This window comes from Bacteroidetes Order II. bacterium, assembly GCA_016788705.1.
GTDB lineage: Bacteria > Bacteroidota > Rhodothermia > Rhodothermales > UBA2364 > UBA2364.
This window is the reverse complement of the sequence record JAEUSQ010000038.1, coordinates 57,672-115,342: the sequence shown is the minus strand read 5'-3', so window position 1 is coordinate 115,342 and position 57,671 is coordinate 57,672. Positions and strand designations below refer to the sequence as shown.

Genomic DNA, 57,671 nt, shown 5'->3' with positions numbered 1-57,671 from the left:
TGGTAGCGGGTGTTGAAGAGAAATTCATATGCCGCGCCAAAACATCCTGCACCCGGAGCCGATCCAATTACCACAGGGCCAGGATCTGCCAAGAACTTATTCCAACCCTCGCGGGTGCGCATGGCGGGCGGAAGCCCCACAATGGAGTGGGAATATTCCTTCAACCCCGGAATATATTCGGTGTCCACTTTCGGGCCAGTAGCAATGACTACATAATCATATCCAATGGTTTGCCCGTCTTTGGTAAATATCTGACTCTTCTCGAGATCGAAGTGGGTAACTTGCGCCTCAATAAAGTTAATATGATGACGCGCATAAATAGGCCGAACGTCAAAAGTGATGTCCTTTTCGTCACGCAGTCCGAAGGGAAACCAAATAAGTGAAGGAAAAAACAGGAAATTATGCGTATTAGCGACTACCGTTACGCGGTGGTTATTCCCCACCAATTCTTTTAACTCGATGGCTGCGGTATAGCCGGCAAAGTTGGTTCCGACTATCACAATATGCTTCTTTTCCATGATAACAAGGGTTGAGTGGAAATCAAATTGGGTGCAAAATCGCTTTTAAAGGTGTTATTAGGAAGCAGATTTTATGGGAGATATCCCGTAAGAAGTCCTCTTTGGGAATTGTAGGGGACTCCATTACACCAAAGTCATTGGAAAATAGTACTTTTTGAAATATCTTAGAGACTCACTTCATAAACCAATATTCATGAAATACGTTTTGATGCTATTGTTTGGAACTCCCTTCTTTGGATGGGCGCAATACCCGTGGAAAGAGGTACCCTTTTCCCGCTTTCAGAAAATGCCACAAACCTATGTGGCGGCGAAAATCAAGTGGCCACTAACGATAGATGGGCGCTTAGACGAAGCTGCATGGCAAGAGACTTCATGGACCGTGGACTTTGCGGATATTGAAGGGGAAGACAAACCCAAACCACGCTTTAAAACCCGTGCAAAAATGCTCTGGGACGACGAATTCCTCTATATTGCTGCCGAAATGGAGGAACCCCACCTCTGGGCGACTTATGAACAGCACGACATGATTACCTTTCACGAAAACGATTTTGAGGTATTTATAGACCATGATGGCGATACGCACGCCTACTTTGAAGTAGAAGTAAATGCACGCAAACAAATCTTTGACTTGTTTTTGGTGCGGCCCTATCGGGATGGTGGCCCCTCGTTGATTGCTTGGGATGTACGCGACCTCAGAACGGGGGTTGCCTTAAACGGAACATTGAATGATGGATCGGACACAGACCAAGGTTGGACGCTTGAAATGGCGATTCCGTTCAAATCGCTCCGATTTGGTGTGGATCCGTTAAAGCCTCAACTGGGCGATGTTTGGCGCATGAACTTCTCGCGGGTGGAGTGGCAAACGACATGGAACGGAACGGCCTATGAAAAGATGAAAGCCCCGGACGGCAAGCCACTACACGAGGACAACTGGGTATGGTCGCCGCAAGGTTTGGTGAATATGCACTTTCCAGAACGGTGGGGGTATGTCCAATTTTCTGAATCCAAAGATACGCCTTTCGTCCTGCCATCAGACGAACCCTTCCGAAAGACCCTCCGAGAAGTTTATTACCGCCAGCAGCTAAAAATGGCGAAAACTGGAAAATTTGGGACGACTGCCGTAGCCTTAGGTGTTCCGGCTACCTTACGACAAGAAGGGAAAACGTACCGCCTTTCGATGCAAACCACCGCCAATACTTTCGAGGCGAACTTGACCGCGCCCGGTGAAAAGACCCGCTACCGAATCAATCATGAAGGACGATACGAGGTGATTAGGCCGGAGAAGAACTAAGAAACTTTACCACTGACTCCGTCACCACGAACCAGTGCGGCGGTTGCCCAAATCATGGCGAGTGCGAAACCGTTTGTCCCCAAAGTATCTTGATTAATAGCGTTGCATGGGTGCGCGGCGAAGATGTATAAGCGCTGTTTGCTTAATTTAGACGTTGATATGGGTGGTGTAATACGATTCAAAGATAAAAAATATTTTTCAGAGCGGACGAAGAACCAAATATTACCTTTTGCACTTCCTTGCTTCTTGTATAAACACATGAGGCCTGTGCGGTAAGTGCAGGTGAGTGATAACGCTCATTTTTAGTGTCTATTCGCATTTCTATCTCCTCAAACCTCAATCACTTTGGGTTTGCTCCTCGAACTTTCGGTTTTGGAACAGCGCCCATAAAATGGGAAGGGTGGTAACGATCACCACAAAAAAGGCCACCACATTGGTTACAGGTCGGTCTCGGGGTTTGGTGAGTTGGCTAAAAATCCAAATGGGCAAGGTGGCTTGTTGTCCGGCGGTGAACGTAGTGACAATCACCTCGTCGAACGAGAGGGCGAAGGCCAGCATCCCGCCGGCTACCAAAGCGGAAGAGATATTCGGAAAAACCACATATCGAAACGTTTGCCAGCCATCCGCGCCCAAGTCCATCGAGGCTTCTACCAACGACGGATTGGAGCGCCGGAATCTTGCCAAGACATTATTATACACCACCACCACGCAAAACGTGGCGTGTCCAATAACGATCGTCCAGAAGTTGAAGGTCATGCCCGCCTCGCCCATCGCTGCCCTGAGGGCAATACCCGTCACGATGCCGGGCAGGGCAATCGGTAAGACGAGTAGGAACGAGATGGCTTCTCGTCCAAAGAAGCGGCTGCGGTACACCGCTGCGGCTGCCAGCGTACCCAAAACGAGGGCAACCAAGGTTGAAATGGCTGCGACTCGTGCCGAGAGGCTCAAGGCGGCCCACATATCGGCACGGCTCCACGCCACGCCAAACCACTTGAGGGTTAATCCGGGTGGGGGGAATGTGAAGGTGGAAGAATCGGTGGTGAAGGCATACAACATCACCACAAAAAAGGGAATGTGCAAGAAGGCCACTACTGCCCACATGGCAATTGCAAGGCCCAAATTTTTGTTTTTCATGCGCTTATGCCATTTGATATTTAGAGTGCATCAAACGCACCAGCCTTTCGTGCGCCCAAGAGATAAAAGACCATAATCACCATCGGGAGTACGGTAAAGGCTGCCGCAAGGGGCAAGTTTCCGGCTGTTCCTTGATAACTATAGACCGCCATCCCGATGAAAGGGGTGGAGTCTCCGATGATGGAGGGAATGATATAATCGCCCAGTGTAAGCGAGAAGGTAAAGATGCTTCCGGCCACCACGCCCGGTGATGCCAAGGGCAAGACAATCCGGCGAAAAGTTTGCAAAGGCCGCGCCCCCAAATCCCCTGAGGCATCCAACAAAGAATGTGGAATGCGCTCCAATGACGATTGAATGGGCAAAATCATATAGGGCAACCAGATGTAGGTAAAGACCAGAAATAAGCCAAAATTGGATACGGATAGCGAGGAGCCGCCCACAACGGGCATGGAAAGTAGCCACTCCAACACGCCAGAAAGCCCTAATTGGGCAAAAAACCAAGAAACAATGCCTTCTTTGGCGAGCATGAGCTTCCAGGCATACACCCGAATGATATAGGAAGACCACAATGGCAAAACAACCGCAAAATAGAGCAACACCTTGAGACGTTTACCCGCGTAGCGAACGCTGTAATAGGCCAGCGGGAAAGCAATAAGAACCGAACCCATCGTTACCGAAAGTGCCATAACCATCGTTTTTAATACAATGGTCATATGCGCCGCCGAGAATAAATCGCGGTAGGTAAGAAACGACAGCTCGCGCACTACTTGCCCGGTAAAGCCATCCAAATGATAAAACGACTGGAACAAAAGCGCGGCCAAGGATCCGAGATAAATCACCAGCATCCAGCCCAAAGGTGGTCCCAGTAATAAGGCTAGTAATACAGCAGGATGATTGTATAAATAAGTAGAAAAACGTCGGATCATAGGCTTAATCGGATAATTTGTTGAGGGCTTCTTTTGCCCAAATCACCTGCACGGTATCCCCTTTGCGCTCGTCTTGGGCTTCTCGGTTCTGGTCAATCACTTGGAGCAATAAACCTTCGGGGGTTCGGACGGTGAAACGGGTGAAAATGCCAAGATATACCACATCTGCTACCACACCTTGTAGCCGATAATGGTTGGCGGGTACGGGAACTTGTTCTTGGAGGAGGTGCATCTTTTCTGGACGAACCGAGAACGTGCCGTATTCTCCTGTAAGTTTGTGCGCAATTTCATCCGAAATCAGGTTGGAAGTTCCGACAAAATTGGCGACAAATGCCGTTTGTGGATGCTCGTACAGGTCTTGTGGTGAACCAATTTGCTCAATTTTACCTTGATTAAATACAGCAATTTGGTCGCTCAGCGCCATTGCCTCTTCTTGGTCGTGTGTTACAAAAACAAAAGTAATACCCACTTCTTGTTGGATGGCTTTTAGCTCCACCTGCATTTGTTGTCGCAATTTTAGGTCTAACGCGCCCAGTGGCTCGTCTAAGAGCAAGATTTTAGGACGATTGATAAGGGCGCGTGCCAATGCGATGCGCTGGCGTTGCCCGCCGGAAAGCTGATTGGGTTTTCGGCTTCCTACCTCTGGCAGATGCACCAAATCCAACATCTCTTGTACCCGTTTTTGGCGCTCGGCTTTCTGGACTTTGCGGATCATCAACCCATATTCCACATTTTGCGCTACGGTCATATGAGGGAAGAGGGCATAGTCCTGAAAGACGGTGTTTACGTCCCGTTCGTAGGGCGGCAGGTTTGTGACTTCTTGTCCAAACACCCGAATGATGCCGGAGGTGGGGAGGTCAAAGCCGGCGATCATCCGTAGGCAAGTGGTTTTGCCCGATCCCGAAGGCCCCAGCATGGTAAAAAAAGCACCATCGGAAACTTGAAAACTGGCTTCGTCCACTGCTTTTACGGTGCCAAAATGTCGGGAGACTTGCTCGAAAGAAATGGCTGGATTCATGGAGGTTGGGAGGCTAAAAAAGGCGGGCTACCTATCTGCAACCCGCCCGACTTCTTAACTATTGGCAATCATAACGTGTTTTGTGACCTGATAATCCGACACGGCTTCTGCAGAAAGGTCTTTTCCAAACCCAGATTGCTTAAACCCGCCGTGTGGGGTTTCGGAAGTGAGTGGGATGTGGTCATTCACCCATACCGTTCCATACTCCAGATCGCGGACAACCCGCATGGCGCGTGCCACATCCTTCGTAAAGACCGAGGCCGCCAAGCCAAAGTTCACATCATTGGCCAAGCGCACCGCTTCTTCCTCATTTTTGAACGTATTGATCGTGAGAACTGGCCCAAATACCTCGGATTGGATGATTTCGGACTTTTGGTCGGCCTCTACAATCACCGTTGGTTCAAAGAAGAAGCCATTTCCCAAGTCTTTTGGCGCACCGCCTCCTGTAAGAACCTTTGCTCCTGTTGCTTTGGCCCGTTCTACAAAGCCCTGCACCCGTTCGCGTTGTGCCGAAGAGATTAGTGGCCCCATTTGGGTTTCATCGTCGAAAGGCATTCCAATCACCACGCTACGCATGGCTTCCACCACGGCTTCTTGTACGTCCTTCATCCGATCTTCGGCCACATAAATCCGCGTAGCAGCCGTGCAATCTTGACCCGTATTAAAGGTTGCACCGATGGTCGCTTTGCTGGCAAAGGATTCTACATCGGCATCGTCAAACACGAGGAGGGGTGCTTTCCCACCCAATTCCAAATGTACCCGTTTTAGGGTATCTGCGGCGGTTTTCATGACCTTTTTTCCGGTTCCTGTAGAACCTGTCAGGCTCACCATGCGCACATCGGGATGTTCCACAAGTGCTTGTCCGGCCTCGTTGCCACCTGTAAGGATATTCACTACTCCTTCCGGAACACCAGCCTCGGCGATCAACTCCGCCAAGAGTAGGGTAGAAAGTGGTGTTCCCGGTGCGGGTTTTAGAATGGTCGTGCATCCGGCGGCCAGTGCTGGCCCCAATTTCCAGATGGCCATCATCAGCGGATAGTTCCAAGGGGCAATTTGTGCAACCACGCCCACCGGTTCACGGCGAAACATGGACGTAAATCCGTCGGTAAATTCACCCGCATGAGAGCCGTGTACATCGCGAGCAGCAGCGGCAAAAAACCGCAAGTTGTCTATGGCAAACGGTAAATCTGCGCCCAAGCTCACAAAACTGTAGGGCTTTCCGGTGTTCTCGCTCTCGGCCTTGGCCAAACGCTCGGCGTGTTGTTCGATCAAGTCTGCCAATTTCCACAGCGCATACGACCGATCGCGCGGAGGCTTTTTAGACCATCTTCCATCCTCAAATGCCGTTTTTGCTGCTTGCACGGCCCTATCTACATCCTTTGTACCAGCATTAACCACTTGGGCGATTTCCGCGCCCGTGGCAGGATTGGTAATGGTCATCAGGCTTCCGTCTTTGGCATCTGCCCATGCACCATTGATCCATAATGTATGTTGCATTTCTTTAAACTGATTGATAAATGAAGGTTGGCTTTAAGCAAAAGCCGGGTAAACTTTATGATCATCTACCCGGTTTACTATGGTGGTATGACTATGACTTACTGGCCATAACTGCTAAATACTGCTTTGTCCACTCGCTATAAGGAACACATTTGCCGTTCGGACAATCGGGTGTTTTCCAGAAGTGGATTTTATCGAAGTTCTGAATGCCATTGGTTTTACACCCTTCCGCACCAAGTAATGTATTGTTGTTACAGGCATCGGGAACAGCAGGAACAGAGCCAAACCATGCGGCCAAGTCGCCTTGTAGTTTTTTGTTTAGCGAATGATTCAACCACTTATAGGCACAATTCGGATTGGGGGCTTTGGCGTGCATCATGCTGGTATCGGCCCATCCGGTTGCACCTTCTACGGGGATTACGCTTCCTACTGCGGCTTTGGCGGCGGTCAGGCCATTTACTTGGAACGGCCAAGAGCCAGTTGCCACAACACCTTCGGTTTTGAAGTCATCCATTTGTACCATTGCATCGTGCCAATACTTGTTGACCAAAGCACGTTGCCCTTTCAGCAAAGCAATAGCGGCATCAAACTGGGCTTGTGTCAGCTCGTATGGGTCTTGAATGCCGAGTTCAGGTTGATGGTGTTTCAGATACAAAGCGGCATCTGCAATATAAATAGGTCCGTCAAATGCTTGTACACGACCTTTATTAGACTTTCCGTCTGGCAGGTTCATTTCTTTAAAAACGATATCCCAGCTGGTAGGCGCTGTTTTGAAAACCTTGGTATTATACATCAAAACATTGGATCCCCATTGATAAGGAACGCCGTAGTGAACACCATCTACGGTATGCCAAGAAGCATTTTGCAGGCGACTATCCACCGTTCCCCAATCTTTTATCAGGTTGATGTTGATGGGTTGAACCATGCCGCCTCGGATGAGTCGCATCGAGGCGTCACCAGAAGCGGTTACAATATCAAATCCGCCTTGGTTCATGAGTGTCACCATTTCGTCGGAGGTGGCCGCCGTTTTAACTTCTACTTTGCAGCCAGATTCTTTCTCGAAAGACGTTACCCAGTCGTAGTTTTTATCCGTTTCGCCACGTTCAATATATCCCGCCCACGCAATGATCGAGACTTTGCCTTCGCCTTTTCCAATGCTTTCCAATGCTTTGGCATTGTTGCTGCCCGTAGGGGTATTGTTCTTTTCGCTACTGTCGCCGCCACAGGCCGAGAGCATCATGCCCAGCAATAGGCCCAGTGGAATGGATAAAAACGGAAATAGTTTGCGCATGGTATGACCTCCAAAATGCTAAGATGAGTGAACCGGACGTATAGGGTGCCGATTTTTGTAAACGTTTCCAAGATAAGTCATTATACAGGGGGCAAACAATAGCGAAGAGAAGGTGAAGGTGCATCTTTTTAAACACAGTAGGCGGATCTATGTCAATTTGATAATGAAATGCTCCTATTATTGAAATAAACGTAATCTCAGAGAGGGTTTTCGCCGGGATCGGCTTCTTCTCAAATAACTACCTGTTTTCAAAGTATATCCTGCTCCGGGGCACAATCTGCCCATTACTTGGCAAGGAAAAAGGTTTTGGTAGCCTATTCGTTAAGGTGGATGATATGGGATAAACCGGATGATTAGCAGCGCAATTTCGGACAATCCTGTCTCCTTATACGGCAAAAGGGCCCAAGTTTCCTCGTAGCCCTTTAGCAAACAACATAATGATGGGATATGCAATGAGTCTTACACCACAAATTTACGATGTACAAAAGTTAAAAAACAATCGTAAAAAAGCAATAAAAAAGCCCGATCGTTTAAAAAATCGGGCTTTAGAGCCGTTTTATCGTAATTAAGCAGCAAATGCAAAACGATTCTCGATGGAAAAGTCTTGAGATACGGGAACACGTTGTGCTTCTACATGCTGAACAAAAGCCTCAAGATCGGTGCCGGAGAGTCCAAGAACCACTGGATGATGTTCGGTTACCAACAGCGCATATTGTTGTTCTGTGCCATTGATGACAGGCATGGTGGCCTGATAGCGGCGGTAGTGGCTGTGGAAGAGGTCGGCTGAAATGATCTTTACTTGCTGAATTTCGTCGTAACCGATGGCTGTCCGCAAATCACCACTTTGGATGTTTACTGAGGAGGACGTACAAGTTATGGTGGCGGCAGGCTTAAACCCAACTACACAACCAAAAAGGAACGTAACAATAAAAGAAAGTTGTACAAGCCAATAGGTAATGGCTACATCGCCTTGCGGATTTGCCAAAACCTCTTCCCGAATAAACGCCCAAGCAAATTGGTTGGCCAGCATGAGGGCGATAATCAGCGTGGCAGCAGCAAGGATGAAAAGGTTCTCGGCACGGTAAGTGTCGTTTGTATGCTTCCGAATAAATTTGCCAAGAGGAGAATAAGCCATATTGAAACGGCTGGCGATCCGGAAGATCAACAGTTGGTAAGTTCCCACGTGATTCGTTTTGTTTGGTTACAAAGTTAGTAAACTATCTGACTGGTTTGGTAATCCCGAAATTACAATAAAAAGGAAAGGAAATACAATAATGACGCAGTGCGTTATATTAAGGGGGTGTGGATTTTATCGTTTTACCTCACTGCAAAGCGCTTGCACACATGTGAATTCACCAAATTATCGTATTGATCGAGGCTGAGTATCAATCTGAGACGTTGAATAAACCCTTTTTAAGACAGGATACTCCAAGTTAAGTTCGGAAAATCATTCTCCGAAATATTCTGAGCAACCACCACCATCTATGTTCGATTTTGAATTTGAATCGCCGGAGTTCTCGACCGAGTCAGCCCATACTGCGTCTTTATTAACGACCTATGGCCAAAATCCGGAGTCAGTCATTGACCCCGAACTTTTGGCACACATCGCAATTTGGTATCTGGAACATAAAAACCCACATGAAGCCCTCGGTGCGATCTCGCGATTACTGGCCTTGTACCCGGCCTCCACATCGGGCTGGTTTTTAAAAGGATTGGCATTGAATGCACTCCAGCGTCCCGCCGATGCACGGGATGCCTTCCGGCAACACCTTATTTACAACCCACTTGATGCCGATTCGATGGTTCAAATTGGCCAAACCTATGAACAAACTGGTTTTCCAGCGGAAGCCGTTGTTACCTATGAAACCGCGATTGCTGCCGATGCTTTCCATGCAGAGGCGCACTTCCGTTTGGGGTGGTTGCTGGAGAAAATGAACCGCTACGAGGAGGCCATTCGTCATCTGAGGGCCTGTGTGAAATACCAGCCGGAGCACGAGGAAGCCTGGCATGAATTAGGGTTCTGCTACGAAATGTTGGAAAAAGACGCCTGTGCCCTTTATTGCTACGAGCAGCAACTGAACATCAATCCTTACGCTTACCTTACGTGGTATAATCGGGGGATTGTGTTGTCGCGGATGGGGCGTCTCAAAGAGGCCCTTAGCTCGTATGATTTTGCCACCGTTGTGCAAGAAAAATTTACGGCTGCTTGGTATAATCGGGGTAATGTACTCGCAAGGCTTTCTCGGTTCGATGAAGCCATTGTTTGTTATCAAATGGCGTTGAATGTGGAGCCAAAGGATGCAGCCACCTTATATAACCTTGCCTTGGCCTATCGTCAGAAGGGTGACCTAGATGCCTTTTCGACCTATTGGCAACAGGCCGCTAAGCTGAATCCGCATTTGTTACGCCACCGATGAAAACGCTTAACCGAAGATAATGACGGAAAACGGTGTCCGGGTACATGAAAGGTGTGGTCGAGTACTTATTTTGGCCTTGTTTGCTCCTTCAATCATAGCCTAAGAGACGTTCATTATGTTTCCGAATGTGCATACAAAGCCGATTGCGGTACTTGGCTGGCCGATTCATCACTCTCTTTCTCCACTCATTCACAATGCTGCTTTTCGGGAGCAGGGCCTAAACAGGACTTATTTGGCATCACCTGTTCAGCCGGAGCACCTCGCAGCAGCCATTCGCGGGCTTCTGGCATTGGGGTTTTCGGGGGCTAATGTTACGCTTCCGCATAAAGAAGCCGCTTTTAGGCTGATGGATCAATGCTCCGAGGCGGCGCAAGCCATAGGTGCAGTGAATACCATTGTGTGTAAAGTGGATGAAGAAGGTCGCCCATTCCTTTATGGAGATAACACCGATGTGGTTGGGTTTTTGGCGCCGCTATGGCCCCATGTTGCAGCATTTGCCGGAAAAGAAGCAGTGGTTTTTGGGGCAGGAGGTGCAACACGGGCGGTGCTCTATGGTTTATTGATGCATCTAGACCTAAGCAACATCCGGTTGGTCGTCCGCTCACCAGAAAAAGCACAAGGATTGGTTGCTGCCATGCGGCCTTATGATCCTAACGAGAAAATATCTATTGCTGAATGGCCTGTAGCTGGGCCTGCCATTCGGGCGGCACACCTATTGGTTAACGCTACGCCAAAAGGAATGTACCCTCGTGTGGAAGAGTCTGTTTGGGCTGATGTGAAGGATTTTGGGGTACACCATACCGCCTACGACCTTATTTATAACCCGATCCAAACCCGTTTTCTGAGGGATGTAGCCGATGCTGGAGGCAAGACCATTGGCGGGCTTGAAATGTTTATTGGGCAAGCGGCGGCGGCATACAGTCAATGGACACAAGCCGAAATGCCCGTGACGGTGGTACGGGAAGCCTTGAATAGGCATTTTTCCAAAGGGGCAGGTCATACAGAATGACGGTTTTGCTTGAAGCTGATAAGCGGGACATCTGATCTTTTGGTAACCGCACAGGGAGGTTTTACGTGGGGAAAACCTGTTTATAAAAAGGAAACAGCAGCATCCTGATCCGTTTTTTGAAATACATCCACATCAAATCTTGTATCTTCAACGTCTGTGATGCCGAACAGGTACCCCCATTTGTCCATTTGCTCTTTTGGTTTAGGAGATACAACCCTTGAACAGGCTTCCATATTCAGACATTCTTCGCCGGATTGGTACACTTGCAGACGAAATGGCCCTGCCTGCCTATATGGTGGGTGGTGGCGTGCGTGATTGGCTCTTGCAACGGCCAACAAAAGATTTAGACTTTGTGACGGTTGGCGCTGGAAGCGGTATTCGGTTGGCACAGGCCGTGGCAGATGCCTATGGGGTGGGTATGGCACATGTACACAAAAATTTTGGAACCGCAGGTGTACACCTGTATCTCTCCGGAGGCCATTCTTTGGCCTTGGAATTCGTGGGTGCGCGTAGCGAGAGTTATTCACGAGATTCCCGCAAGCCCGTTGTTGAAGAGGGAACCTTGGAGGAAGATCAGAATCGTCGTGATTTTACGATTAATGCCTTGGCTGTTTCGTTGAATGTGAATACTTTTGGTACACTACTGGATCCTTTTGGCGGCCAAAAAGACTTGGCTGAACAACTCATACGGACGCCTTTAGACCCGGAGGTTACTTTTTCTGATGATCCATTGCGAATGATGCGTGCTGCCCGTTTTGCTACCCAACTCGGGTTTACCATCCATTCAGAGGCTTTGGTCGCCATGAAAAAAATGGCTGAACGTATCCGGATTATCAGCATGGAGCGGGTTACGGACGAACTACAAAAGATCATGGTGTGTCCTGTGCCCTCTATTGGCTTGCGGATTCTGTACGAAACAGGGATATTGGCTCATGTATTTCCTGCCCTTACTTCCTTGGCGGGTGTAGAAAACATGGAAGGCCATAAGCACAAAGACAACTTTTTTCATACCCTGCAGGTCTTAGACAACCTTGCTGAATCGCTCGCTGGGCGTCCTGCGGAAGAAACCCGTTGGCTTCGCTGGGCGGCATTATTACACGATATCGGGAAGCCGAAAAGTAAACGGTATGTACAAGGCATTGGCTGGACGTTTCACGGCCACGAAGACCGTGGCGGGCGGATGGTCCCGGGTATTTTCAAACAACTGCGTTTACCCGTGGACGATCGGATGCGTTATGTGCAAAAATTAGTCTCGCTACATCATCGTCCGGTGGCTTTGGTGGATGAAGTGGTGACCGATTCGGCGGTGCGGCGTCTCTTATTTGATGCAGGGGAGGACCTTGAAGACTTGATGGCACTTGTTAGGGCAGACATTACCACCAAAAATCCGCAACGTGTAGTGCGTTATTTGGCCCATTTTGATTTGGTGGAAGAAAAAATGCGCATTGTTGAGGAGAAAGACCGCCTTCGTCATTTTCAACCGCCCGTAAAGGGCAATGAAATTATGGCGGTTCTGGGACTAAAACCAGGCAAAGAAGTAGGGATCATCAAAAAGGCCATAGAAGAGGCTATTCTCGAAGGACGGATTCCGAATGAGCATGAAGCCGCTTTTGCGTATATGCTGACTGTAAAAGATGAACTTTTAAAAACGGTAACCTAATCTTCCATGCAAGGTATCGAAAAACGAAAAAAACAAGCCCAAACGCTCCGTACTTTTCGGACGATTCATCGGATAACTGGTATTTTTCTCTTTGTTTTTTTTATGGTGATTGCCGTCTCTGGCTTGTTGCTGGGGTGGAAAAAGAACAGTAATGGATGGTTACTGGCGCCTACCCAAAAAGGAACCACAACGGAGTTGCGGGAATGGAAACCTTTACATGAATTGCAGGCCGTGGCAAATCGGACCTTACACGAAAAAGTTTCGCCCGAACTTTCTACACAGTTAGACCGAATTGACGTCCGACAAGACAAGGGAAGCGTCAAATTTGTCTTTGCAGATCATTATTGGGGCATTCAATTAGACGGGGCAACCGGAAAAGTGCTGCTCATTGAACGCAGAAATGCCGACTTGGTAGAGCACATTCATGACGCCTCTATATTGGATCGTTATTTAGAGACCCAAGGTGGGATTATTAAACTTTTGTACACCAGTATCATGGGCTTGGCCTTGTTGGTATTTAGTATCACTGGTTTTTGGCTCTGGTACGGTCCGCGTCAGATGCAACGAAAGCGTACTTTGCAAAAACATAAAACATAGAACAGCACTCCATATGCCTTGTACCCAAAGGAGGGACATGGCAGAAGGTAAACGAGAAAAGGTTTTTTATACCCTCCGAAGTTGGGGATAAAAAAATCCGCCAGAATATTCCAACGGATAGGGATTCAGTCGTGGGCGACGGGTTTATTGAGGCGTTGACGTCTGCGAGACTTTGGCAGAATTACTATTACCAAGCGCGGCCTCTGAACGGGCGTCTGGTAACATTTCAGGGGCGAATAAAGCCGCCCTATCATGCATATCCTGCTTCATCTTGATCGTTTTTCTTCGTTCAATAAAGTATTTCAAGGCCCGATATACATATACCAAAGAACCTGTCATCGAAAGCAAGACAAAACTTGTGACGACCACATTGTGGTAACGGGTGTAATCCGGATTAGGACCCACAAACATCGCAATTGGAAAAAACAAGTCTGCCAACCCGTGCGAAAGTTGGTGATACAAATTGGTCAGCATTGGGAGGGGGGATGTCGTAAAAATGCGCAAATCCACCACATGGTCGAACCACTCTGATCCGAAAAAAAGAAACAAGACCGGAAACAAGAGCCCCCAGACTGCAATTCGGATGCGTAAGATAACCCGTTTGGTCATGCGGTCTTCCAACTCTGGTGCATTTTTATTGGTGGCATCGGTAAGCATGACCGTCATTTGCCTCCACTGAATCATTAGCTCCATTACGCGGAAGTATAGCCAAAGGATACCGATCAGAATGCCTATGAGGAGCATGGCCCAAGTTCCGATGGTGATAATGCCCGTAAAAATGACAGGTGTAATAGCCGTTATTCCAATGGTAGCCCATAAAGCGGGCCGCTTCGTGGAACGAATCCACTCCTGAAAAGATTTTCCGGTTAAGGTAGCAAGCAATTCTGAGAGGCCATACCCCCCAAGAAAAGTAAAGGCCAGCAGGGTTCTGGAGACCAACTCCGAATCGTCGAATAATTTTCCAGCGCCTTCTTTGGCAAAAGAGGTTCCAAGGCCAAAAAACAACAGTAGGGCGCTCAAAACCGTCCAAAAAATCAAGGGAAGCAAGACATAAGAGATTTTGGTCACTTCTTTATAGATTTTCGGAATGTACCACTGAACAGGGGCGGCTTCATTGTTTTTGGTCGTGGCCTGATTCGCCTCCGCTTGCTGATCGAAGGCCATCATGTCCAGCATGGTTTTCCGGAAATTCTGTTTTTTGCGTGGTTTGGGGTCGGTAATGGGCTTGTCATCTATGGTAACATGCAAGATATGCCGGAACAACTCGGCATCTGTCCAATAATCTACATGGGCCTTTCCGGGAACTGGATACCGGACAAATACTTTGTCTTCGACAGTTTCGAACAAATGTCTGATTACGGGTTTTTTTTCCAAAAAGTCTAAGTTATGGCCTACGGGGTCTTGCTCGTCACAATAATTAAAGTGTCTAATTTTTTGAACCTGTGACGCACGTTCGGACCAGACCAAGCCCTTCCATTTCGGATGATTGAGGTTGTCTAGGTGGTGGTAATTTTCTGGCCACAGCATCAGAAACTTATCTATAGGGGAGCCTAAGGTTACATAATTTTTGACGAAAGGGAACCAAGACGCTTCGGTTGCGGCTCCGTCAACCAAGGCATCCAACGACATGACGGTGCCAAGGCTGTGTGCAATTACGTGGTAAACAGGTTTACGGGGTTCACCACCCATAAGTTTGCGTTCCATTTCCGTCATATCATGCGCACGGTGTACCTCGCTCATTTTGGCGTGAAAACGCTTGATTGCATCTTCTCGGCAGGTCATGTATTCGGCATAAAGCTGAACATCACCTAAAAACTTATCAAAAATAAGTTCGGATAAAAACCGGAACCGAAGCGAAAGTACCTGCTGTATGGGAATCAAGGTTTTACGCAGGTTATCTAAGAGCACCTTCAGTTGAATCTCTACATTGGCTTGGTAAAGGCCAGAATGAGACACTTTGTCGCGCCGTTGCGCATTCCAACGTTGTTCCACGCGGTTGATTAAGGCCCGTGTCCACAGGTTAACGGGTTCGGCGGCTTTTGGAAAAAGTTGGGTGGTGACATCGCCCCAGAAAAGATCCACGAACCGGATATTGGTGCCACAGTCGGAAGGTTCTCCTAAAAAAGTTGCTGTGGGGGTTCCTGAAGCAGGGGCACAGACGTCTTGATCATTGGATGTGGTTTTGATGGGAATGCCTTTGAATTCTACCCATTTTTGACGCCCACCAGAGGGGAGCATCCGCCCCAGTGAAATGGTGTTTTCTTTAATCCCCAACTTAAGATCAAGGTTGGGGTACATTTCCTTTGCCCGAATCTCGGCCATGCGATTGATGACGGGCAGAACAGTGGCTCCTTCGCGTGGTTCGCCCATGCCATGCACGACGACCAAATAGTGTACCTGCGAAGGGTCGGAAAGGGAATTGGTTTCCATGAAGCGCGTGTTTTTGCCCCAACCTACATAAGTGGCGATGACGGGCGTTTGATAAACAACCATAACCGGAAAAGCTCCCTTTCTTTTCCGTTGGGTGGTGGGTCTATGGTTCTATATTATAGTATAGACTAAAAATCGCGCCAAAAAATAACTTCAAAAAAAAATAGATATTTTTGAGGCCTTGGATAGCCTTTTTATTGCCGACTTGGTCAAAGAATTGAGATAAAAGCATTTTCTCCCCGTTTCACCGTTCCGTCTTCGGCCAAAGTCCCCAAGGTTACTATTTCGATAGCTCCGGCCTTGTCAGGATCATACGGCGTCTGGACTTTAACATAGTTATCGGTGAAGCCAAACATAAGTCCGCCTTTTTCTTCGTCCTCCCAAAGCACTGGACGTGTGGTTCCCGTATTTGCCTGATGAAAGGCCAATCGCTTCTTGGCGGATAAAATACGCAACATTTTGCTTCTGCGTTCGCGTTCTTTTGCAGGTACTGGTGTTCCCATGCGCGTCAACTGTTCCACGGCAGTCGTGTTGGGTCGTTCCGAATAGGTAAATACATGGAAATACGAGACGGGCAACTCGTGCAGGAACTGGTAGGTCTGCTCGAAATGGGTCTCGGTCTCTGCCGGAAATCCCACAATGACATCCACTCCGATACAGGCATCGGGCATGAGGTGATGGATACGCTGCACACGCTCTGCATACAGTTCGCGGCGGTATCGTCGGCGCATTTTCCCCAAAACCTCGTTGTCGCCACTTTGTAGCGGGATATGGAAGTGGGGCTGAAATTTGTTAGACTCGGCAACAAACCGCAGGATGTCGTCCGTGAGCAAATTGGGTTCGATAGAGGAGATACGGAAGCGTTCCACTCCTTCGAGTTGGTCTAACTCGTACAGTAAAGCGAGTAGGTCGGTTCCATGTTCTTGTCCGTACAACCCAATATTGATACCAGAAAGGACAATTTCCTTATATCCTTTTTCAATGACTTCGCGGGCGGAACGGAGCGTTTCGGGGATTGGTGCCGATCGGCTCTTTCCACGTGCTTGTGGGATGGTGCAAAAAGAACAAGTATAGTCACATCCGTCTTGTACCTTCAGGAAAGCGCGGGTACGTTCACCGGAAGAGTATGACGGCCCAAAGGCCACGACATCATCTATACAAGAGACTGCCACTTGTGTTTGTGGCTGCTTCTCGAAGGTTTTAAGGAGGGAGAAAATTTGGAATTTTTCCTGTGCGCCGAGCACCACATCCACTCCGGGAATTTGGGCAATTTCTTCTGGTCTGAGTTGTGCATAACAACCCGTAACAATCACAAAAGTGTCGGGATTGGCGCGTAGTGCCCGACGAATGGCATTACGGCACTTGGCCTCGGCCTGCTCGGTGACGGTACAGGTGTTGATCACCGTTACGTCGGCGGCTGTTTCGAAGGGCACGGTCTTGTAGCCTTGCGCCTTAAAGTCGCGGGCAATGGTGCTGGTTTCGGCATAATTCAGTTTGCAGCCAAGGGTGTGAAACGAGACACGAGACATTCCGGTACCTTCTTTCATTCGTTGGTTTTAGGTTCGCATTGACGAAAATATGGCATCAGGCTACGTAACAAAATCATCTATTGAAAGCAGCCTATGAACAAAGGAAGTAAACATGGTTACGCTGTCAGGAATAGGGCCCTTCTGTGTGTAATACTAGAAGATACGATAAAATAGGGCTTGTTGCGTCGTCAATGGGAGAGGATAACATAAAAGCCCCCGCCAACAAGGAACGGGGGCCAAAGCGTTGAAGATATCCGTACTTATGCAATGCTTACGGATTCGTCTAAGAAGACATCTTGAATGGCATTCAGTATCCCGACCCCCTCATTCATGGGGCGTTGGAAGGCTTTTCTGCCGGAAATAAGTCCCATTCCGCCAGCACGTTTGTTAACAACAGCGGTAATAACGGCCTCTTGCAAGTCATTGGAGCCAGAGCCGCCGCCGGAGTTGATGAGGCCGATGCGGCCCATGTAGCCATTGGCCACCTGATAGCGCGTCAAGTCAATCGGATGATCGCTTGCAAGCTCGGTGTACATCCGCTCGTCTAATTTGCCATAGCTGGAGTTGCCAGAATTGAGGGCTTTAAAACCACCATTACAGTCTGGTTGTTTTTGCTTAACAATATCGGCCTCAATGGTTGCGCCAAGGTGGTTGGCTTGGCCCGTCAGGTCGGCGCCTGTTTCGTAGTTTACGCCATTTACTTTAAAGGCGTTGTTGCGGGTATAACACCACAAGACGGTAGCCATGCCCAGTTCATGCGCATAGGCAAAGGCTTCAGAGACTTCCATTAACTGACGTGTGGATTGGTCTGATCCAAAATAGACCGTTGCGCCAATCGAAACACAGCCCATGTCCCATGCATTCTTGACCTGCGCAAACATTACTTGGTCAAATTTATTGGGATAGGTCAATAATTCGTTGTGGTTGATTTTGAGCATCATCGGGATTTTATGCGCGTATTTTCGTGCTACCGAGCCAAGACCGCCATAGGTGGAGCATACGGCATTACAACCGCCTTCGATGGCCAATTTAACGATGTTTTCGGGATCAAAGTAGATCGGGTTTTTGGCAAAAGAAGCACCTGCGGAGTGCTCAATTCCCTGATCTACGGGCAAAATGGACAGATAGCCCGTATTGGCAAGCCGACCTGTTCCGAACATGGCTTGAATGGAGCGCAGTACTTGGGGTGTCCGGTCACTAATGCCAAAAACGCGGTCAACAAAATCGCTGCCTGGCAAATGGAGTTGTTCTTTACTAATTTTCGGGGCATTAAATCCCAAATAATATTCGGCTTTATCTGCCAGAATAGATTCCGTATTTGCAGGGACTAAACTCATGGATGGTTCATTCTGGTGAATTGGAAAATGGTAACGGATAAAGCTAATTAAAAAGCGAAGCGATTGGGGGTTTATCAAAACGAATTAAACGGGAAGAAAAGCGATTCCGGTTGAAACGACAGTGTCGGGCGACAAACGGAGCAACCTTACGGCGCCCTGGTCGTTCCATTCTTTTATTTCCTTAATCCTCAGATTCTTTCCTAAATGAAAGGCAAAACAATTTTAGTTACGGGCGCTTCGGCGGGCATCGGCGCCGAGTCTGTTAAACAACTGGCGGCGATGGGTGCACAAGTGGTACTGGTTGGACGGAACGAGGCCAAGTGCCAGAGGGTGGTCTCGGAAGTGAGGCAGGCCACGGGAAATGAGGCACTCCATTATTTGCTGGCAGATTTGTCCTCGATGACGGCCGTTCGGCAACTGGCGGATACCTATAAGTCGCGCTTCGACCGTTTGGATGTATTGCTGAATAATGCCGGTGCCATGTTCCTAAAGTATGAAGAAAGTCCGGATGGGGTGGAGCAAACGATTGCGCTGAATCACCTGAATTATTTCTTGTTGACACACGCGTTGTTGGACCTCCTGATGCAAACGCCAGGTGCGCGTGTGGTAAATGTGGCATCAGATGCGCACCGACCGGGCAAAATTAATTTGTCGGACTTGCAGATGAGGCAAGCATATAGCGGCTGGGGGCAGTATTGTAATAGCAAATTGATGAACATCATGTTTACCTATGCTGCTGCTCGTCGTTTAGAAAACAGCGGCGTTACCATCAACTGTTTGCATCCAGGATTTGTGGCCTCCGATTTTGGCGATAACAATGCATCGGGCGCTATGGGTAAACTTTTTGTTGGGGCGTGGCGGTTTGCCAAAAAACTATCCGCCATTTCGGTGGAAAAAGGAGCGGCCACACAAGTATATCTGGCCTCTTCGCCGGAGGTAGTTGGCATCTCTGGGCGCTATTTCAGCAACCGAAAAGCCGTAAAATCGTCTGCCCTCAGCTACGACGAAGTGCTCGGCGAGGCGCTCTGGTCCAAGACAGAAGTCCTTGCAGGGGTGGAATGGGCCTAAGCACTGGCTTAGAATTCCCTCCTCTCGAAATAGACGGGCATTCTGAAGCCGCCTATCCGACAGTTCTGTTCGGCAAATGTTGGGGCTTCCTTTAGCTGTTCCCGACAAGCCGCTTGCTCACGGTGAATTTCGTCTTTACGATAAGAAGTGGATGGAATAAGCGTAAACCAGATGGTTCCGGTCTCTGTTAATAGGATATTTTCGGAAGTGGTGATTTGGAGTAAGCCCACAGCCGTCTGGACGCGCAACCTGTTGCCTTCCACTTGTGCAGATTGTGTTGCATTTTTAAAAGGATGTAAAGAGAATTGGAATAATCCATAGGTTTCCAGACCCATCAAGGATAATATGTCATGATCTTTTGTATGGATTGTGTCCAAAGAACGATTGTTTATGGATTGCGTATGGCTTAAGAACATGGGTGGTGGTATTACTAGGTTTTCCAATTGGATTGTTGGACGAGAAAAGGTTAAGCCTGGCTTTGGTCTGGTTGCATATAAGGTTTCGTACCGATTGATGTTGCTTATTGAAAAGGTGTATTGATCCCCCTCGAAACTCGTAGCTGTACTCCTATATGATACATTTTTGTATTCGGGAGCTAGACCTAATAGTCTTTCTATTTCATAGCCTATGTCTTGTTTTCCATAAACCAAAATGGGTTTCCCTTGGGCTTTTACCAAAATATCAAATTGTGAGGTCAAGTGTAGAGGTGTATTGGACAGATTGAGTATGAGTTCTTTTCCTTTCACCGTTCCAATAGGTTTTGCATCGGCAAAAGGTTGTAACGAAAAGGTGACCAAGCCTATATCAACCAAGTAGATTACCCCAATTTTTTCTACATTAAACGTTGTTGGGTGGTCGCATACTTGCTTTTTATCTACCCAGCAGGTTAAGTTGGTAAAAACCATAACTGAAGCATAAGGGTCTGGGGGCAAAAAGGTGCTTTTTGCTTTTTGAAGGGAGATGGGCGCTTCAGTTGGATCACCAAAGAAACCAATCAAACCAGCTAATATGATGAGGCTTGTGATGGTTAGCAGCAGGATGGTGTTTCGTTTTTCACGTGGAGAATACGCCCGGTTGGTTGCCAAGTTTTGAAGGCGGGTTTTGAGGTTTTGAGCCGGAGAGAAGGCATAAATGGCAAGCGAGGGGCATCTCATGGAGTATTGGGCTTAGGATGTGATGAATAAGGGGTCTTGGGTTGTGGCGAGTTTGTACAGGTTCGAGGCATAGGCATAAGACGAAACATCTGGGTGGCGTACCACTTCTTCGTCACGAATCAGTTCGCGCTCTGCTTCTAATTGGAGGATAAGGTAGCGCATCATCGGATTAATGGCGAATACGGCATCCAATCCGCGCAAGAGGTATTGTTGTAGAAAGTCGTGATGTCGGATGTGACACAATTCATGCAGGATGGCCAATCGTCGGGCCTCTTCATCGGTGATCAACGTGGTCGGAAGCACAATGTAGGCTTCTGGCCATCCAAAAGTCAGGGGTGTTTCTATGGACTTGGTGTGGGTAAGTACGATGTTTTGAGGGAGTTCCAAAGAATGTATGACGGCCTTTTCTATGTCGGGAGGAAGGTGAAATACTTCTTCCTTGAAACGAGATAAGGCATAATGCTCTCTAAATAGCTGTACAAATCGCATTAAACCAAAAATGACGGCAAAAGCGGTTAGGCACAATATGCCCCAATCCAGTACCAAACGCCAGGAGAAATTGATCGGAGGATTTTGAATATCTGGTTGGGGGATAGACGGTGGTACAGGATTGGGTAGAAAAGGTGCGGGCAAAGTGGGCGCTATGTTCGCAGGAGGCGATGTGGCCTCTATCTTATTTGCTAGATCATTTTTAGAAAACGGAGAAGGGATCCAGGCGACAGCAAGCAGGCCAATCGGTAACAGCAGAATGAGGACGCGCAAAACATGGTAGCGAAAGACCGGATGGCGGGTTCCATGCTTCTGGACAAAGAACCATAAGCTCCATGCCGCAAATGTCCAGGCCAGCATGGGCATCCAAAGTTTATACAGCAATGTTATTACTAAGTCGGCATTCATCTGAAGGGCCTCCGTCATGATTCGTTTTTGCGGATTTGGGCGAGGAGAGATTCTATTTCAGCCCGATCCGCTTCTGAAAAGGTTTCTTGTTTAAAAAGGGTTTGCGCCAAGGCCAAGGGCGAACCATTAAATATCTTTTCCACCACCTCAGAGACCATGGCGTCTTTAAAGGTGTCTGGTTCTATATTCGCATGGTAAACATAAGCTTGGCCACGAGTCGTATAGGATAAGTAGCCTTTTTCAGTAAGCCGTTTCATCAGCGTCATAATGGTGGTATAAGCAACTTCTCGTTGACTTCGGATGCGCTCATGAACTTGGCTTACGGTAGCCTCGCCCAATTGCCATATGGCTTGGAGTACCTCCCACTCGGCCTCGCCTAAAGATTGAAGAATACGTCTTTTCATGTTGTTACTACGTTTGTAGTTTTAAAATACTACACTTGTAGGAGAGATGCAAGTATAGAATGCAAAAAAGTTTCTTGCTCATCTAAAAGGATGGAATAGTTGGGCCTAAGCGGGAAGTGGTGCAACCTTTTGGCAAGAATAAGGTACTGGGTGCAAACAAGAAAAAAATGATGGACCGCAGAGCTTTTATGCGCAAAACAATAAAAGGACTTGCCGGAGTTCTTGGACTGGGTGGTTTTGCTGCTTGGGTGGCAGATCTCACTTTTTCTGCTCCGGGTTATATCGGCCCCAAGAGTGATCATTTTGATGGCACGCACTTCCAGAATCTGGGCGATGTGCCTCAGAAAGGGCTTTGGGATGTGCTAAAGTGGCGTATAAACCGCGAAAATGTGGGGTACTGGCCTGCTTATTCAGAACAGCCCTCTGGGGAGAAACCCCCAAACCGTATAGGCAACGGGCTACGGATTACCTTCATCAATCATGCCACGATGCTGATACAATGGGAGGGCCTCAATATCCTGACAGATCCGGTGTATGCCCGACGGGTAAGTCCTATTTCTTGGTTGGGGCCGGAGCGGGTGCGTCCACCGGGGATTCGCTTTGAGGACTTGCCCCCAATAGACCTAGTACTCCTGACCCATAATCATTACGACCATTGCGATCCTAAGACCTTAGGGCGGCTGCAAAATCGTTTTGGCTGTAAAATTGTGACGACATTGGGCAATGCTGCATTTTTGGCGTCCCAAAATATTCGGAAGGTACAGGAAATGGATTGGTGGGATACGCAAAACTTGTCTAATGTGATGCATCTAACATGTGTGCCCGCACAACATTTTTCCGGACGCGGGCTTTCTGATCGTAATAAAACGCTTTGGGCCGGTTTTGTGTTAACGGTTCAAGAAAAACGGCTCTATTTTGCGGGCGATACGGGATATGGTCCCTTTGTGCAGCAGATTCAAAAACAGTTTCCAGAGGGCTTTGATGTGGGCATCCTCCCCATCGGGGCGTATCGTCCGGAGTGGTTTATGTCGCCAGTCCATGTCTCCCCGGCCCAAGCGGTCCAAATGCACTGCGAATTGGGCATAAAAACCTCCATCCCCATGCACTACGGAACGTTCGAGATGGCTGATGAGGGATTGGATGATCCACTTTTGGCACTGAGCGCCGCGATCGAGGCACAAGACTTAGGGCCGCAGGGCTTCCGCATCCTCAAGGAAGGAGAGGCTGTCTTGTTCATACCGTAAAGAACCCATGTCTCGCGCCGAATGGAGCAAGGCAGTGGTATCATTGAAGCAATTCCACAAACTTTCGCATGAAATGCCGATCTGCTTCATGTTTCTTTCCGGCGCTGTGGCTTAGTTTCCTCTATTCAACAATTTCAACCATAGCGAACATCAATAAAATCACAACCCTATAAGCCCAAAACTGTATGAGTATCCTTGTAGATCGGAATACCCGCCTTGTGGTTCAAGGTTTCACCGGAAAGGAAGGCACGTTTCATGCCGAGCAGATGATTGAGTATGGAACAAACGTCATTGGGGGCGTAACGCCCGGCAAAGGCGGCACCAAACACTTAGATCGCCCAGTGTTTGATACGGTGCAAAAAGCCGTAGAAGCCGAAGACGCCAATACGTCCATCATATTTGTCCCGCCTGCATTTGCCGCAGATGCCATTCTGGAAGCCTTTGATGCGGGCATTAAATTGGTGATTTGTATCACCGAAGGGATTCCGGTCAAGGACATGTTGCCCGTTTATCATTACGGTGCAAAAGTTGGGGCGCGGTTTGTAGGGCCGAATTGTCCAGGCGTTCTTACGCCTAATCAAGCAAAAGTAGGGATTATGCCGGGTATGATCTTTACGCCCGGATCGGTTGGGGTGGTTTCGCGCTCTGGGACGCTTACCTACGAAGCTGTTGACCAACTCACTCGTCGCGGCTTGGGGCAATCTACCGCAGTTGGTATTGGAGGGGATCCTATTATTGGAACCCGCTTCCGTGATGCACTTGAATTGTTTGAGGCCGATGGCGAGACCGAGGCGGTGGTGATGATCGGGGAAATTGGTGGAACCGCAGAGGAAGAAGCAGCCGATTTCATCAAGACGATGACCAAGCCTGTGTTTGCATTTATCGCCGGAAAAACAGCTCCTCCAGGACGCCGAATGGGTCATGCAGGGGCCATTATATCGGGTGGAAAAGGTACCGCCGACGAAAAGTTTGCTATTTTGAAAGCGGCGGGTGCTACGATTGTGGAAAATCCGGCACTCATTGGAGAGACCGTGGCCGCTGCACTAAAGGTTTAATTGTTTTTAGGGCGTATCGGATTCGATGCGCCCCCTTTTTTTATTGCCTATCATGGAAAAACCTCTGGAATTTGCTCCGCAACCGGAAAAATGGGTTGCCAAACGCGACGCACATCTGGAGGTACAGTTTGTGAAAAGCGCTTCCGGTTGGAACGACTTGCCCGAAGATGGCCTTGCCGAATTTGCCTTCATGGGGCGCTCCAATGTCGGAAAAAGTTCGCTGATCAACATGCTGCTGGGACGCCGAGGGCTTGCCCATACCAGTGGTACGCCCGGCAAAACGCAAACCCTCAATTATTATATGGTCAACCAATCCTATTACTTGGTGGACCTACCAGGGTTTGGTTATGCACGGACCTCCAAAACCAATCGCCTGTCTTGGGGGAAGCTCATCACCCGATATTTGAACCAGCGGGAAAACCTGCAAACGGTCTTTCATCTAATAGACAGCCGCCACCCACCTACCGACTTGGATCAGGAGGTGATGGAGTTTATGAAGGGGTTGCCTGTATTATATGTGGTGGTGCTAACAAAAATGGATAAACTCAACCAAAAAGAGCGGCACGCAACACGGCGCGAAATAGACCGGGTGTTGGTGGAAAAAGCCTTGGAGGTTCAAATTATTGAAAGCTCGTCTGTAAAGAAAATAGGACGAGAAGCAATCCTGAACTTATGTATTTAGGGCGATAGCAAAAAATGTATAACGATAATAAGCCAATTTCATGAAACAAAAAGTGATTATCACCGATGCCGTGGACCAAGCATGTGCCACGATGTTGGAAGCAAAAGGGATTCAGGCCGACGTCCGGCTTAAACTTCCAAAAGAGGAACTGAAAGCCATTTTGCCAGAATACGAAGGTTGGATCATCCGGAGTGGAACCAAGATTACGGCAGAGTTGATCGAAGCCGCCACCAACCTGAAGGTGATTGGCCGTGCCGGAGTGGGCGTGGATAATGTGGACTTGGACGCGGCTACCCGACGGGGTGTGCTGGTGATGAACTCGCCGGATGGAAATACCCTCTCTACGGCCGAACATACTTGTGCCATGATGCAATCATTGGCACGACACTTACCACAAGCCCATGCCTCCTTAAAATCCGGCGCTTGGGAGCGGAATAAGTTTAATGGAACCGAGATTTTTGGCAAAACACTTGGTGTAATCGGAGCCGGAAAAATTGGCAGGGCCGTGGCAGAGCGAATGCGGGGGTTTGGCATGAATGTGTTGGCGTATGACCCTATGTTGAATTATGCGGTTGCCGAACGCTTGGGCATTGCTTTGGTTTCTTTAAACGAATTATATGCCCAAAGCGACATCATTACGGTACATACGCCATTGACCGAGGAAACCAATGGTTTATTGAACCGAGAAACATTTGCCAAGTGTAAAAAAGGCGTTCTGGTGGTGAATTGTGCAAGAGGCGAAATCATCAATGAAGCAGACCTTCTTGCGGCCTTGGAGTCGGGTCAGGTGGGTGGAGCGGCCTTAGATGTGTATTCCACAGAGCCGCCAAGCCCCCATTTGCGCCCATTAATTGAACATCCGAATGTGGTCGCAACCCCTCATATTGCCGCCTCTACCAAAGAAGCCCAATTTAAAGTGGCGGAAGAAGTCACTGCTGAATTGATTGAAGCGCTACAAGGGCGCTCCGTCCGGACGTCGGTGAACTCCTTTGCTATTCGTATGGCTGCCCGCAGCGAAGTTCAGTCTTTCCTGAAACTGGCAGAAAAACTGGGTCAGGTGACCGGACAACTGATGGATGGTTCGCTCCAAAAAGTGGTGGTTCGCTGTATGGGGGACGTCCCCAAACGATATTCCGAATTGCTCTCGTTGGCTGTAATGCGTGGCATTTTATCGAAATGGCATAGCTACGTGAACTACATTAATGCTTCGGTGATTGCCCACGAAATGGGGGTGGTGTTCGAAGAACAGCGGAGTGACGATGCCGGAAACTTTACGGAATTGCTCGAAATTACCTTCCATACGTCTTCGGGCATACGTAAACTGGCAGGAACGGTTTTTGTCGGGGAAGATCCGCGAATGGTTCAAATAGACGGGTTCCCGCTCGAAGTGAAGCCAGAGGGCCATATTTTATTTTATACCAATGTGGACCGTCCCGGTATGGTTGCTGCCGTTGGGCGTATTTTGGCAGAAAACCAAATCAATATTGCCACTTTTACCCTTGGACGTTCGGGGAAAGGGGGGGAAGCCATCACGGCAGTATGTGTGGACGATACCATAACAGAAGTGGTAAAAACACAAATTGAGGCCATAGATGGCGTTCGAAATGTTAAAGTAGTCTATGTGCCATAAGGAACGCGCCACCAAACAACAGAAAAGGTTGTCCGTTATTCGGACAACCTTTTCTGTTGGCGTTGACTGAATCGGATGGGCTTTCTGTCTGTGTTTCTTTGGATAAGGCCGATTTTTTTATCCAGATAACGCTTTCAGTCAAAAAATATTTAAGAATTGCACCCAGAGAGGGAGACCATATGGCGATGAGTAGAAATTAATAAATTAAAATATTTAAGTTTAAATAGTGTGATATAGATATGTTTTTGCATTGTAGAAATTCAAAATAGTCAAGCGATTTGTTAAGTAAAAACAAGCTGTTAGCGCTTTCAGCCTTTAATAAGTTGCGGGGACGTAAAATTGACTTGATTTTGAAAGGGAATTTGTTTTTCTTGACATTAATCTTATTGGGTTGCTATATTTGAGTTCGGTAAAAGCCGTCGTATATTGAGGTGTCATGAACCCCACCATTGATCTAAAAACAAAAGTAGTATATGGTAAATGGTTACTGCTGCTCAACATACGTTCCGACCCAAACAGCACACGCTGCCCATAAACATGAAACCAACCGCCGTCTCGTGGCCCGGGATTAGCCCTCCCTGCTCCAAGACGGTTTTTTATCAGCCAACCCTGAAGTGAAACTCACTTTAGCATTCAGCCAAACAAACAACAACCCAAATCATTACCAAACAACCCATTACGGAGGAGGTAGCATATGTCTCGCAAATGGAGTACACTAGTGCTAACACTGCTTTGCCTTCCTTTCCTGGCGTTGGCACAAAACACGGGTAAGATTTCCGGGCGCGTCACCGACGCTGCTGCGGGAACCGGAATCCCGGGTGCCACTGTACAGGTGGAGGGCACTCAGTTGGGAGCGGTAAGCGACGTAAACGGAAACTACTTTATCATTGGGGTACCTGTCGGTTCCTACAATGTGAGAGCATCGTTCGTCGGTTACAAAAACAAAAGTGAATTGGGCGTACGGATTAGTTCCGGACGTACCACTGAACTGAATTTTGCTCTGGTAGAGGAAAATTCAACCGTCACATCCGTTGAAATCGTTTATGAAAAACCATTGATCGCGAAGGATGCCGTTGGGGCAGAAAAAACGATTAGTGGTGAAGACATCCAGAACCTTCCGGTTCGTGGTGTAAACGGTGCCCTCGGCATTCAGGCGGGTATTTCCACAACCGACCGTGGTGGCTCGAATGCCCGCGGTGGTCGGAGTGGTGAAATTGTTTATTTCGTGGATGGTATCCGAACAGGTGATCTGGCCATTCCGCAAGGCGCTATTTCCGAACAGGAAATGATGGTGGGCAATATCTCGGCCCGCTACGGAGATGCCATGTCGGGTGTGGTAAACATCACCACCAAATCTGGCGCCACAAAGTTCTTTGGAACCGTGGAAGGCGTATCTTCCGAGTTCTTAGATCCTTATGGCTATAACTTAGCAGAGGCTTCTTTGGGTGGCCCCCTTGTGAAAGGCAAACTGAGTTTCTTTGCTTCAGGATCCTACACCAACCAATTGGATACCAACCCTTCATGGAAAAAATTCCCGGCTATTCCTGAAGCATTGGTTGCCGAGTGGCAAAACAGCCCACAAGTACTCGCCGTGGTGAATAGTGCAGGTGTTAAATCGTATGTGGACCTACCAGGCGATTTGCCCGACGGCACCCGCATCAAGGTGGATGCAGCAACCCACTTGCCTGTATATGACGGAACCAACTTGATATTTATTGATAAAGCGGGCAACGAAGTCCGTAAAGTAGATATTGGCGCCGACAATAAATTGAACTTAGTTGGGGGAACCGTTGTTGAAATGTGGCGCAAAGGGGAAGTCCTTCCGATTGATCAGTACGAAAAGCGTGCTGCCAGCCGCGACAACTTTGAACGACTAAACCTGCGTGGGAACTTTACTTTTGACGTGACCAAAGCCGTTCGGCTTCGTGTAGGTGGTTCCCAAACTGCCAGCAATACTGGTGGCGGTGGAACAGCGATTTCCAACTACAACTTCTTTACGAAAAACGAGAGCAGCAACCGTCAAGGATTTGCTACCCTTACGCACCGCCTCTCCAACAATACCTTCTATCAATTGCAGTTTGACTATGTAGATGCCAACAGCGTCACCTACAACCCAAACTTCAGCAATAAAGTAGAGGATGCGTTGTTCTACGGTGATATTGATAATGCTGCAAACGCCATGAATGCCAAGTATCGTTCGAGCGTTTCCACGCTTACAAGCGGAGCCTTGACCGATATCGCATTTAATCAAATTGCCAAGGATGGTGTTTTTGCGAGTATTGGCGTAAATGGTTTTTATAGCATGCCGGGTGCATTCTTGCCGAACTATGCCAAGAGCCGTACCCAAAAAACGCACTTCTCGGCTGAAGCCACCACACAGTTGGGTATCCACCAGATTCAGTTTGGTGCCGAGTATGAACAACAAACCCAACGTTCGTATAGCGTAGCGCCCGGTTCTTTGGCCCGCTTGTATGATGATGGCAACGTAGAAGTAACCCTTAAAGACCAAGGTAAAGTTGCCACTTGGAACGATTTGGTCTTTGGCGCCTTAGACAAGAACATCGCCTACTTTGGGTATAACTACCTTGGTACAGAAGAAACCGACTCCGAAGACATTGCCAACTTGGTGGCCATTTCCAAAGATTCCAAATTGGACAAGAGCTATGCCAATACCGCACCTTATCGTCCGATCTTCTTTGGTGGTTTCATCCAAGACAAAATTGAATACAAAGACTTGGTGTTGAACCTCGGTCTCCGTGCCGATATTTTTGACAACAATGCGCTTGTTCTGAAAGATCCGTATGCGTTGGTGGAAATCATCCGCGCCAACGAAGTGGCGAATCGTCCTTCTAACATTGGTGAAGACTTTGGTGTCTTATACAAAGACGGCGACAGCAAACAAGCCATTGTGGGTTATCGCAGTATTGATGGTGACTTCTTTACGGCCAATGGTGAAGCCACAACATTCGTGCAACTCCGTAATGATTTTGGTGCTAAGCACGTTTCTAAGTCGGAAGACATGACTCCGGGTGCGTTTAAAGACTACAAACCTCGCTTGAACCTGATGCCGCGTATTGGGATGAGTTTCCCTGTAACCGACCAAGCGTTGTTCTTCGCCAGCTATGGTGTCACCTCGCAACGTCCAGGTTCTAACTATCTTTCTACGTATGGCTACTTGCGTCTCCAACGGGAAAACTCAGGAAGTTTGGCCAGCAACACCGACCTTGCACCGCCGCGTACCATCGAGTACTCGCTTGGTTTCCGTCAACGTTTGGGTGAGAAAATGGCCGCAACGCTAACCGGGTTCATCCGTCAGCAAAAAGGCCAAGTGGGCAACCGTAAGCTGATCTTCACCTACCCATGGTCGGCCAATGACCAACGTCAAAACGTGGACTTTGCTTCCATCAAAGGGATCGAAGCCGAGGTAGAACTCCGCCGGATGAAGGGCTTCCAAATGAACGTGAATTATACGCTTTCCTTTGCAGAAGGAACGGGATCGGATCCTGCAACTTTCGGTAATATTTCTTGGTTAGGTGGAGAAGACCCATTCTATCCGAACTTCCTTAGCCGGATGAACTTTGACAACCGTCATGCCGTAAACGTTTCCTTAGACTATCGTCTGGGTAAAGGGGAAGGCCCTGAAATCGCAGGGATGAACCTCCTCGAAAACTTTGGGGTAAACGTACTGGGTGTATTTAAAACCGGACGTCCTTACACCATGCGTACCCGTGCAGTAGATGCCATCTCTCCGGGGCCGGAAGTAGCGGGCTTCTTGGTAGGCGGTATTAATAACGGAGAAATGCCACCAACGAGCCGTGTTGACCTTAAGATTGATCGCCGTTTTAGCTTTGGTACGAGCAAAGCTGCAATGGTGGCCTATCTGGAAGTACAAAACCTCTTGAACCAAGAAAATATCTTTGGTGTGTATGCTGCAACTGGTTTGCCAGATTATGACGGATTCTTGATTGAGCCGGATGGGCTTGCCAAGTATCCAGTGGGTAGCCTCCGTCGCGACCAGTATTCCTTGATTGGCAACAACAACCGAGGTGGATACGGCTTGCCGCGCACCATGCGTCTCGGTTTACGCTTCACCTTCTAAGGATCCCTTTGCCATCTGGCCCTGCTTTATGGCAGGGCTTAGGATGGTATTAAACAACTTTTGAGGAGAATCAAAAATGCATTCTTACATCCATAAAGGTCTTTCCTTCTTGGCTATTGTTCTCTGCTTTGCCTTCTTTGCGCCCCGCGCCGAGGCCCAGACCGTAGGGAACTGTGTTAACGGGAAAGCCGAAAAATACTTAGACGTCAACAACGTTCGGGCGCGGATCCTGAACGTAGGGGGCTTGTTCTGGAATGGAGACCCCAACGTTTATACCGTTCCCAAAGGCGGTGCAGCCGAAGCCATCTTTGCTGGAGGGATCTGGCTGAGTGGGATCACCGAGGGAGACAATAAACTCCGTATGGCGGCCGCTACCTATGGAACCTGGGAATTCTGGCCTGGACCATTAGACGCAAATGGAAACCCGCCGGCAGATTGTTCTACCTATGACCGGATCTACAAAGTTTCACTCACCGACATTACAACGTTGAATGAAACAGGGGTGGCTACTTCCGACCTCGCCGAGTGGCCGTGGCAAATTGGTGCCCCTGTCAAAGATGGAGACGGCAATCCGAACAACTACGACATCACAAAAGGTGACCGTCCAGATATGATCGGGGACCAAATGATTTGGTGGGTGATGAACGATGTGGGCAACGCACACAAACGCACCAGTACCGACCCAATTGGCGTAGAAGTTCAAACCACTGCTTTTGCCTTTAACCAAGCTGGTGACTTGGGGAACATGACGTTCTACCGTACCAAGATTATCTATAAAGGGAAGTCTAACCTGACCGAAACGATGCTCTCGTTGTGGTCGGATGTGGACTTGGGCGACTCTTCGGACGATTACCTTGGGGTGGATACCACCCTAAGTTTGGGCTATGTGTATAATTCTGATGAAAATGATGGTGGTGATCATGGCTATGGTGCTGCCCCACCAGCCATAGGGTACGACTTCTTCCAAGGACCCTTGGTGAATGGGAAGCGCTTGGGTGTGACCTATTTCCATTACTTCCTGAACGGTAGCCCAGTATGCGGTGACCCAGCAGCCAGTAGCACGGAGTATCGCTATGCCCAAACGGGTCGTTGCCGAGACGGACGCCGTTTGTCGGCTACGGGGGATGGTTCGAGTGGTAACCCACCATATAGCAACTTTGCGTTTACGGGCGATCCTGTAACGGGTAGGGGTTGGTCGGAAATGAACAACAACGGTGCAGGTGGTCGTTCGCCGAACGGTGACCGCCGCTTTGTGATGTCCACCGGACCTTGGACGATGAAGCCGGGTGAAGTACAAGAAATTGTATATGGCATTGTGTGGGCACGGGCTAAAACGGCTTTAGGTTCTTTGGCTAAATTGCGCCTGGCAGATACCAAAGCACAAGACCTGTTCAACAACAACTTTGTGGCTCCCAACCCACCAGATGCACCTAATGTTACGGTTTCTGCCAATGACGGCCAGATCTTCCTGAATTGGTCTTGGCCTGCCAATAGTGATAACTATTTAGGCAGTTATAAGGAAACCAAGTATGCCTATGACCTCGAAGGTTATATCGTGAAGCAATATGCCACCGAGGTAGATCAAGAAGGAACCGTGATTGCGGTCTATGACAAAAACAATGGAATCCAACGGATTTATGATGTGGACGAAAACGATCCGCTGGCGTCTGCCTTGGTTGTAGCTGGTAGTGATTCTGGTCTCAAGACCTCCCATATTGTGGATGGTGTTATAAACTACCAAAACACCTATTTTGGTGTACAGGCCTATGCCTATAATCCGGCTGGGGTACCTAAAGTTCTTTTGGGTATTGAAAAGCGTGTTGAATTTGTACCCACCGATGCACAGGCATTAAATGGTGGTACCAAACTTCAGGCCAAAGCAGGAGATGTCGTAACCAGTACTTCAGTAGGTTCTTCGACAGATGGTTATGTAACCGCAACCGTAGTTGATCCATTGGCCATTACGGGTGACGAGTACCAAGTGAAGTTCTATAACCACACCATTGGTAGTGCTACCTATAAAACATATGACATCATCAATGTAACCAAAAACAATACGGTCGTTTTTGATGGTAAAAAGGCAGTCGCTACTTTGGGCACGAATGCACCAGAAAATGTGCCTGTCACAACCATTGATGGATTGCAGTTTACGGTGTATGGCGCTCCGAATGGCTTTAAGTCTTTCCAAGTGGTTGCCAATGCTGGTGGGCCTTTGGCTGTACCGGAAATGGGCGCTTTTGCCTTCAACGCATCAGGTTTCCCTTGTCTGGGACCTGCTGGCCAAGCAGATGGAACTTGTTCGCTATCGGGTACACGTGACCGTCCGGCAATCGCCGTTCAACAAAAAGCAACTGGCGCTGGTCTGGGATGGGGGATTCATACGGCAGACAACGGCAGTCGTGCTGCTTACTCTGCATTTACTGCTCGTACGACCCGTGATGGTGCCAGTTGGGGTAAAATTGTACCTTTTGACTTCGAGATTCGCTTTACGGCAGCTGGAGGAAAAGGCGTAGAATTTAACTCGAACAATACAGTCATGGATGTACCATTCGAAATTTGGAACATTGGTTCCGGTACACCTGCCAACACGGCAGACGACGTTCGAATGATTCCATCTATTTTGGAAAACGGACCAAACGGCTTGGCGGCTGGTATTGCAGGTCGTGTAGAAGACAAAATCTTCAATCTATCTGCAGCAGACCACACGATCTCTGGTGGTGCAGACGATCCCTATACCGACGCAATCTATTGGGTGAACCCTACCGATATGACACCGGGACAAGGTGGATATAATGCAACCATAGCAAACGCTGCTGCTGGTGGTGTTTGGAGTTCTGCTCGCGAAGTGATGGCGCGTATGGTCTTGGTAAACTGGAATGGTGGCACGGCAGCGCCTTATGCCCGCGAAATGCCAGAAGTAGGAACGGTATTCCGTATCAACTCTACCAAGCCAAACGTACCGGGTGTGGTGCATAAAATTGCCACGGCGGATAAAAAGACCCTCACTGGAGACGCTACTAACTTTAGCTTGGATCGTATTGGTATCACGCCGAACCCATACAAAGGTGCTTCTGCTTTTGAAACCTCAAACATCAAAGACGAAGTACGCTTTACGGACTTGCCGGATAATTGTACCATTCGTGTGTTTACCCTTGATGGAACGCTCGTGCGCACCCTTTCGCATAACTCGGCGAATGGCTACCTGACTTGGGATATGGCCAACGAAAACGGTTTGCGTCTGGCAAGCGGTATGTACCTGATCCATGTTGATGTACCGAATGTTGGGGAAAAAGTGTTGAAGTTTGGGGTAGTGCGTAAGAAGATCCAATTGTCGGCCTTCTAATCTTTATCCCGGTTTTACCGATTTATAAGGAGAATCTAATATGAAATTGAAATTCATATGTGCATTCCTGCTCCTCTTCCTTGTGTCTAACGGAGCATTTGCACAAGAAGAAGGAACCACAGGATCTATGCACCTTATGGTTCCGACCACCGCCCGTACCATCGGGTTGGGTTCGGTGGCCACCACGGCCGTTAAGGGGATGAACCCCGTAGAGGCCATGGCCAGCAACCCGTCAGGGCTGTCTGACAACACCGGAACGGCTGCGCTGTTCAGCCGGATGAATTATGTGGCCGATATTGGCATCAGCACCTTTGGGGTGGCCCAAAACCTCGGTACACGGAACCTTGCCCTTACCTTTACGGCTTGGAACTTTGGCGACATTGCCCGTCAGACCGAAGCCAAGCCAGAAATTGAAGACGGCGTTACGTATTCGGCAGCAACCTCGGTGATTGGGGTTTCTTACTCACGTCAATTGACCGACCGTATTGCGACCGGGGTTACGTTCAAAGCCTCTAACGAGCGCATTGACGACCTGAGCCAATCTCGTGTCACGATTGATGGTGGGATGACCTATACCGTGGGTGAATCTGGCCTCCGTTTTGGGGTAGCACTTTTGAACTTCGGTCCGAAATCTGCTTTCTCTGGAGACGGTCTGATCCGCTTTAACCGTATTACGAACCAACCAGCGAATGCCGCCCAAACTCCGTTCCGGATTGCCGCAGAAGACTTTGAGTCGCCGGCAGCCCTGAACTTTGGTGCAACCTATACCCGCTCATTGGCTGGTAGTGCCTCTGCGACCTTGGTTGGGAACTTCCGTTCCACGAGTTTAGGTCCGGATGTTTATACGGGTGGTGTCGAGTTGGGCTTCCGTAATCTCCTCTTTGTACGTGGTGGCTACCAAGGCATCACAGGCGGCAACGACAATTCGATGTACACGGGCCTTAGCGCTGGTGCAGGTCTGAACATTGACGTAAGCGGCTTCCAAATGAGTGTGGATTACGCCTACCGCGCAACCAATTACTTTACGGCTCCGCAAACCATCACGGTTGGTCTTAAGTTCTAATCGTAGCGGTTTATCCGAAATAAGGGTGGGTCAGAAATGGCCTGCCCTTTTTGTTTATGGGATTTATCAAACCTCCGTTTATAATTCACTTTAACTGAAAGGAATCTGGGGCAGTGTGCAAAATTCCCTTACACCGTGTTTTTGGGGTTGGCGTATTTTAAGAACGATACACCCATACTTTTCAAATGCTTTATACACCGTTGTATTGAAACCATGAATAAAACCGTTTATACCTTCGACCCTTCGCATGTGGAGCACACCACGCCGGGACACCCCGAACACAAAGGCCGATTGGAGCGCGTTTGGAAAGTACTGGAAGAGACCGGGCTGTCTGAACGTTTAACCCGGTTGGAGACGTCGGAGGCAGATATGGAGCACATTAAAGTGGTTCATAGTACGCGGTACGTGGACCACTTGCATTATATGGTACACCAAGGGCTAAGTTATTTGGATCCCGATACGTATTGTACCCAACATTCATTGGAGGTGGCGCTGCGGGGTGTGGGTGGTTTGCTTAATATTACTGATGCTGTTTTATCGGGTCGTGCAGATAATGGCATGGCCTTGCAACGTCCGCCGGGTCACCATGCGCGCCCACACGCAGCGATGGGTTTTTGCCTCTTCGGGAACGTAGCCATTGCAGCCAAATATGCAAAGCGGAAATTTGGCTTAGAACGGGTTTTGGTCTTGGATTTTGATGTACATCATGGCAATGGTACGCAGGAGATGCTCTATGACGATCCGAATATCTTGTTTATGAGTGTGCATGGCGCACCGCCATTTTATCCGGAGTCCGGATTTATTCAAGAAACAGGGCGTGAGGAGGGTGAAGGCTTTACGGTGAATGTGCCGTTATTGCCCGGTGCGGGGGACGAGACCTACTTGAGTGTGTTTCGTAAGGTTTTTGCCCCTTTGGTGGCCCGTTTCAAGCCAGAAGCCATTTTTGTTTCTGCTGGGTATGATGCGCACTGGATGGATCCGATGGCCCATATGCACCTTTCTACTGCTGGGTTTGATGCGATGATTTTGGAAATCATGGCGTGGGCAGACCAATATGCCGATGGCCGTCTGATTGCCACATTAGAGGGTGGCTACCATGTGAACGCTTTGGCCCAGAGCGTAGCCCATACCCTTACATTGCTGCAAAACCCTGATGCGAGACTGGAAGACCCCTTTGGCTCCTATAAAGACGGCGAAATGCACGCCGAAGAACTAATAAAAAGTATTGCGCATTTTTGGCGCGTATAACCCCAAAAAATGAAGTCCCCTACCCCCTGTTATGAAAACCATTATTGAGCCCTTCAAAATCAAATCTGTTGAACCCATTCGGATGACGTCTCGTGCTGAGCGGGCGATAGCCATCCGCAACGTTCACTACAATGCATTCGGCTTAAAGTCCGAAGATGTCATGATTGATTTGCTTACCGATTCCGGAACCTCTGCCATGAGCGCAGCCCAGTGGTCGGGCATTATGCGGGGTGATGAAAGTTATGCGGGTTCGCCCTCATATTATCGCTTTGAAGAGGCTGTCCGTACATTGATGCCCTTCAAGTACATCATTCCTACACACCAAGGCCGAGCTGCCGAGAAAATTTTGTTCTCGATTGTTGGCGGATCAGGAAAGATCATTCCAAACAACACCCATTTTGATACCACACGGGCCAATGTAGAGTTTTCGGGTGCGATTGGGTTGGATTTGGTGATTGAAGAAGGGAAAGATCCGCAATCCGCGTATCCTTTTAAAGGCAATATAGATGTCTCGAAATTAGCGGCACTTTTGGCCGAGAAGCATGAATCCATCCCACTGGTGATGCTGACCATTACGAATAACTCCGGTGGTGGCCAGCCTGTTTCGATGCAGAATATCCGTGAGACCAAGGCGATCTGCGTGCAGTATGGAAAACCATTGTTTATAGATGCGTGTCGGTTTGCGGAGAATGCGTATTTCATCAAACTCCGCGAAGAAGGATTTGCCGATCGCTCCGTAAAAAGTATTGTTCAGGAAATGTTCTCCTATGCCGACGGTATGACCATGAGCGCCAAAAAAGATGCTTTGGTGAATATGGGGGGGTGGTTGGCCCTGAACGACGAACAATGGGCAGCGGGGGCCCGTAACTTATTGATTATCACAGAAGGCTTCCCAACCTATGGCGGTCTCTCTGGGCGGGATCTGGAGGTGATGGCCATTGGTCTGGAAGAAGTGATACAAGAAGATTATTTGCAATATCGCATTGTCTCTACCGCCTATGTCGGGCAAGCCTTAACCGATATGGGTATCCCCATTGTTAGGCCAGTGGGTGGCCATGCGGTTTATGTGGATGCCAATTCTTTCCTTCCACACATCCCCCCGACCTCTTATCCAGGTCAATCGTTGGTGGTGGCTTTATACGAGATGGGTGGGATCCGAGCTTGCGAAATTGGTTCCGTAATGTTTGGCAAACAGCCCGATGGCACCGAACGGCCCGCAGCCATGGAATTGGTCCGGCTGGCCATTCCGAGGCGGGTTTATACCCAAAGTCATATGGATTATGTGATCGAGGTCTTTGAGGAGATCAGTCGTCACAAAGACCAACTTCCCGGCATGAAAATTACCTGGGAACCACCTATGTTGCGACATTTTACCGCACAATTTGAACCTGAAACCTTTTAATGGTGAAAAGACCAATTAATATATTCCGGATGAAGAGTCCGGACTTGTTACATTAAACCCCTACTATCATGTCATTAGACCTAAAAAAATACGGAATAACCGTTCAAAATGTGATTCGTAATATTGCGCCCGCCGTGTTATACGAAGAGGCCCTTCAATATGAAAAAGGAGCTGGATTTTCAGACACAGGTGCGCTGATGATTCGCTCTGGTCAAAAAACCGGACGTAGTCCTAAAGACAAGCGGATTGTGGTGCATCCAAATAGCCAAGGAAATATTTGGTGGGGAAGCATCAACATTGGAATGGATGAGCACACCTTCGAGATTAACCATGAACGGGCAATAGATTACCTCAATACCCGCGATCGCATATATGTGATGGATGGCTTTGCTGGGTGGGATCCTAAATACCGGATTAAAGTCCGGATTATCTGTACCCGTCCCTACCATGCACTCTTTATGAACAACATGCTGATTCGTCCGACAAAAGAGGAGTTAGAAAACTTTGGCGAGCCAGATTATGTGATTTATAATGCAGGTGCTTTTGGGGCAAACCGATATACCGATGGAATGACCTCGAAGACGAGTGTGGACCTCTGCTTTGAGCGCAAACAATTTGTCATCCTAGGTACCGAGTATGCGGGTGAAATGAAAAAGGGGGTCTTTACCATCATGAACTACATCATGCCAGAACGCGGCGTTCTTTCCATGCACTGCTCGGCAAACGAGGGCAAAGAGGGCGATGTGTCGTTGTTTTTTGGCCTGAGTGGGACAGGAAAAACAACTCTTTCGGCAGACCCAAACCGCTACCTAATTGGAGATGATGAGCACTGTTGGACGGATGACGGGATATTTAATATCGAAGGGGGATGTTATGCAAAAGCCATAGACCTGACGAGAGAAAAAGAACCGGAGATTTATGGGGCCATTAAATTTGGTACGGTATTAGAAAATGTGGTTTTTGATCAGGATACCCATGCCGTAGATTATACCGATACCAGTATCACCGAAAATACCCGTGCGGCCTATCCGATTGAGTACATCCCGAATGCGAAAGTGCCGTCTATGGGCGGTCATCCGAAGAACATTATCTTCCTTACGTGTGATGCTTTCGGGGTCTTGCCACCCGTTGCGCGCCTTTCGCCCGAACAAGCGATGTACCACTTTATCAGCGGTTATACGGCCAAAGTAGCCGGAACCGAAATGGGTGTTACAGAGCCTTCTGCTACTTTTTCGGCGTGTTTTGGCGCCGCTTTTATGGTGTGGCATCCCAGTAAATATGCCGAACTCTTGGCCGAAAATATGAATAAGCATCAAGCTAAGGCATGGTTGGTGAATACTGGCTGGAGCGGTGGCGCTTATGGCGTAGGGGAACGGATGAAGCTCAAAATTACCCGTGCCATCATTGATGCAATTCATAATGGCGATTTGGACGAGGTAGAAGTGGTGGTAGATCCACGCTTTGGTTTTGAAGTGCCAACCACTTGCCCTAATGTACCCAGCGAAGTACTGATTCCGAAAAATACCTGGCAAGATGGCGACGCCTACGAAGCAAAAGCCAATCATTTGGCACAACTGTTCCAAAAGAACTTTGTACAGTTTGCAGAAGGCAGTTCGGACGCGATTAAAAATGCCGGACCGAAGGTGATTTAAACGGTTGCCGTTGCAGGCAGTAAAAAAAGCCAGCGTTTGTTGCAGACGCTGGCTTTTTGTTGGGTGTATGGTCTTTTAAAAATACCGGAACACCATAAGGCAGTCCGGTATAATTTGGTTGTCAGAAGGATCAATTACCGGAAGTTCCGGGTGCTTCCTGAGGCTTCGGTTGTTCTAATTTAGAAGCATCCCACGTGTTGTTCTTGGTGTCTACATCCGAGAAAACTTCATCTGGATCTAAGACCACTTTGGATACATTCTTATCCGAAAAGAAGCCTTTTTCAAACTTCAACTCGTTGTAGCGCCAAATGTCCACGGGGAGTTTCATACGTTCTTTGGAGCCATCATCGTAGGTTACTTCCATCACCACAGGCATCAGCATACCGCCTTTGTTCTCGATGGTAACCCGCCAATAGTTTTTGCCGCGTTTTTCGTCGCCCACCAAATCGGCTGCTTTCTGAGACTTCACTTCGGCAATGGCCTGATCATTTGCATAGGTGCTATACATCCAGCCGCGCCAGAACCACGCCAAGTCTTCTCCTGCACCGTCTTCCATCGTCCGGAAGAAGTCGTAGGGCGAGGGATGTTTAAAGGCCCATTTTTGGGAGTATTCCTTAAAGGCTTCGTCGAAGGCCTTGGGGCCTAATACATGCTCGCGCAAGATCCAGAGGCCCGCCGCAGGTTTGGTATAACCATTCGGGCCAAATCCCGTGTGGATCAAGTCTGAGTGGATCATGATGGGTACTTGGTCTTTTTGGCGCATATAGGGCACAATGCCTTTGGCCAAATTGCGGTTATTGTCATATTTCCCTTCTTTGAACTGTTCGCCATACTTTGTTCCGGTATAGCGTGCAGCATAATCGTTTTCGCTGTAATATTGATAAAACGAGTTGATCCCTTCGTCTTGCCAAGTCCATTTGCGCTCGTCGGAGGAGATGATCATTGGGAACCAGTTGTGCCCCACTTCGTGGATGGTCACCGAAATCAACGCACGTTCCTGAGATTCATTAAACTTCCCTTCTTTGTTAGGACGTCCGCCACAAAAAGCGATCATCGGATACTCCATGCCACCAACAGGTCCATTCACATTGGAGGCTTGTGGGTATGGATATTCCAACGACATACGGCCATAGGTATAGAGTGTTTCCCATGTTGCTCGGGTGGAGGCTTTGTCCCATAAGGGCATCGCAGCACGCGGATAATAGCTATTTAATTGAATGGCTTTGTCGGTGGGGCGGTATTTGTAGCCCGCCGCATCCCAAACAAAGGTTTTGGAGGAAGCCCAAGAGAAGTCGCGCACGTTTTGTGCCTTAAACTTCCACGTTAGCATCCCAGAGGATTTGGGGCGGAAGGCAGCCTTGTTAACCTCGTTTGGTCCGACAATGAAAACAGGGTCTGCATTTTTGAGATCGGTAACGGTTAGTGCCTTGGCCACACGACGTTGTTGCTCGGCAGTGAGGACTTCGGCAGGATTTTGCAATACACCGGTAGAGCCAACAATATGGTTCCAGGGCACAGTAATGTTTACTTCATAATCGCCAAATTCCAGATGGAATTCGCCACGTCCGAGGTACTGATCGGTTTGCCAGCCATTCACGTCGTCATACACCGATACACGGGGGAACCATTGGGCATTCAGATACAACCAGCCATCGGCAATTTTTTCTTTTGCCCCGCGTCCATTATCGGGTACGATGTGGTTCCAGTCAATATCAAAGACCACCGTTCCGCCAGATTGGAGAGGGGCAGGCAGGTTGATTTTCATGATGGTATCGTTCAACCAATAATCTGCATTGACCAATTTTCCTTGTGCATTCATTACTTGTACACGGGTCACATTGTACCCTCCATCAAACGGATCCACATTCAAGAAGCGGCGGGCAGCTGGTGGAATGGAACTGGGCAAAGATTTGGCTGCTTTTCCATTCCGGCTATTATTGAGAGAGGATAAGTTTTGGTCCATTTGTACCCAAATAAACCGTAAAACATCCGGCGAATTGTTTTTATAGGTAACACGCTCTTTCCCGATTAGCTTGTGTGCGGTGGTGTCTAAAGTGACATCAATTTTATAGTCCACCTTTTGTTGCCAGTATTTGGGGCCGGGTGCACCGGAAGAAGTGCGGTATTCGTTGGGGGTGGGCCAGTCCGGTATCGGACGGAACTGCGAGTTATTGGTTTTGCCATCTCCGGGTTGTAACCAATATTGGGCGTTTGCAACCGACATGCCGAGTAACAACACGATCGGAAGAATGCGCCAGAAACGGTGAATCATAACGGGTTTGGGTTTGGATTGGAAAATTATGGGAGCGTACAATATAAGGACAATTCCCTAACAAAACGGAATAGCACCTGTTTTGCACAAGGTAAAGACTATGCTTGAAGGGGAAGTGTTACGTTCAAGTGGAAGATTGTCGTCCGAGGGAACGTACATGAATAGGTTCATCGGGCAGTGCATCATCAAAAAGCCCGTCGCGGTAGTCGGGTTGGAATGTTTGGTGCGGGGTATTTAAACGGTGCTCAAGGGCGCGGATTTCTTCCTGCAAGGGGGCTACTGCTTCCAAAACGGCTTGATGAATGACCCCCGTGAGTTCGGTATGGGAGAGGGATGTACCTGCTACGTCGGTATTGGTCGCCTGTGTCGCTTCTACTTCCAATTTGCGTGTGCGATACCGGAAGAAAAAAAAGGAGATCGGAATGGCGGCAACGATCGCCAATGCCAGAATACCAATCAGTCCTTCGATCAAATCGTTCATTGTGGAAGTGTTTTAGGTTAGTGAAAGTGTTTGAGATTATTTGGAAGGGGGGTCTTGTTTATCCGTCCAATGATTGAGGTACCATTTTCCAAGAAGGTAGCCGATGCCCATCGAAATGAGGCAAAAAACAACGATGATGCCAATATATTCCATTTGCAAAGTGATTGATTAGGTGCTGGTTTTTCGTAAGGCAGTCCTTTGCCGATCCGGATCGGTTGTATCGTCCAAGAACTGTGGTTCCTCGCTTTGTAGATGCTGCTCCAAGTGGTGAATGCGGTTTCGGAGTGGTGCATTGCTTTCTTCTACGGCGTCACGGATCAGCATTTTTAACTCGCCAATCGAGATACTGTCGCCCATTGGAGGAGCAAGGGGCGTATGTGTAGGTGTCTTCTTCTTTGCGGACAACCCGAAAAAGGTTGCCAAAAGGGTTATACCAATGACCAAGGCCAGAAAAACCACCAGTATGGAGAGCATAGGCTTGTTTTTTGCGAGCAGATTCATGTTTGGTCAAAGATAGTTAAAAAAATCAGTAAACGAGAAGTGGACGTTGGGATTCAAAATAAAAAAACCGCCCGAAGAAGATAACGGACGGTTTTGCGTCAACAAAAGTCTATGAAAGACCCACGATGCAGACTTAAAGACTGATTTGATAGGTTGGTGCAAATCTAATTTTTTTCGATTCAGGATTGTACATGACATATCCTCCTAAAGTGGCTGCACGTGGGAAATTTAATACATTGACCAGTCCGCTAAGTCCAACCCCTACTTCCCGATTTGCGGTTCCAGTAATTCCTGCCAAAAGATGTCCCTTTAAGGATTGTAGGTAGAACAATCTTCCTAACGTCCATTCTGGGTAAGATACCGGGAAAATATATTGCACATTGGCGTGAGAAAGTTCTTCATCTTCGGTATTAAAACGAAAGGGCAAGGTCTCAAATCCAGATGTGGACGACCAATTAAGGCTACTAAGTAAGGGTAAAGAATAACCTCGGTTTTTACGCACAGCATAGAACCCTAACAACCTGAAGGCGCTATGCTTACCAATGCCAGGTAAAGTCAATCCACCTGACAAGTTGGCTTTGTACCCTTGTAATTCGCCCACTCTTGCTTGTATGGTTTGGATGGAAAAACTTTTAGAATTGCGTGACAATACATCCTTCTGGGCTTTTGGTGCAGCGGTCTGATAAGAAATAGAGACATGTATCGGAAAGGCCCAGCCATTATTTGGGGCTTTTTTCACCACATTAATGGCTTCAATCCCTACATTTAGGTTTAGGCGGCGAGACATGATACCACGTCTTAGATTGTAGGGAAAGGTAAGTTCGGTCCCTAATTTATTTTCTTGCCAAGTGAATATTTGGCCAAGTCCACTGGCGGAAAATTGGCTCTCCTTCCGAAGGTCGCGGCCCACGGAAAGGGTAATCGCAGGATGGTGCGAGGTTAGGGTGGTTTTGACAAATCCTCCAAGCACGTCGGCTTGAAAGTCTGCATGGAGACCAATTTCTGAATGCCGTTTTCCCACCAAATCACTTCCGGTTAAGGAAACTGAAGCCTCATTTTTGTTTCCTCCAAACTGCCAAGAATGGAAATGTGAACGGCTTCTTTTATACTCGGTAACTGGATAAATGGTCGTTGGCAAGTCGGTCATGATGCTTTTACCCTGTTCTTGTTGAATGAGTGGCTCGTAGTAGGCCACAAAGTGGTTTTTAACTTCTTCGGCTGGTGTCCAAGTGGCAGGGTCAAGAGGGAGAGAGGACAACTGATAACCATTGAGGGTATAGTTGCTAAAAATGAGGGTATCTCCAGAAACGGTGGGATTCTCTGCGGCTAATTTTGCGGAAGTTATTTGAAATCTTTTATTGGTTTCGAGGTGAAGGGCATAAACATTTTCTACGCCATTAAGAGGGGAAGTGTAGAGTACGTAGCCATTCCAATACGAAGCGGCCAAAGTATTGGTAAAACTATGTGGGATCAACGCCTCCATTTTGCCGGAGGTCAAGTCCAAAAGGCTGAGGGCTTTTCCTTTGGTGGTTTGATGATTCAAGGCAAGACGCTTGCCGTCGGGAAGCCACACCAATCTACTGGGTTGCTCGTTGTTGGGCATAGGGATTCGTTGTAATTCCTGCCCTGTTGCAACGTCAAAGACGCAAATGCTGTGTTGGTAGTTGGGTAGTGTTTCGATAACGGCCACTTTGCTCCCATCCCGAGAAAGCGTTGGGGTGAACCAATAGCCTTTGGTGGTGAGGTCTCGAACCCCGTTGGTTTTAAGATCGCGAAGTTTGATAACGGTATTTTCCACACGGGTATATCGAATATCGGGGATTTTACTGCTCCATACCAATAGGTCGCCTTGCACGTCAAAGCCCTGAATCCCTACAGCGGCTTCGGCGGGAATTGAAGAAACTTCTTTTCCATTCGTGTCAATTGCAACAAAAGTATTTGTGTGGCCAACGCCCGATTTTAGCGCCCAGATATGGCCGTTGGTTTGTACTTTAGGCATTTGATAGTTTGTAAAATGTTTGGCTGGGGCCGTTAACGGAGTTCCAACGACGATTTTTGTCTGATTGGCTTGCTCTCGCCAAAGTTTACCAAGCTCATTATAGGTGGCGTGATAAAGTGCTGGTTCACTTAATTTCGTGTGTCTCCTAAGGTTTGCACTCATCGTAAAAGTAGCATATGGTAAAAAGGTACGGCTGTTGGAACGGATAATTTTGTCCCACGCTTTTGCACCATAATGCCGTTTTACATAGGTGGACATATAATACCCTAGGTCGTAATAATTGATGCTGGGGTCTTTAATAGAACCATATTGGGCTTTAGGGTAAGCGTAACGAACGTTTTCGAGCGCCTGTGCGCGAAGGTGGAGACCAAACGAGGGATTACGTCCGCGTCCATAATCGCTTAAAGCCGTTTCCATTGAAACGGCATCCCCTTCCCAAAACCAAGCTGGGTAAATAAAGTTAGACAAAATAGACACCCCAGACTCGCCCATAAGCCAATTGGCCACCTCGAACCAGCCTGTTTTTAGTTGATCGTTTTGTACCACGTGTCTAAATTCGTGTATGGCCAGCAATTCCAACCAATCACCAGCACCTATGAGGTCGGTATTGTTGGGCCAGTAGGGGGTCGTTTCCCACTCACTTCGCCGGGGAGCAAGGGTAACGAAGCCATTGGGAGAAACTGAGCGGTTAGAAAGAACGATTGCAATAGGTTTGGGTTGGATAGTCATATTTTTATGGCTGGCCTCATAAATATGCTCTAAAGTATTGGCCACGCGTTGGGCCTCTTTTTCTATTTGTGCATCGTGTAGGATGCTAAAGTGTGGCGTCTGGATTTTTTGCCATTTGGTTTCAGGAGCAAAGTTTTGTGATAAAATAGTAGAAAATGAAGAGATTAAAAAGATTACAAATATAAAGGAAATTTTATTCATCTTTAAAGTATGTTTAAAGAGTGGTAGAGGATTAATTAGGTGGTTAGGCTTTTTAAGCTAAGCCTATAAACGATTTATATGTATGTTAAGAAATAGTAAAAATGCAATGGACAAATGCCTCCCTCCGTTACTTTGGAGGCATAGCAAGATAAATAAAGGAGTGATCATTAAAAAAATGGAAGGGCGTACTCGGTCAGGATGACAATAAAGAGCGGGTACACTTATAAATTTTGCTATGTTATTGCGTTTAAATACACCTACCAACCTTTTCGAAACTGGTTATGCCCAAAAAAGAAGATCAAGTGAGCCAACAAAAAAACCGCCCGAAGAAGATAACGGACGGTTTTGCGTGCATGTTATTTATTAGACAGCAACAGGTTCTCCGACGGTGATGGATTCTAATTGTTGCTCGAACTCTTGGAGGGCGGTTCGGAAAGCCTGTTTCAGCTCTTCAGAGTCCGGCAAGTGGGCGGTAAGGGTATCCCGATAATAGGCAATGCCGGAAAAAAGGTTGTTTTTAAAAGTGTTAAAATACCGGATTTTTTTGGTATTCAGTTCGTCTAAGGAAGCCTCTAATTCGCGTTGAAAATGCGCTACATAGAGTTCTAATTCATTGATAAACATATGGGCGCGTTCACGTGCATTGAGGGCTTGGGCACGGCCATAGATATGGTCCACCATTTCTCGGAGGCTGAAAGTGCCGCTGAAGTAGGCGAGGTTGGGACCCGGACAAACCAAAGAAGCTACCAAATTATAAGCCGGGGTTATACCGTTTCTAAGCAAGGTCCCTGCTCCCAAGCCTTCACAAAGACAATCTTTCTCGGTGAGTTTTGCCTTCTCTGCTTGTAGCATATCTTCTGATAAGTTTAGGTTTTCTAATTGTTTAAACTTGGCATGAAGATACTGGCGCGAAGAGGTGCAAATGGGCTTTTCGGTAAACTCGGTATTGGTTGCCAGAAATTGTTTGTAGCATGGGCTACCGGGTTTGCCTTTGGCAATGCGGGCTTCAAGTTGTTTTGCAGAGGTGGTTTTTCGGAAATTATTGAACGGTACCCCTAATGGCGAGGCATGACTCACATAAAAGTCTTCTTTTTCGGCTGTTGCGAGGGCGTTCAACGTGGGAACATCTATCGTCGTAGCCTCTGGAACGAGGAGAAATGGGGATCCCCAACCTGTCCCGTCCACTTGGTAATAGGTGCGGAGGAAGGTGTCTTCGCCTGCGGTTCCGATACCACCTTGGACCGTCACCGCCGTTTGGGGGACGTGTGTAAAGATGGGCAAGCCTTTTTCTGTCAGCACTTTGTTACACATCGCATGGAGTTCGGTGAGCATGTCTGCTTTTTTAGCCTTAAACTCTTCGAGGATAGGCCCCAGAAGCAAGCCATCGGTGGCAAAGGCATGGCCACCACAGTTTAGTCCCGATTCGATGCGATATTCAGAAATCCAGATCCCTTTTTTTGCCAAAATTTTTCCTTGTGTAAGGGCGGATCGGAAGTCACTCACCTTCAGAATGACGCGCTTTTTCAAGTAACCCGCTTCGTCCGGATAAAAATCGGCATGTTGGTCTAAGTAGCTATATAATCTTGGGTTGTAGCCAGCAGAAAAAACCACCGAAGAGGCAAGTGTGCTCTGGGCAAATCCACGTAGCGAAGCAAGGGCATCCGAGTATTCGGCGGGTAGCATCTCGCCATTGCGGGCATAGTTGTTTTTGTCCACCTTCGCCATGATATTGACATCAATAGCACCTGGTCGGATTTGTTTCCGCAGGGCATCTTGGGCAATTTTTTTCTCCTCGCCGGAGAGGGTTTGCATGTGGTAATAGGTCTGTTTAAGTGCAGATTCATCCGGCAATAATTCAAAATACTTCACAATTTCGTTTCCTTCCTCGAAAGATTCTTGACGCAGGACCTGCATTTGGTCTTCCACAATTTGGTGAACCAAGTTCAGATAGGCCGTGATGCGGCGGGCGCGGGCGTCCGTTTCGTTTTGGTGGATGGGCGTGAATGGAAGCCCCAAGCGCTCGGTATGATGCTGGCGCATGGCCTCGACAAGTTGGTCTTCTACGATGGACATTACAGATGAAATACCAAAACGGGCCACTTTGATGGGGGTTTCGAGGGTAAAACCCAATCCCATTACAGGAATATGGAACGTATGAAGCATAATGAATAGGGGTATAGAAGGTTTGGGAAAGCTAAATTCGCAGGATTGAAGGAAACTGGTAGGGAATACTACCTGCCCGTGGAGGAAATGTCGTAAAATAAGGGCTTTACGTTTCTTTTGATGTAATGAAATCCCCTACTAAAATGCCTTCTACTGTTCAGGCCGTTCAGGCACAAAAAAAGCAACCAGAAAAGGAACAGCCAGTCATGTATCAACGATGGGAAGAATTGTTGTTTCTGCACTGGACGTATGATCCGATCGAATTACAAGCCCGTTTACCAGCCGGATTACACCTTGATACATTTGGTGGAAAGGCGTATGTGGGGGTGGTTCCGTTTTATATGCAACGCATCCGCCCCCGATTTTTACCAGCGATTCCTTGGGTTTCTAATTTTTTGGAACTGAATGTGCGTACATACGTCACCGACAATTCTGGTTTGCCTGGTGTTTGGTTCTTATCGTTGGATTGTAACCAGCCGATTGCCGTAAGGGCGGCAAGACATTTTTTCTTCTTACCTTATCAAGATGCCCACATGACCGCAAAAAGGCAGGATCATATGGTGCAATACGCGGCAAAACGTTACGGAGAGATACATACCGCCTCGTTTGCTTATGCTCCTCATGGCCCCTTAAAGGAAGCTAATCCGGGTTCGTTGGAGTCGTTTTTGGTGGATCGGTACTGGCTTTTTGCCCATAATGCGAAAACTGGGGACTTATACAAGGGGCGTGTCTGGCATAAACCGTATTTGGTGGGAAATGCGCAATGTGCCGAATGGAGTCATGTGCCGCTGGGGTGGAATGGGTTGGCAGTAGCAGGACGGCCACCCGACCATATTGCCCGTGCAGGAGATGTCGCTGTTCGGGTTTATCCGGTGAAACGTTTGGATTAAGTGCTTGATTTACGGGAGCCTATCCGGCCAATCCATTGGGTAGCCAAAGTGGAGAGGCCAATCAGCATCATCAATAATACGCTGTATGCGGCCGCACCGCCAAAATTGTATTGCCGTAGTTGGGCCAGTATTTCTACACTGATGGGGCGGTTGTCTATGATGTAGAGCATGATGGACGAGACAAACTCGCCCAAGGCCGTAACAAAACTGAGGAGGGTTCCGGCCACAATCGCAGGAAAAAGAATGGGGAGCATTACCGTTCGAAAGGTACGCCAAGTACTGGCCCCCAAATCGTAGGCGGCTTCTGTAAGTTGGTCGTCGTAATTTTCTAATGCGGCTGTGGTGGCACGCACCACCAGTGGAATATGCCTGATAAAATACGCCAGCGGAAGAATGGCATAGGAACCAACCAGAATTTGACCGAAAGAGAAGGCGGATGGGGTGTTAAAACTGAGAATCAGGTTGAGGGCAATGACGGTTCCCGGAATGGCAAAGGGCAATGCGGTCATCACCCGTAGGAGGGTACGACCAGGAAGACGTGATTTGACCATAAGGAGCGAAGCCGTGATACCAAAAATGAAGTTGCCAAGGGTGGCAAGGGCCGCCATTTGCAAACTATTTTGGATGGGCTCTGCAAAAGAAGGGTCGTTGAATAACATCCGATAATGCGAAAAAGTATAAGTGGATGGCAAGATTTGCGTTGTCCAACTGCCTTCCGCCGCAAAAGAAAGCAAAACAATGGTCAAGATGGGAAGTCCTAAAAAGAGCAGGATGAGCAGCGCTACGCCCAATGCAAGCCCACGCTTCCAAGATTGGGTGATCGGGCGGGTGGCCGAGGCCGTTCCTTTTGCACGTTGCTGCGATGTAATTCTTGGTTTCCACTCTGCTACCACCAACAAAACCAGGCAGATCAACGTTAAAACCGTAGAGACCACAGCGGCCAGTTCACGTTCGCCATTGGTTTTGTAATTAAAAATCTGCAAGGTTAGGTAACGGCCACTTCCATCAAATAATAAAGGTGCGGTGAAACTGGCCATCGAGACCATAAAGACCAATAGCCCTGCCCCCACTAGTGCAGGCCGGAGGATGGGAAGAACCACCCTGAAGAACGTATAACCTTCGCCCGCGCCCAAATCCGAAGTGGCTTCCAGCAAACTGCCGTCCATATTCCGCAGCGCAGCCGAAACAAAGAGGTAGAAATACACAAATTGCGTATAGACATGTACCAACCAGACCGCCGGAAAGCCTTCAAATGAAAATGGTACCTCGTCCCAGCCTAAGAGCACCTGCAACGTTCGGGGCAACATGCCAGAAGGCCCATACAGGTACAAAAAAGCCATCACTCCAACCAAAGGAGGTAAGGCCAACGGCAAGGCGGCCATCGCCTGCAACAATCGCCGCAGCGGGAAGTCGAAGCGGTGAAATAGCCAAGCCAATCCCGTTCCCAAAACGCCTGCACCCACCACACTCAGCAACCCCAGTGCGACTGATTGTAGGAGTGCCCGAACGTTTGGGGCGTCCGTACTTTTGAAAATGGTCTGCCATGCTTCGCCCTGTAGGCCCGTTTCTACCGTCCGCATAAATGGCCACACGACGTATCCGATTAAGATCGCGAATACGGGAAAAAGAAGAAAATACGAGGTTTTTCGGGAGAGCATGGGCTTTGTTTTTGAACGGGTGAAGCTAAGGCGGGCAGAAGCCATTTCAAAATAAAGGAAGCATCGTTGGGTAAAAGGTGAGGTGCTGGAAGGAAAAAATGGATCACTTCCGTGTCTGTTTAACCTAAAACAAGGGGGATAGGCATTTGTTCGCAGGGGGATGTTTGGGGGAGGGAAGACAGGAACAGGCCTTGCTTCCGAATTTATTCATTTTCCAAAGTTAGATTAATGGAAGCGCTTTTGTTTGGTATGGGTTGAATCTTCCTTTTCTGTTCAACAATTTTGGCGTTATTTTGGTTTGTCTCCGCTGTCAATCAATTTGTTTTCTTATGGTCATTACCGTAATTGGTGCGGGTACGATGGGTTCCGCCGTTGTATCTGCACTTGCACAAAACTCTGAAGTTTCTCAGATTCATGTTTGTGATGCCCGGCCGGGTGCGTTGCAAGGGTTACACGAACAGATACAAGCCCATAAAGTGCGGGCACATGAACTGGATGCCCGCAATTTGTCTCAGTTAAAACCCCTGATGCACACCAGTCGCGTGGTCGTCAACTGTATTGCCTCGGAAATGAGCCCGGTTTTGGCACAATTAGCCATTGAAGAGGGGGTGCATTTTTGCGATTTGGGTGGATACCGCGACGCCATCGAGAAAGTCTTAGAATTGAATGAGACAGCGAAGAAGGCGGGTGTATGGGTGGTTCCCAATTGTGGTCTTGCGCCCGGCTTGGTCAATATCTTGTGTATGCAAGGGGTTCAACAGTTCGACACGGTACACGGTGCCTACCTAAGGGCTGGAACCATTCCGCTCCAGCAAAATCCACCGCTTAACTTTGCTTCCTTTTTTTCGGCAGAGAAACTTTTGGAAGAATATACCGAGCAGGCACTTTCCCTCCATGCCGGAGAAGTGGTACAGCAAACACCGCTAACGGGTGTAGAACCCATCCATTTTTCGGCCCCTTTAGGTACGTTAGAAAGCTTCTATGTATCCGGTGTATTGGCGCAGATGGCGCCCAAGTTGGTTGGTCGTATTCAAAATATGGACTTCAAAGCGATCCGGTATCCAAATCATGCCAGTCAGATGAGTTTTCTTTTGGCTTTAGGTTTTGCGGAAAAGCGGATGATAGATGTAGGTACGCACCTGACGTATCGGGATGTACTAACGCGCCGGATTCGTAAGCGCATGGGGGGAGATGTGAAGGATGCGGTACTGTTACGGGTGGTGATCAATGGGATTAAAGAGGGCAAAGAACGGTCCTTGGTGTATCAACTTCGCGAAGAACACGACGAGAACAGGGGCGGGTCGGCGGTGAAGCGTTGTATAGGGGCTTCGGTAGCGGCGGTTGCCACCTTTCTGGGGCGTGGAGCGGTACAAGGGGCGGGGGTCTTGACTCCCGAATTTGTGCTGCCGCCAGATTTATATTTGGAAGACCTCGCCAGCTATGGCGTTGTGCCGGAAGTGACATGGTTTGAAGGCTTTCAGGATGTGAACCAGGCTTTTTCCTGAATTTCCCTTTAGAATATCTTATTTTGGGGCAGATCACGAGATCATGTCCAAACAGCAACTGCAAAATGGAACCTTTTGTTATAAAACGGGAAGAAACCGGTTGGATAGAAGTGGTGTGTGGCTCCATGTTCTCCGGAAAAACCGAGGAATTGATCAGGCGGATGCGTCGGGCGGAGATTGCAAAACAGCGGGTGGAAATCTTTAAACCTGCGTTTGATGTGCGGTATGCCGATACCGAAGTGGTTTCACACAACCGAACCAGTATCCCTTCTATCGTTGTACAACATGCTGCCGAAATTCTGCAAAATGCTGGAAATGCACAGGTTATCGGAATTGATGAAGCACATTTTTTTGATACCGATTTGCCGCGTGTTTGCCAAGAATTGGCCCGAAAAGGGCGTCGGGTGATCATTGCAGGGCTGGATCAGGATTACCGCGCACAACCGTTTGAACAAATGGCCCAACTGATGGCCGTTGCCGAGTATGTGACCAAGTTACACGCCATTTGTGTGGTTTGTGGTGCGCCAGCCAATAATAGTCAACGGATTGTGGCGAGCAACGAACGACTTCTCTTGGGCGAAAAAGATGCTTATGAGCCAAGATGTCGTCATTGCTTCGAGTGGCCGCACGAAGCGTAGGATAAAGGACTGGGTGGCTTTTGGTGCTATTTTTTTGTACACGCTACGAGTCGGATTATAGTAGGAAACCATCCCTTTTTGGCCTGCTTTCCCGTTGATTTATCACGATAAATGTTTGTGCAAGTGGTGTGTGATGTGCTACCATCCGTGCATATTTACCCGAACATCCACCAAACGGAGAATACCATGAAGCGTTTTGGAATCGGGCTATTGGTTTTGCTGATGATGGGCTGTGTAGAGGATAGCCGTAAAAAAGTGGTGGTATATTCACCACACGGTAAAGACCTGCTTAAAGCCTATGAACAAGCTTTTGAGGCCCAAAATCCACATGTGGATGTGGTGTGGTTAGATATGGGGGCGCAGGCCGTCTATGAGCGCATCCGAACCGAAGCGGCCAATCCGCAAGCCGATCTTTGGTGGGGAGCGCCCAATATTCTCTTTCAGCAGGCTGCCGAAGAGGGGTTGTTGGCCGCTTATCGTCCTACGTGGGCAAATCAGGTGGAGGGGACATTCCGAGATGAACGTAACCGTTGGTATGGGAATTTCCTGACGCCAGTTGGTATCGCCTTTAATGCCGAAACGGTTAAAGAACCCCCTCAAAAATGGGATGAATTATTAGATCCCAAATGGAAAGGGCGCATTTTGGTTCGATATCCTCTGGAGTCTGGGACAATGGTAGCCCTTTTTGGGGCGCTTGTGATGCGCCAAAAGAACGAAATGGAAGGGTTGCGCTGGTTGGCTAAATTAGACCAGCAAACCAAAACCTATACCGCCGATCCTACGCAACTCTATATCAAACTGGCCCGTCAGGAAGGAGACCTTACCCTCTGGAACCTGCCGGATATTCTTTTGCAGCAGAAAAAAGGCAACCCATTTGGTATTGCCTTTCCTACCAATGAGACACCTGTCCTCATTGATGCTATTGCCTTGGTGAAAGGAGGACGAAACCAAAAAGAAGCCATTCGCTTCTATGAGTTTGTGACATCGCGAGAGGCCATGCGAGACCAAGCTGAAGAAATGTACCGCATTCCTGTCCGGAAAGACATTCCCGTAGAACGACTGCCAGCATGGATCCGGCAGTACCCCATTTCTGCAATGACCATTGATTGGCACGTGTTGGGGAAACGGTCGAAGGGTTGGATGAAACAATGGGATGAGCAAGTTAAAGGACGGGGAGCGGCCTTCCTTGCCGAAACGAACGCTATATCAAATCCTTAACACCTTGAATATTCTTGGTTTATCCTGTTACTATCACGATGCTGCGGCTTGTTTGGTACAAGACGGACGGGTGGTGGCTGCCGTCCAAGAAGAAGCCTTTACACGCAAAAAGCATGACCCCGACTTCCCACGACACGCTGTGGCCTTTTGCCTTAGACAGGCCAATATTACCATAGGCGATGTGGACCATGTGGTTTTTTATGAAAAACCGTTTCTGAAGTTCGAACGCCTGTTGGAAACGTATGTAGCCAATGCACCTTTTGGCTGGCCTTCTTTTTTGAAAGCCATGCCCATTTGGCTAAAACAGAAACTGTGGATTCCCGACCTGATCCAAAAAGAATTGAACTGGGAAGGAAAAGTCCTATTTACCGAACACCACGAGAGCCATGCAGCCAGTGCGTTTTATCCCTCACCCTTTCAGGAAGCCGCTTTCCTGACTATGGATGGCGTGGGTGAGTGGGCGACCTCCAGTTGGGGGGTTGGAAGTGGGAATAAACTTCGGATTCAGGCCGCGTTGAATTTTCCACACTCTTTGGGGCTGCTCTACTCGGCTTTTACCTACTTCACGGGCTTTCGGGTAAACTCTGGCGAGTACAAGTTGATGGGTCTTGCGCCCTATGGCGAACCTCGGTATGTCCAAAAAATTTATGACCATCTGATTTCCGTAAAAGAAGACGGGTCTTATCGCCTGAACCTCGATTATTTCACGTATATGACAGGGTTAAGGATGACCGGGAAGCGGTTTGAATCTTTGTTTGGAGGTCCGGCCCGAACGCCAGAGTCGCCCATCACTCAGCGAGAAATGGACTTAGCACGCTCGGTGCAGGTGGTGACGGAGGAAATTATGCTAAAAACCGCCCGCCACATTCGGAAAGAAACCCACGCCGAAAACCTGTGCTTGGCCGGTGGTGTTGCCTTGAATTGTGTGGCTAATGGTCGGTTGTTACGAGAGGCTGGATTTCGGAAAATATGGGTGCAGCCCGCTTCCGGAGATGCAGGTGGAGCGCTTGGGGCTGCCCTATTGGTTTGGCATGATTATGCCAAACAAGACAGAAGCGCCTCTGAGAGGGCTTTTTTTGATCCTTACCTGGGGCCCTCCTTTGCCGATGATGACATTCGGGCATTTCTCGAATCCGAAAAAATTCCATGTGAAGAAGTGGGCTATGAAGCCCTTCCGGAAAGAACGGCAACGCTACTTGCCCAGCAACAAACAGTCGGATGGTTTCAAGGACGGATGGAGTTTGGTCCGAGGGCACTAGGAAATCGTTCCATTTTGGCCGATCCAAGAGGCACGGATGTACAAAAAAACGTCAATCTGAAGATTAAATTCAGAGAAAGTTTTCGGCCATTTGCTCCTTCGGTACTGCGGCACCGCGTACAAGACTGGTTTGATTTGGAGGCTGATAGCCCATATATGTTGCTGGTTGCCCCTGTTAAAGGGTGGAAGGCTCCGGATGAGGCAGGCTCAGAAAACATACAGACCCGTTTAGAAGAGCGCCAAGCGCATTCCACCATTCCGGCTGTCACCCATGTGGACGGGTCGGCACGCATTCAAACCGTACATCCAGAGCTTAACCCTCTCTATCATCGTCTGTTGACCGCTTTTGAAGCGTTGACGGATTGTCCGGTGTTGGTGAATACCAGTTTTAATGTGCGTGGCGAACCCATTGTATGCAGTCCGAAAGAGGCGTTTACGTGCTTTGTCCGAACCCATTTAGACGTCCTGGTTTTGGGTCCATTCCTCATTACGAAGCAAATGCTCCCACTTAGCCTGCAAAAAGCTTTCTCGCCCGATGAAATTGCCGAGGTGTATGGATTGGATTAAAGAAAAAACGTAAGTTTTTGAACCTGCGGCCACCCCCAAACCATGGAGCGTCGTCAGTTTGTGAAGGCAGAGTGAGTAAAGTACCCCCTTCTTATAATAACAAAGTATTCGACCCAAGAGGATTTTATTGATGAAAACGAAGGGGTTAATAAAGTTGAATTAACCATAGTTTTTTCATTGTAATCCATGTAACCGAAACTACCCTATGATTCACCATATTTCTGAACCAACCCGCATTGTGGCCCCCGGCATTGGCGAGAAGCGCATTGAGGAATTTATCGGACATGTTCGCACGGGCACTGGTCGGATGAGTGTTGCACATATGGTCGCAACAGCCCACTGGACCGAGCCTTTCCAAACGCCTGCATTTGACGAGGCCACCTTGGTGGTGCGTGGCTGTTTACGGGTGGAGTACCCTGAAGGAACCACAGATGTACATGCTGGCGAAGTAACCTATGTCGCTGCCGGAACACGAATCCGGTACAGCACACCTGGCTCGGAAGAAACCGAATACTGGGCCATTTGTGCACCTGCTTTTCACCCCGACACGGTTCACCGAGACTCCGCCTAACTGGGGTTGGGTGTTCGGGGATTCTGTGGGGTAATCAGAATAAATAACCTTTGACCCAAATCCTAACAGACATGAAAGTCCGCTATTATCTGTCCATTGCTTTGATGTGGATGGCCATTTTGCCCGTTTTTGCGACATCCGGTCGTGTGGGCGGGAGCATACGGGGAACCGTAAACCTACCTTTAGACCCAACGGGTAACATGCCCTCGGCCACCGTTGTGGCCTATAGCCTGCCGCCTACGGTGTTTAAGACCCGTGCCGAAGTTGCTGCGGATGGTACGTATGAACTAAAAGAACTGCCGGAGGGCCTTTATTATGTATATGCCGTTACCGCATCGGGCTTCCAGCAATTCTATGGAGGCGGGACGTCTGAGTCCGATTCCAAACCCATTGAAGTCAAAGATGGTAGTATAACCCAGTTTGTGAATTTTGATCTGGGCGGTGTCATTAATCCGCCGCCGCCTGCCGGAAGTGGCGTGATCAAGGGTCGTATTATCAATGCTAAAACCAGAAACCCCGTTGCATATGCAAAAGTTGTGGCACAAGATCCACAATCCGGTGTAGGAAACAGCGCACCGACCGATGAAAACGGTGACTATGTGATCACCGATCTGCCCGAGGGAACTTATGTGGTGCAAGCCTGGGCCGATGGCTACGGTTCCTCGTTTTATGTAAAAGAGAATGACCCTCGCGGTTATACCCCTGTCACCTTGACAAAAGATGGGACGGTTTCCGGTATAGACATTTCAATGCGATTACCAGGGCAAATCATGGGTGTGGTTACCGATGGGCAAGGGAGGCCCTTAGCTGATGTAGAAGTAATGGCCATTCCGAGCAATCGTGTCAATTGGAATTGGGGTGGGTATGCCACCCAAACCGATGAAAATGGCCAATACCTCCTTGAAAAACTCGACCCAGAAGACTACTATGTGCAGGTGGTCATCCCAGAACTAGACGTTTCGGTGTGGTATCCGAACGCCAAAGAAATGACCGAGTCCAGATCAATTCCTGTAAAAGAAGGCGAACTAGTGAAAGGGATAGATTTTAAATTGGAAGTACGCTTTACGTATGGGAGCGCTACAGGAAAAGTGACCACAAAAGACGGGACACCCGTGACGGCTGGATATGTGCTTCTTGCCTCCACAGAAGTGAGTGCCTCTGGACGTGGGTTCTATAACACAAAATTAGAAGCCGATGGCAGGTTTAGGTTTGATCGTGTGCTGGCCGGAACATATCAATTAAGTGTGCAGGTCTTTACATCCAATGGGGGACAACTGTATCAGTTAACCTATCCCCAAATGGTGACGATTAATGAAAATGCAGAAAGAAGCGGGCTCGATTTTGTAGTCCCGCTTATGAATGGACGGATTTCTGGCGTCGTGAAAGACAAAAATGGAAACCCCATCGCACAAGCAGGGGTGATTG

42 protein-coding genes (2 of these 42 cut by a window edge) are annotated in these 57,671 nt (G+C 48.3%); 23 read left to right on the top strand and 19 right to left on the bottom strand.

What is annotated here, in order from left to right:
- Positions 1-518 carry the start of an FAD-dependent oxidoreductase gene (locus tag JNN12_09690; protein ID MBL7978604.1) on the bottom strand. Its footprint begins 676 nt before the window's first position, so only the first 518 of its 1,194 coding nucleotides appear in the window; it begins with the start codon at positions 516-518; its stop codon lies off the left edge, out of view.
- A 193-nt stretch (positions 519-711) separates the two neighbouring features.
- On the opposite strand from JNN12_09690, the gene JNN12_09685 reads away from it, so the two are divergent.
- A complete protein-coding gene (locus tag JNN12_09685) occupies positions 712-1,809 on the top strand; it encodes a carbohydrate-binding family 9-like protein (GenBank protein ID MBL7978603.1) in 1,098 nt (365 codons plus the stop codon).
- Positions 1,810-2,145: 336 nt separating this feature from the next.
- Here JNN12_09685 and JNN12_09680 read toward each other — a convergent pair whose 3' ends face one another.
- The 6 genes from JNN12_09680 to JNN12_09655 form a co-directional block, all read right to left on the bottom strand.
- Positions 2,146-2,943, bottom strand: coding sequence for an ABC transporter permease (locus tag JNN12_09680; protein MBL7978602.1), 798 nt, complete (start codon positions 2,941-2,943; stop codon positions 2,146-2,148).
- A 20-nt stretch (positions 2,944-2,963) separates the two neighbouring features.
- Positions 2,964-3,869, bottom strand: a complete 906-nt coding sequence (locus JNN12_09675; protein ID MBL7978601.1) for an ABC transporter permease — start codon at positions 3,867-3,869, stop codon at positions 2,964-2,966.
- A 4-nt stretch (positions 3,870-3,873) separates the two neighbouring features.
- On the bottom strand, positions 3,874-4,887 hold the full coding sequence (locus JNN12_09670) for an ABC transporter ATP-binding protein (protein MBL7978600.1): 1,014 nt from the start codon (positions 4,885-4,887) through the stop codon (positions 3,874-3,876).
- A gap of 54 nt (positions 4,888-4,941) precedes the next feature.
- Entirely contained in the window at positions 4,942-6,384 is a 1,443-nt protein-coding gene (locus JNN12_09665; protein MBL7978599.1) for a gamma-aminobutyraldehyde dehydrogenase, read from the bottom strand.
- A gap of 91 nt (positions 6,385-6,475) precedes the next feature.
- The gene (locus tag JNN12_09660; protein MBL7978598.1) at positions 6,476-7,675 is read right to left on the bottom strand and encodes an ABC transporter substrate-binding protein; all 1,200 of its coding nucleotides are present in this window, start codon (positions 7,673-7,675) and stop codon (positions 6,476-6,478) included.
- A 565-nt stretch (positions 7,676-8,240) separates the two neighbouring features.
- Entirely contained in the window at positions 8,241-8,858 is a 618-nt protein-coding gene (locus JNN12_09655) for a hypothetical protein (protein MBL7978597.1), read from the bottom strand.
- 301 nt (positions 8,859-9,159) lie between these two features.
- Here JNN12_09655 and JNN12_09650 point away from each other — a divergent pair, with 301 nt between their 5' ends.
- The 4 genes from JNN12_09650 to JNN12_09635 all read left to right on the top strand — a co-directional run bounded on the left by JNN12_09650 (position 9,160) and on the right by JNN12_09635 (position 13,358).
- The gene (locus JNN12_09650; GenBank protein ID MBL7978596.1) at positions 9,160-10,092 is read left to right on the top strand and encodes a tetratricopeptide repeat protein; all 933 of its coding nucleotides are present in this window, start codon (positions 9,160-9,162) and stop codon (positions 10,090-10,092) included.
- A gap of 115 nt (positions 10,093-10,207) precedes the next feature.
- The gene (locus JNN12_09645; protein MBL7978595.1) at positions 10,208-11,101 is read left to right on the top strand and encodes a shikimate dehydrogenase; all 894 of its coding nucleotides are present in this window, start codon (positions 10,208-10,210) and stop codon (positions 11,099-11,101) included.
- Positions 11,102-11,375: 274 nt separating this feature from the next.
- Positions 11,376-12,761, top strand: coding sequence for an HD domain-containing protein (locus JNN12_09640; protein MBL7978594.1), 1,386 nt, complete (start codon positions 11,376-11,378; stop codon positions 12,759-12,761).
- A gap of 6 nt (positions 12,762-12,767) precedes the next feature.
- Positions 12,768-13,358 carry a PepSY domain-containing protein gene (locus JNN12_09635; GenBank protein ID MBL7978593.1) on the top strand — a complete coding sequence of 197 codons (591 nt, stop codon included), beginning with the start codon at positions 12,768-12,770 and terminating at the stop codon, positions 13,356-13,358.
- Between the two features lie 144 nt (positions 13,359-13,502).
- Here the strand turns inward: JNN12_09635 and JNN12_09630 are convergent, their stop codons facing one another.
- The 3 genes from JNN12_09630 to JNN12_09620 all read right to left on the bottom strand — a co-directional run bounded on the left by JNN12_09630 (position 13,503) and on the right by JNN12_09620 (position 18,654).
- Positions 13,503-15,788 (bottom strand): hypothetical protein, encoded by a 2,286-nt coding sequence (locus tag JNN12_09630; protein MBL7978592.1) that lies wholly within the window; start codon positions 15,786-15,788, stop codon positions 13,503-13,505.
- A gap of 209 nt (positions 15,789-15,997) precedes the next feature.
- Positions 15,998-17,317 carry a tRNA (N(6)-L-threonylcarbamoyladenosine(37)-C(2))-methylthiotransferase MtaB gene (gene mtaB / locus JNN12_09625; GenBank protein MBL7978591.1) on the bottom strand — a complete coding sequence of 440 codons (1,320 nt, stop codon included), beginning with the start codon at positions 17,315-17,317 and terminating at the stop codon, positions 15,998-16,000.
- A 260-nt stretch (positions 17,318-17,577) separates the two neighbouring features.
- Positions 17,578-18,654 (bottom strand): class I fructose-bisphosphate aldolase, encoded by a 1,077-nt coding sequence (locus JNN12_09620; GenBank protein ID MBL7978590.1) that lies wholly within the window; start codon positions 18,652-18,654, stop codon positions 17,578-17,580.
- Positions 18,655-18,858: 204 nt separating this feature from the next.
- On the opposite strand from JNN12_09620, the gene JNN12_09615 reads away from it, so the two are divergent.
- The gene (locus tag JNN12_09615; GenBank protein ID MBL7978589.1) at positions 18,859-19,722 is read left to right on the top strand and encodes an SDR family oxidoreductase; all 864 of its coding nucleotides are present in this window, start codon (positions 18,859-18,861) and stop codon (positions 19,720-19,722) included.
- 8 nt (positions 19,723-19,730) lie between these two features.
- On the opposite strand, the gene JNN12_09610 is transcribed toward JNN12_09615, so the two are convergent.
- From JNN12_09610 to JNN12_09600, 3 genes are read right to left on the bottom strand one after another with little or no spacing between them, the layout of a single operon-like run.
- The gene (locus JNN12_09610) at positions 19,731-20,876 is read right to left on the bottom strand and encodes a hypothetical protein (GenBank protein ID MBL7978588.1); all 1,146 of its coding nucleotides are present in this window, start codon (positions 20,874-20,876) and stop codon (positions 19,731-19,733) included.
- 12 nt (positions 20,877-20,888) lie between these two features.
- On the bottom strand, positions 20,889-21,791 hold the full coding sequence (locus tag JNN12_09605) for a M56 family metallopeptidase (protein ID MBL7978587.1): 903 nt from the start codon (positions 21,789-21,791) through the stop codon (positions 20,889-20,891).
- Positions 21,788-22,177, bottom strand: coding sequence for a BlaI/MecI/CopY family transcriptional regulator (locus JNN12_09600; protein ID MBL7978586.1), 390 nt, complete (start codon positions 22,175-22,177; stop codon positions 21,788-21,790). Before JNN12_09600 ends, JNN12_09605 begins: the two co-directional genes overlap by 4 nt.
- 167 nt (positions 22,178-22,344) lie before the next feature.
- Between JNN12_09600 and JNN12_09595 the strand changes: the two genes are divergently transcribed.
- The 10 genes from JNN12_09595 to pckA all read left to right on the top strand — a co-directional run bounded on the left by JNN12_09595 (position 22,345) and on the right by pckA (position 39,595).
- Positions 22,345-23,421, top strand: a complete 1,077-nt coding sequence (locus tag JNN12_09595; GenBank protein MBL7978585.1) for an MBL fold metallo-hydrolase — start codon at positions 22,345-22,347, stop codon at positions 23,419-23,421.
- Between the two features lie 185 nt (positions 23,422-23,606).
- A complete protein-coding gene (gene sucD / locus JNN12_09590; protein ID MBL7978584.1) occupies positions 23,607-24,476 on the top strand; it encodes a succinate--CoA ligase subunit alpha in 870 nt (289 codons plus the stop codon).
- 52 nt (positions 24,477-24,528) lie between these two features.
- Positions 24,529-25,158, top strand: coding sequence for a YihA family ribosome biogenesis GTP-binding protein (locus JNN12_09585; GenBank protein ID MBL7978583.1), 630 nt, complete (start codon positions 24,529-24,531; stop codon positions 25,156-25,158).
- Positions 25,159-25,198: 40 nt separating this feature from the next.
- The gene (locus tag JNN12_09580) at positions 25,199-26,788 is read left to right on the top strand and encodes a phosphoglycerate dehydrogenase (GenBank protein ID MBL7978582.1); all 1,590 of its coding nucleotides are present in this window, start codon (positions 25,199-25,201) and stop codon (positions 26,786-26,788) included.
- 718 nt (positions 26,789-27,506) lie between these two features.
- On the top strand, positions 27,507-30,887 hold the full coding sequence (locus JNN12_09575) for a TonB-dependent receptor (GenBank protein ID MBL7978581.1): 3,381 nt from the start codon (positions 27,507-27,509) through the stop codon (positions 30,885-30,887).
- Between the two features lie 76 nt (positions 30,888-30,963).
- Positions 30,964-34,230, top strand: a complete 3,267-nt coding sequence (locus JNN12_09570; protein MBL7978580.1) for a T9SS type A sorting domain-containing protein — start codon at positions 30,964-30,966, stop codon at positions 34,228-34,230.
- A 40-nt stretch (positions 34,231-34,270) separates the two neighbouring features.
- Entirely contained in the window at positions 34,271-35,293 is a 1,023-nt protein-coding gene (locus JNN12_09565; GenBank protein MBL7978579.1) for a PorV/PorQ family protein, read from the top strand.
- A 213-nt stretch (positions 35,294-35,506) separates the two neighbouring features.
- Entirely contained in the window at positions 35,507-36,541 is a 1,035-nt protein-coding gene (locus JNN12_09560; protein ID MBL7978578.1) for a histone deacetylase, read from the top strand.
- A gap of 31 nt (positions 36,542-36,572) precedes the next feature.
- Entirely contained in the window at positions 36,573-37,943 is a 1,371-nt protein-coding gene (locus JNN12_09555) for a tryptophanase (protein MBL7978577.1), read from the top strand.
- A gap of 65 nt (positions 37,944-38,008) precedes the next feature.
- On the top strand, positions 38,009-39,595 hold the full coding sequence (gene pckA, locus JNN12_09550) for a phosphoenolpyruvate carboxykinase (ATP) (GenBank protein MBL7978576.1): 1,587 nt from the start codon (positions 38,009-38,011) through the stop codon (positions 39,593-39,595).
- A 130-nt stretch (positions 39,596-39,725) separates the two neighbouring features.
- On the opposite strand, the gene JNN12_09545 is transcribed toward pckA, so the two are convergent.
- The 5 genes from JNN12_09545 to JNN12_09525 form a co-directional block, all read right to left on the bottom strand.
- Positions 39,726-41,867, bottom strand: coding sequence for a M1 family metallopeptidase (locus JNN12_09545; GenBank protein ID MBL7978575.1), 2,142 nt, complete (start codon positions 41,865-41,867; stop codon positions 39,726-39,728).
- 124 nt (positions 41,868-41,991) lie between these two features.
- Entirely contained in the window at positions 41,992-42,348 is a 357-nt protein-coding gene (locus JNN12_09540) for a hypothetical protein (protein MBL7978574.1), read from the bottom strand.
- 168 nt (positions 42,349-42,516) lie between these two features.
- Entirely contained in the window at positions 42,517-42,849 is a 333-nt protein-coding gene (locus JNN12_09535; GenBank protein ID MBL7978573.1) for a hypothetical protein, read from the bottom strand.
- Positions 42,850-42,982: 133 nt separating this feature from the next.
- The gene (locus tag JNN12_09530; GenBank protein MBL7978572.1) at positions 42,983-45,778 is read right to left on the bottom strand and encodes a hypothetical protein; all 2,796 of its coding nucleotides are present in this window, start codon (positions 45,776-45,778) and stop codon (positions 42,983-42,985) included.
- Positions 45,779-46,141: 363 nt separating this feature from the next.
- Positions 46,142-47,941 (bottom strand): hypothetical protein, encoded by a 1,800-nt coding sequence (locus JNN12_09525; protein MBL7978571.1) that lies wholly within the window; start codon positions 47,939-47,941, stop codon positions 46,142-46,144.
- Between the two features lie 143 nt (positions 47,942-48,084).
- On the opposite strand from JNN12_09525, the gene JNN12_09520 reads away from it, so the two are divergent.
- Entirely contained in the window at positions 48,085-48,831 is a 747-nt protein-coding gene (locus tag JNN12_09520; protein ID MBL7978570.1) for a DUF2071 domain-containing protein, read from the top strand.
- Here the strand turns inward: JNN12_09520 and JNN12_09515 are convergent.
- Complete coding sequence (locus JNN12_09515) at positions 48,828-50,489, bottom strand: iron ABC transporter permease (GenBank protein MBL7978569.1); 1,662 nt, start codon at positions 50,487-50,489, stop codon at positions 48,828-48,830. The genes JNN12_09520 and JNN12_09515 overlap by 4 nt on opposite strands.
- Before the next feature lie 329 nt (positions 50,490-50,818).
- Between JNN12_09515 and JNN12_09510 the strand changes: the two genes are divergently transcribed.
- The 6 genes from JNN12_09510 to JNN12_09485 all read left to right on the top strand — a co-directional run.
- Positions 50,819-51,994 carry a saccharopine dehydrogenase NADP-binding domain-containing protein gene (locus JNN12_09510; GenBank protein MBL7978568.1) on the top strand — a complete coding sequence of 392 codons (1,176 nt, stop codon included), beginning with the start codon at positions 50,819-50,821 and terminating at the stop codon, positions 51,992-51,994.
- Positions 51,995-52,059: 65 nt separating this feature from the next.
- Positions 52,060-52,632: a thymidine kinase gene (locus tag JNN12_09505; protein ID MBL7978567.1), complete on the top strand. Its 573-nt coding sequence runs from the start codon at positions 52,060-52,062 to the stop codon at positions 52,630-52,632.
- Between the two features lie 186 nt (positions 52,633-52,818).
- Positions 52,819-53,850 carry an extracellular solute-binding protein gene (locus JNN12_09500; GenBank protein MBL7978566.1) on the top strand — a complete coding sequence of 344 codons (1,032 nt, stop codon included), beginning with the start codon at positions 52,819-52,821 and terminating at the stop codon, positions 53,848-53,850.
- Positions 53,851-53,854: 4 nt separating this feature from the next.
- The gene (locus JNN12_09495) at positions 53,855-55,675 is read left to right on the top strand and encodes a carbamoyltransferase (GenBank protein MBL7978565.1); all 1,821 of its coding nucleotides are present in this window, start codon (positions 53,855-53,857) and stop codon (positions 55,673-55,675) included.
- 205 nt (positions 55,676-55,880) lie between these two features.
- On the top strand, positions 55,881-56,246 hold the full coding sequence (locus JNN12_09490; protein MBL7978564.1) for a hypothetical protein: 366 nt from the start codon (positions 55,881-55,883) through the stop codon (positions 56,244-56,246).
- A gap of 71 nt (positions 56,247-56,317) precedes the next feature.
- Positions 56,318-57,671, top strand: partial view of a carboxypeptidase regulatory-like domain-containing protein gene (locus tag JNN12_09485; protein MBL7978563.1) — the 5' portion only. It continues 1,859 nt past the right edge of the window; only the first 1,354 of its 3,213 coding nucleotides appear in the window; its start codon is at positions 56,318-56,320; the stop codon falls past the right edge of the window.

Coding starts and splice junctions, on each gene's coding strand:
- JNN12_09685 (MBL7978603.1), top strand. CDS start 712: ATGAAATACGTTTTGATGCTATTGTTTGGAACTCCCTTCTTTGGATGG.
- JNN12_09680 (MBL7978602.1), bottom strand. CDS start 2,943: ATGAAAAACAAAAATTTGGGCCTTGCAATTGCCATGTGGGCAGTAGTG.
- JNN12_09675 (MBL7978601.1), bottom strand. CDS start 3,869: ATGATCCGACGTTTTTCTACTTATTTATACAATCATCCTGCTGTATTA.
- JNN12_09670 (MBL7978600.1), bottom strand. CDS start 4,887: ATGAATCCAGCCATTTCTTTCGAGCAAGTCTCCCGACATTTTGGCACC.
- JNN12_09665 (MBL7978599.1), bottom strand. CDS start 6,384: ATGCAACATACATTATGGATCAATGGTGCATGGGCAGATGCCAAAGAC.
- JNN12_09660 (MBL7978598.1), bottom strand. CDS start 7,675: ATGCGCAAACTATTTCCGTTTTTATCCATTCCACTGGGCCTATTGCTG.
- JNN12_09650 (MBL7978596.1), top strand. CDS start 9,160: ATGTTCGATTTTGAATTTGAATCGCCGGAGTTCTCGACCGAGTCAGCC.
- JNN12_09645 (MBL7978595.1), top strand. CDS start 10,208: ATGTTTCCGAATGTGCATACAAAGCCGATTGCGGTACTTGGCTGGCCG.
- JNN12_09640 (MBL7978594.1), top strand. CDS start 11,376: ATGGCCCTGCCTGCCTATATGGTGGGTGGTGGCGTGCGTGATTGGCTC.
- JNN12_09635 (MBL7978593.1), top strand. CDS start 12,768: ATGCAAGGTATCGAAAAACGAAAAAAACAAGCCCAAACGCTCCGTACT.
- JNN12_09630 (MBL7978592.1), bottom strand. CDS start 15,788: ATGGAAACCAATTCCCTTTCCGACCCTTCGCAGGTACACTATTTGGTC.
- mtaB (MBL7978591.1), bottom strand. CDS start 17,317: ATGTCTCGTGTCTCGTTTCACACCCTTGGCTGCAAACTGAATTATGCC.
- JNN12_09620 (MBL7978590.1), bottom strand. CDS start 18,654: ATGAGTTTAGTCCCTGCAAATACGGAATCTATTCTGGCAGATAAAGCC.
- JNN12_09615 (MBL7978589.1), top strand. CDS start 18,859: ATGAAAGGCAAAACAATTTTAGTTACGGGCGCTTCGGCGGGCATCGGC.
- JNN12_09610 (MBL7978588.1), bottom strand. CDS start 20,876: ATGAGATGCCCCTCGCTTGCCATTTATGCCTTCTCTCCGGCTCAAAAC.
- JNN12_09605 (MBL7978587.1), bottom strand. CDS start 21,791: ATGACGGAGGCCCTTCAGATGAATGCCGACTTAGTAATAACATTGCTG.
- JNN12_09600 (MBL7978586.1), bottom strand. CDS start 22,177: ATGAAAAGACGTATTCTTCAATCTTTAGGCGAGGCCGAGTGGGAGGTA.
- JNN12_09595 (MBL7978585.1), top strand. CDS start 22,345: ATGATGGACCGCAGAGCTTTTATGCGCAAAACAATAAAAGGACTTGCC.
- sucD (MBL7978584.1), top strand. CDS start 23,607: ATGAGTATCCTTGTAGATCGGAATACCCGCCTTGTGGTTCAAGGTTTC.
- JNN12_09585 (MBL7978583.1), top strand. CDS start 24,529: ATGGAAAAACCTCTGGAATTTGCTCCGCAACCGGAAAAATGGGTTGCC.
- JNN12_09580 (MBL7978582.1), top strand. CDS start 25,199: ATGAAACAAAAAGTGATTATCACCGATGCCGTGGACCAAGCATGTGCC.
- JNN12_09570 (MBL7978580.1), top strand. CDS start 30,964: ATGCATTCTTACATCCATAAAGGTCTTTCCTTCTTGGCTATTGTTCTC.
- JNN12_09565 (MBL7978579.1), top strand. CDS start 34,271: ATGAAATTGAAATTCATATGTGCATTCCTGCTCCTCTTCCTTGTGTCT.
- JNN12_09560 (MBL7978578.1), top strand. CDS start 35,507: ATGAATAAAACCGTTTATACCTTCGACCCTTCGCATGTGGAGCACACC.
- JNN12_09555 (MBL7978577.1), top strand. CDS start 36,573: ATGAAAACCATTATTGAGCCCTTCAAAATCAAATCTGTTGAACCCATT.
- JNN12_09545 (MBL7978575.1), bottom strand. CDS start 41,867: ATGATTCACCGTTTCTGGCGCATTCTTCCGATCGTGTTGTTACTCGGC.
- JNN12_09540 (MBL7978574.1), bottom strand. CDS start 42,348: ATGAACGATTTGATCGAAGGACTGATTGGTATTCTGGCATTGGCGATC.
- JNN12_09535 (MBL7978573.1), bottom strand. CDS start 42,849: ATGAATCTGCTCGCAAAAAACAAGCCTATGCTCTCCATACTGGTGGTT.
- JNN12_09530 (MBL7978572.1), bottom strand. CDS start 45,778: ATGAATAAAATTTCCTTTATATTTGTAATCTTTTTAATCTCTTCATTT.
- JNN12_09525 (MBL7978571.1), bottom strand. CDS start 47,941: ATGCTTCATACGTTCCATATTCCTGTAATGGGATTGGGTTTTACCCTC.
- JNN12_09520 (MBL7978570.1), top strand. CDS start 48,085: ATGCCTTCTACTGTTCAGGCCGTTCAGGCACAAAAAAAGCAACCAGAA.
- JNN12_09515 (MBL7978569.1), bottom strand. CDS start 50,489: ATGCTCTCCCGAAAAACCTCGTATTTTCTTCTTTTTCCCGTATTCGCG.
- JNN12_09510 (MBL7978568.1), top strand. CDS start 50,819: ATGGTCATTACCGTAATTGGTGCGGGTACGATGGGTTCCGCCGTTGTA.
- JNN12_09505 (MBL7978567.1), top strand. CDS start 52,060: ATGGAACCTTTTGTTATAAAACGGGAAGAAACCGGTTGGATAGAAGTG.
- JNN12_09500 (MBL7978566.1), top strand. CDS start 52,819: ATGAAGCGTTTTGGAATCGGGCTATTGGTTTTGCTGATGATGGGCTGT.
- JNN12_09490 (MBL7978564.1), top strand. CDS start 55,881: ATGATTCACCATATTTCTGAACCAACCCGCATTGTGGCCCCCGGCATT.